The 57,671-nt window shown below is 74.0% G+C and carries 50 protein-coding genes and 1 pseudogene (2 of these 51 running past the window's edge); 48 read left to right on the top strand and 3 right to left on the bottom strand.

The features are described 5' to 3' along the window. The 6 genes and pseudogenes from IPO09_07730 to IPO09_07705 all read left to right on the top strand — a co-directional run. Nucleotides 1-856: pseudogene (locus tag IPO09_07730) on the top strand (hypothetical protein) (it extends 5,070 nt beyond the left edge of the window). 91 nt (nt 857-947) lie between these two features. Further along, a complete protein-coding gene (locus IPO09_07725) occupies nt 948-2,969 on the top strand; it encodes a FixH family protein (GenBank protein MBK9517236.1) in 2,022 nt (673 codons plus the stop codon). Nucleotides 2,970-2,974: 5 nt separating this feature from the next. Beyond that, nucleotides 2,975-3,970: a peptidylprolyl isomerase gene (locus IPO09_07720; GenBank protein ID MBK9517235.1), complete on the top strand. Its 996-nt coding sequence runs from the start codon at nt 2,975-2,977 to the stop codon at nt 3,968-3,970. Between the two features lie 10 nt (nt 3,971-3,980). Next, entirely contained in the window at nt 3,981-4,757 is a 777-nt protein-coding gene (locus tag IPO09_07715; GenBank protein ID MBK9517234.1) for a hypothetical protein, read from the top strand. Between the two features lie 171 nt (nt 4,758-4,928). Beyond that, on the top strand, nt 4,929-5,243 hold the full coding sequence (locus tag IPO09_07710) for a hypothetical protein (protein MBK9517233.1): 315 nt from the start codon (nt 4,929-4,931) through the stop codon (nt 5,241-5,243). 27 nt (nt 5,244-5,270) lie between these two features. Next, the gene (locus IPO09_07705; GenBank protein MBK9517232.1) at nt 5,271-5,897 is read left to right on the top strand and encodes an FMN-binding negative transcriptional regulator; all 627 of its coding nucleotides are present in this window, start codon (nt 5,271-5,273) and stop codon (nt 5,895-5,897) included. A gap of 193 nt (nt 5,898-6,090) precedes the next feature. Here the strand turns inward: IPO09_07705 and IPO09_07700 are convergent, their stop codons facing one another. Both IPO09_07700 and IPO09_07695 read right to left on the bottom strand, forming a co-directional pair. After that, complete coding sequence (locus IPO09_07700) at nt 6,091-6,846, bottom strand: 2-oxo acid dehydrogenase subunit E2 (GenBank protein ID MBK9517231.1); 756 nt, start codon at nt 6,844-6,846, stop codon at nt 6,091-6,093. Between the two features lie 322 nt (nt 6,847-7,168). After that, nucleotides 7,169-9,943, bottom strand: coding sequence for a vitamin B12-dependent ribonucleotide reductase (locus IPO09_07695; protein MBK9517230.1), 2,775 nt, complete (start codon nt 9,941-9,943; stop codon nt 7,169-7,171). 448 nt (nt 9,944-10,391) lie between these two features. On the opposite strand from IPO09_07695, the gene lepA reads away from it, so the two are divergent. The 18 genes from lepA to IPO09_07605 all read left to right on the top strand — a co-directional run bounded on the left by lepA (nt 10,392) and on the right by IPO09_07605 (nt 28,610). Further along, complete coding sequence (lepA, locus tag IPO09_07690) at nt 10,392-12,197, top strand: elongation factor 4 (protein MBK9517229.1); 1,806 nt, start codon at nt 10,392-10,394, stop codon at nt 12,195-12,197. Between the two features lies 1 nt (nt 12,198). Further along, complete coding sequence (gene lepB / locus IPO09_07685) at nt 12,199-12,948, top strand: signal peptidase I (GenBank protein ID MBK9517228.1); 750 nt, start codon at nt 12,199-12,201, stop codon at nt 12,946-12,948. A 19-nt stretch (nt 12,949-12,967) separates the two neighbouring features. Beyond that, a complete protein-coding gene (locus tag IPO09_07680; GenBank protein MBK9517227.1) occupies nt 12,968-13,441 on the top strand; it encodes a hypothetical protein in 474 nt (157 codons plus the stop codon). 14 nt (nt 13,442-13,455) lie between these two features. Further along, nucleotides 13,456-13,989: a bifunctional pyr operon transcriptional regulator/uracil phosphoribosyltransferase PyrR gene (gene pyrR / locus IPO09_07675; protein ID MBK9517226.1), complete on the top strand. Its 534-nt coding sequence runs from the start codon at nt 13,456-13,458 to the stop codon at nt 13,987-13,989. Next, complete coding sequence (locus IPO09_07670) at nt 13,986-14,927, top strand: aspartate carbamoyltransferase catalytic subunit (protein ID MBK9517225.1); 942 nt, start codon at nt 13,986-13,988, stop codon at nt 14,925-14,927. Before pyrR ends, IPO09_07670 begins: the two co-directional genes overlap by 4 nt. A gap of 67 nt (nt 14,928-14,994) precedes the next feature. Further along, nucleotides 14,995-16,296: a dihydroorotase gene (locus IPO09_07665; GenBank protein ID MBK9517224.1), complete on the top strand. Its 1,302-nt coding sequence runs from the start codon at nt 14,995-14,997 to the stop codon at nt 16,294-16,296. Then, a complete protein-coding gene (gene carA, locus IPO09_07660; protein MBK9517223.1) occupies nt 16,293-17,414 on the top strand; it encodes a glutamine-hydrolyzing carbamoyl-phosphate synthase small subunit in 1,122 nt (373 codons plus the stop codon). The genes IPO09_07665 and carA overlap by 4 nt, the downstream gene beginning before the upstream one ends. Next, nucleotides 17,411-18,091, top strand: a complete 681-nt coding sequence (locus IPO09_07655; GenBank protein MBK9517222.1) for a hypothetical protein — start codon at nt 17,411-17,413, stop codon at nt 18,089-18,091. Before carA ends, IPO09_07655 begins: the two co-directional genes overlap by 4 nt. 11 nt (nt 18,092-18,102) lie before the next feature. Then, nucleotides 18,103-18,765, top strand: coding sequence for a ChbG/HpnK family deacetylase (locus IPO09_07650; protein MBK9517221.1), 663 nt, complete (start codon nt 18,103-18,105; stop codon nt 18,763-18,765). Between the two features lie 157 nt (nt 18,766-18,922). Continuing rightward, nucleotides 18,923-20,242 (top strand): NADP-dependent isocitrate dehydrogenase, encoded by a 1,320-nt coding sequence (gene icd / locus IPO09_07645; GenBank protein MBK9517220.1) that lies wholly within the window; start codon nt 18,923-18,925, stop codon nt 20,240-20,242. Between the two features lie 38 nt (nt 20,243-20,280). Then, nucleotides 20,281-21,219, top strand: a complete 939-nt coding sequence (gene mdh / locus IPO09_07640; protein ID MBK9517219.1) for a malate dehydrogenase — start codon at nt 20,281-20,283, stop codon at nt 21,217-21,219. Nucleotides 21,220-21,360: 141 nt separating this feature from the next. Beyond that, complete coding sequence (gene sucC, locus IPO09_07635; GenBank protein MBK9517218.1) at nt 21,361-22,527, top strand: ADP-forming succinate--CoA ligase subunit beta; 1,167 nt, start codon at nt 21,361-21,363, stop codon at nt 22,525-22,527. Between the two features lie 29 nt (nt 22,528-22,556). Then, on the top strand, nt 22,557-23,573 hold the full coding sequence (gene sucD / locus IPO09_07630) for a succinate--CoA ligase subunit alpha (protein ID MBK9517217.1): 1,017 nt from the start codon (nt 22,557-22,559) through the stop codon (nt 23,571-23,573). Nucleotides 23,574-23,655: 82 nt separating this feature from the next. Continuing rightward, nucleotides 23,656-24,099, top strand: coding sequence for a nucleoside-diphosphate kinase (gene ndk, locus IPO09_07625; protein ID MBK9517216.1), 444 nt, complete (start codon nt 23,656-23,658; stop codon nt 24,097-24,099). Between the two features lie 153 nt (nt 24,100-24,252). After that, the gene (locus tag IPO09_07620; protein ID MBK9517215.1) at nt 24,253-25,641 is read left to right on the top strand and encodes an HlyC/CorC family transporter; all 1,389 of its coding nucleotides are present in this window, start codon (nt 24,253-24,255) and stop codon (nt 25,639-25,641) included. Between the two features lie 95 nt (nt 25,642-25,736). After that, nucleotides 25,737-26,819: a 23S rRNA (adenine(2503)-C(2))-methyltransferase RlmN gene (rlmN, locus tag IPO09_07615; protein MBK9517214.1), complete on the top strand. Its 1,083-nt coding sequence runs from the start codon at nt 25,737-25,739 to the stop codon at nt 26,817-26,819. Between the two features lie 74 nt (nt 26,820-26,893). Then, nucleotides 26,894-27,829, top strand: coding sequence for a sugar kinase (locus IPO09_07610; GenBank protein ID MBK9517213.1), 936 nt, complete (start codon nt 26,894-26,896; stop codon nt 27,827-27,829). 46 nt (nt 27,830-27,875) lie between these two features. Beyond that, a complete protein-coding gene (locus tag IPO09_07605) occupies nt 27,876-28,610 on the top strand; it encodes a metallophosphoesterase family protein (GenBank protein MBK9517212.1) in 735 nt (244 codons plus the stop codon). 4 nt (nt 28,611-28,614) lie between these two features. Here the strand turns inward: IPO09_07605 and IPO09_07600 are convergent, their stop codons facing one another. After that, the gene (locus IPO09_07600) at nt 28,615-30,837 is read right to left on the bottom strand and encodes a PQQ-binding-like beta-propeller repeat protein (protein ID MBK9517211.1); all 2,223 of its coding nucleotides are present in this window, start codon (nt 30,835-30,837) and stop codon (nt 28,615-28,617) included. A gap of 127 nt (nt 30,838-30,964) precedes the next feature. Here IPO09_07600 and IPO09_07595 point away from each other — a divergent pair, with 127 nt between their 5' ends. The 24 genes from IPO09_07595 to IPO09_07480 all read left to right on the top strand — a co-directional run. Next, nucleotides 30,965-32,848: a restriction endonuclease gene (locus IPO09_07595; protein ID MBK9517210.1), complete on the top strand. Its 1,884-nt coding sequence runs from the start codon at nt 30,965-30,967 to the stop codon at nt 32,846-32,848. 17 nt (nt 32,849-32,865) lie between these two features. Then, nucleotides 32,866-33,756 carry a HEAT repeat domain-containing protein gene (locus IPO09_07590; protein ID MBK9517209.1) on the top strand — a complete coding sequence of 297 codons (891 nt, stop codon included), beginning with the start codon at nt 32,866-32,868 and terminating at the stop codon, nt 33,754-33,756. 38 nt (nt 33,757-33,794) lie between these two features. Next, nucleotides 33,795-34,385 carry a hypothetical protein gene (locus IPO09_07585; GenBank protein ID MBK9517208.1) on the top strand — a complete coding sequence of 197 codons (591 nt, stop codon included), beginning with the start codon at nt 33,795-33,797 and terminating at the stop codon, nt 34,383-34,385. A gap of 2 nt (nt 34,386-34,387) precedes the next feature. Beyond that, the gene (locus IPO09_07580; GenBank protein MBK9517207.1) at nt 34,388-35,704 is read left to right on the top strand and encodes a homoserine dehydrogenase; all 1,317 of its coding nucleotides are present in this window, start codon (nt 34,388-34,390) and stop codon (nt 35,702-35,704) included. Between the two features lie 12 nt (nt 35,705-35,716). After that, complete coding sequence (locus tag IPO09_07575) at nt 35,717-36,136, top strand: acyl-CoA thioesterase (protein MBK9517206.1); 420 nt, start codon at nt 35,717-35,719, stop codon at nt 36,134-36,136. A 43-nt stretch (nt 36,137-36,179) separates the two neighbouring features. Further along, nucleotides 36,180-36,626 (top strand): SRPBCC family protein, encoded by a 447-nt coding sequence (locus tag IPO09_07570; protein ID MBK9517205.1) that lies wholly within the window; start codon nt 36,180-36,182, stop codon nt 36,624-36,626. Nucleotides 36,627-36,891: 265 nt separating this feature from the next. Further along, on the top strand, nt 36,892-37,065 hold the full coding sequence (locus IPO09_07565; protein ID MBK9517204.1) for a hypothetical protein: 174 nt from the start codon (nt 36,892-36,894) through the stop codon (nt 37,063-37,065). A 186-nt stretch (nt 37,066-37,251) separates the two neighbouring features. Continuing rightward, nucleotides 37,252-38,541 carry a phosphopyruvate hydratase gene (gene eno / locus IPO09_07560; protein MBK9517203.1) on the top strand — a complete coding sequence of 430 codons (1,290 nt, stop codon included), beginning with the start codon at nt 37,252-37,254 and terminating at the stop codon, nt 38,539-38,541. Between the two features lie 112 nt (nt 38,542-38,653). Continuing rightward, nucleotides 38,654-40,027 carry a phosphomethylpyrimidine synthase ThiC gene (gene thiC, locus IPO09_07555; GenBank protein ID MBK9517202.1) on the top strand — a complete coding sequence of 458 codons (1,374 nt, stop codon included), beginning with the start codon at nt 38,654-38,656 and terminating at the stop codon, nt 40,025-40,027. Between the two features lie 56 nt (nt 40,028-40,083). After that, a complete protein-coding gene (locus tag IPO09_07550; GenBank protein MBK9517201.1) occupies nt 40,084-41,013 on the top strand; it encodes a hydroxymethylglutaryl-CoA lyase in 930 nt (309 codons plus the stop codon). Nucleotide 41,014: 1 nt separating this feature from the next. After that, nucleotides 41,015-41,788, top strand: coding sequence for an enoyl-CoA hydratase/isomerase family protein (locus IPO09_07545; GenBank protein MBK9517200.1), 774 nt, complete (start codon nt 41,015-41,017; stop codon nt 41,786-41,788). Nucleotides 41,789-41,801: 13 nt separating this feature from the next. Next, on the top strand, nt 41,802-43,331 hold the full coding sequence (locus IPO09_07540; protein ID MBK9517199.1) for an acyl-CoA carboxylase subunit beta: 1,530 nt from the start codon (nt 41,802-41,804) through the stop codon (nt 43,329-43,331). Nucleotides 43,332-43,344: 13 nt separating this feature from the next. Then, nucleotides 43,345-44,484, top strand: a complete 1,140-nt coding sequence (locus IPO09_07535; protein MBK9517198.1) for an acyl-CoA dehydrogenase family protein — start codon at nt 43,345-43,347, stop codon at nt 44,482-44,484. Between the two features lie 35 nt (nt 44,485-44,519). Continuing rightward, complete coding sequence (locus IPO09_07530; protein ID MBK9517197.1) at nt 44,520-45,836, top strand: hypothetical protein; 1,317 nt, start codon at nt 44,520-44,522, stop codon at nt 45,834-45,836. After that, nucleotides 45,836-46,852 carry a methylmalonyl Co-A mutase-associated GTPase MeaB gene (meaB, locus tag IPO09_07525; GenBank protein MBK9517196.1) on the top strand — a complete coding sequence of 339 codons (1,017 nt, stop codon included), beginning with the start codon at nt 45,836-45,838 and terminating at the stop codon, nt 46,850-46,852. Before IPO09_07530 ends, meaB begins: the two co-directional genes overlap by 1 nt. A 10-nt stretch (nt 46,853-46,862) precedes the next feature. Next, nucleotides 46,863-48,020, top strand: a complete 1,158-nt coding sequence (gene rnc / locus IPO09_07520; protein MBK9517195.1) for a ribonuclease III — start codon at nt 46,863-46,865, stop codon at nt 48,018-48,020. Between the two features lie 74 nt (nt 48,021-48,094). Next, entirely contained in the window at nt 48,095-48,673 is a 579-nt protein-coding gene (locus tag IPO09_07515) for a peptidylprolyl isomerase (GenBank protein ID MBK9517194.1), read from the top strand. A gap of 20 nt (nt 48,674-48,693) precedes the next feature. Beyond that, the gene (locus tag IPO09_07510) at nt 48,694-49,212 is read left to right on the top strand and encodes a peptidylprolyl isomerase (GenBank protein MBK9517193.1); all 519 of its coding nucleotides are present in this window, start codon (nt 48,694-48,696) and stop codon (nt 49,210-49,212) included. 86 nt (nt 49,213-49,298) lie between these two features. Then, entirely contained in the window at nt 49,299-50,228 is a 930-nt protein-coding gene (gene era / locus IPO09_07505; GenBank protein MBK9517192.1) for a GTPase Era, read from the top strand. Beyond that, the gene (der, locus tag IPO09_07500; protein MBK9517191.1) at nt 50,225-51,619 is read left to right on the top strand and encodes a ribosome biogenesis GTPase Der; all 1,395 of its coding nucleotides are present in this window, start codon (nt 50,225-50,227) and stop codon (nt 51,617-51,619) included. Before era ends, der begins: the two co-directional genes overlap by 4 nt. 104 nt (nt 51,620-51,723) lie before the next feature. After that, nucleotides 51,724-52,452: a hypothetical protein gene (locus tag IPO09_07495; protein MBK9517190.1), complete on the top strand. Its 729-nt coding sequence runs from the start codon at nt 51,724-51,726 to the stop codon at nt 52,450-52,452. Beyond that, a complete protein-coding gene (locus tag IPO09_07490; GenBank protein MBK9517189.1) occupies nt 52,453-53,541 on the top strand; it encodes a PQQ-binding-like beta-propeller repeat protein in 1,089 nt (362 codons plus the stop codon). 6 nt (nt 53,542-53,547) lie between these two features. Beyond that, nucleotides 53,548-53,952, top strand: coding sequence for a (deoxy)nucleoside triphosphate pyrophosphohydrolase (locus tag IPO09_07485; protein ID MBK9517188.1), 405 nt, complete (start codon nt 53,548-53,550; stop codon nt 53,950-53,952). A gap of 367 nt (nt 53,953-54,319) precedes the next feature. Further along, a protein-coding gene (locus IPO09_07480; protein MBK9517187.1) for a hypothetical protein crosses the window boundary here: on the top strand, nt 54,320-57,671 show its 5' portion. It continues 2,459 nt past the right edge of the window; the window shows 3,352 of its 5,811 coding nt (coding positions 1-3,352); its start codon is at nt 54,320-54,322; its stop codon lies off the right edge, out of view.

Raw genomic sequence — 57,671 nt, 5'->3', positions numbered from 1 at the left:
CACCCCGGTGGAGTTCGGCGGTGCCAACCTCGGCCCGGCGGACAAGCTGAAGCAGGCCGCCAAGGGGCTGGTGGGCGCAGTGGTCATCGAGCCGCCCGGCTCGACCTGGGTCGAGACCGACCGGGCGCTGGATCGCCAGACCCTCGGCACCGGGACCCGGCTCACCCGGGCCTCCGCCACGGTCAACGGCACCACCCGGTCGTTCGCCCACATGATCCAGAAGGGGCAGAACCACCGCTACCGGAACGGCAGCCCGGTCCCGAACATCGCCGCCGAGGGCGGCACCATCCCGGAGGACTCGGAGGACGCCGGCCAGGTGTCGATCAACTACGGCACCGAGCCGATGTGGTTCCGCTTCGGCCTGGCACCCAACGTGCCCTTCGGGGGGGCCGGCCTCGGCGGCGTGCCCAACGCGGGCGACGCCTACGCCACCAGCCTGACGGGGCGGGACCCGGCCACGCCGGTCTTCACCGCGGCGCCCGGCCAGCAGGTCAAGCTCCGCCTGCTCAACCCGAGCGGCGTGGGTCGCGGGTCGGTCATGACGCTCCACGGACACGTCTGGCAGCGTTCGCCGTACGTCTGCCCGGGTGACAACCAGTACGGCCTGATCGGCGCCTGCAAGCCGACCGGCTGGTACCCGACGCTGCCCGGCCAGTCGGTGGGCTCGCGGGCCATCGGCGACAGCAAGCTGTCCTTCTACCTGGGCGCGCAGGATCAGGTGCTGCCGGGCAGCCACTTCGAGCTCTTCCTGCCGAGCGCCGGCGGCTCGGAGGCCGTGCCGGGCGACTACCTCTTCAGGGACGTGGGCTCGTTCGGCAACACCTCGGGCATCTGGAGCCTCATGCGGGTCAAGTAGACCAGTGGCCGAACGACGACCCGGCGGTTAGTTGGAACGATGGGTGCGGCCGACCTGGCCGCATCCATCGGCATTTCAGGGGGACCTGCTCATGACCACACCTCGCAAGGCCCGGCCTCGCACCGGCCACCTCGCGGCGCTCGCCGGGCTCCTCCTGGCCGGCGCCGCCGCCGCCCAGCAGGCGCCAGCGGCCGACGTGCCGCTGGTCCCGGCGGCAGGCCTCGTGTCCGGGCTGCCGCCCGCGGCCGCGGCGCCCGGCACCGCCGCCCAGCAGTCCGGCGCCACCCGGCTCGTGAGGGACGGCCTGGCGGTGGAGTTCACCTTCACCGCCACGGAGGGCGGCGGGGCGCCGCGCGAGGGCGACCAGGCCGAGCTCCGCTTCCGCATCACCGACGCCGGCAGCGGCGAGCCGGTCCGCGGCCTCTCGCCGGCGGTCTGGATGGACGTGGCCGGCGGCCTCTCGGGCGGCGCGGGCGGCCACGCCGAGTGCAAGGAGAAGGTCGCCCTCTACCTCAAGGGGCTGGTCGGCATCCGGCCGGTGCTGGATCTCAACAGCTACTACCTGCTGGTGCTCAACCAGGATCCCAGCATCGCGGTCATCGACCCGGTCGTGAGCATGACCGGGAAGACCAGCCTCTTCGCCACGGTGCTCCTGCCCCGCCCCGGCGCCGACTGGGTCAAGGCCCGGGGCGACAAGCGCCTCTTCGTGTCCATCCCGCTGGTCGGCCAGGTGGCGGTGGTGGACACCGAGACCTTCCACCTCATCACGACCGTGCCGGCCGGCGAGGCGCCGACGCGCCTGGCGCTCGCGCCGAGCGGCCGGACGCTCTGGGTCGGCAACGACGCCCGGGGCAAGGGCCAGGGGGGCGTCACGGTGATCGACGTCGAGACCCTGAGACCCCTGGCCAGCATCCCGACGGGGCCAGGGCACCACGAGATCGCCTTCTCGGGCGACGACCGGTACGCCTTCGTCACCAACCGGGGCGCCGGCACCGTGAGCGTCGTCGAGGTGGCCAGCCTGAAGAAGGTGAAGGACCTGCCCGTCGGCCCGACGCCCATCTCCATCGGCTGGTCGAGCCTGTCGCAGCGGATCTACGTGGCCGACGGCAAGGAGGGGCGCATCACGGTGATCGATCCGGCCACCCTGGCGGTCGCCGCGCGCATCCAGGCCAAGCCGGGGCTGGGCCCCATGCGCTTCAGCGAGGACGGGCGCTGGGCCTTCCTGGTGAACTCGGTGGAGCACGTGGTCCACGTGGTGGACGCGGCGCAGGACCGGCTGGCGCACGCCGTCAAGGTACCGGGCAAGCCGTACCAGCTGGCCATCACCCGCGCCTTCGCCTACGTGCGCCTGATGGACTCGGAGAAGGTCCAGATGATCAACCTCCTCTCGCTCGGAAAGCAGGAGCCGCCCATCGTGAACAGCTTCCCTGCCGGCGAGCGGGCGCCCCAGGCCGCTGGCGAGCTCTCGCTGGCCGACGCCATCAGCCCGGCTGCCACCGACGCGGCGGTCTACGTCAACAACCCGGCCGAGGGGCTCACCTACTTCTACATGGAGGGGATGAACGCCCCCATGGGGAACTTCTCCAGCTACGGCCACCGGACCAGGGCGGTCACGGTGGTGGATCGCAGCGTCAAGGAGCTGGAGCCCGGCGTCTACGGCGGCACGGTGCGGGTGCCGGCCGCCGCCAGCTACGACGTGGCCTTCCTGCTCGACAGCCCCCGCGTCCTCCACTGCTTCCCGGCCGAGGCGGCGGAGAACCCGGCGCTGGCGACGGCCGCCAAGGCGGTCAAGGTCGAGTTCCTCGGGACGCCCGTCTCCATCCCGCTCGGCACCCCGATCGACCTCCGGCTCCGGCTCAGCGACGGCAAGGGGCGACCCAGGGCCGGGGTGCGCGACGTCCAGGTGACCTCCTACCGGCCGCCCGGCTACGGCCGGTCGCAGGTGACGGCGGTGGATGCGGGCGACGGCGTCTACCAGGCCAGGTTGACGCTCCCGGCGGCCGGCGCCTGGTACCTCCAGGTGACGGTGCCGTCGCTGGACGCCAGGCCGGACGAGATCCCGTTCCGCTCGCTGGTGGTGACCGCCCCGGCTGCCGGCGCCCCGGCCAGGTGAGGCGGGTGGCCCGCCCCCCGCGCCGTGTGGAGCGCCCGCTCCAGCTCCTCGGCCTGCTGGGGCTGCTGGGGCTGCTGGTCCCGGCGGCCCCGGCCGCCGCCCAGGACTACGGCACGGCAGCCCGGGTCAACGGGGTGGCCATCTCCAGCGAGCGGCTGACCCGCTACTTCCAGGAGTTCCTGGGCGACAAGGGGCGCAGCACGGTGGCCATCCGGAGCCCCAGCGCCTTCAAGGAGCTCAAGCGCGAGGCGCTCGACCGGCTCATCGAGCAGGAGCTGCTCTGGCAGGAGGCCCGGCGGCGGAAGCGGGTGGCCACGGACGCCGAGGTGAAGGCGGCCGTGCGCCGGTTCGAGGCCCAGTTTCCCGACGAGCGTCGCCGGCGGCTGGCGCTCGAGCGGGGCGGCTTCACCGACGAGTCCTACCGGGGGTGGGTGAGGCAGCAGCTGTCGATCGCCTGGCTCGTCGAGCGCGACATCGCCCCCACGATCCGCGTCGGCGCCGCGGAGGTGCGCGCGGACTACCAGGCCACCCTGCACCGCTACACCCGGCCGGCCGAGGCGCGGGCGCGCCAGGTCCTGGCGCGCCTCCCGGCCGGCGCCGGCGACGAGGCCCGGGCCGTGGCCCGGGCGCGCCTCGAGGCGGTGCTGGCGCAGGCCCGCGCCGGGGCCGACTTCGCCGCCCTGGCCCGGTCCCACTCCGACGACCCGTCCGCCGCCTCCGGCGGCGACCTCGGCTGGTTCGGGAGGGGACAGCTGCCGGTCTCGCTCGACGAGGCCGCCTTCTCGCTGGCGCCCGGGCAGGTCTCCGACGTGCTCGAGTCGCCGGAGGGGCTCCACCTGCTCCGGCTGGAGGAGCGGCGCGCCGAGACCGTCACGCCGCTCGAGGAGGCCAGGCCGGGCATCGAGGAGCGGCTCCTCCAGGAGCGCCGGCGGGAGGCGGTCGAGGCCCGGGCCGCCGCCCTCCGGAAGGCCGGCACGGTCGAGGTCCTGATCCCCCTCTGAAGGAGCACCCATGCGGAAGTCCATCGTCCTCGGCGTCGTCCTCCTGCTCCTCGTGGCCGGGGCCTTCCTCGCGGTGTACTGGCTGGTGCCCGCAGAGGCGCCACGGACGGTCCAGGCGCCCCCGGTCGCCGTGCCGGATCCGCCGACCCAGGGGCTCGTGATGGCTCCCGCGCCGACCGACCCCGCCGAGATCGATCGGCTGGGGGCGCTCGAGGAGGCGCGGGCCCGCTACGCGGCCCTGCGCGATGCGTTCGGCTCGGCCAGGCCGTCCTCCGCCAGCCGGTCCCGTCTCGAGCCAGCGCTGCGGTCGCTGTGGCCCACCGGGCGCCGCTGGGAGCTGGCCTGCGCCGGGCTGGTCTGCCGGGTGACGCCGCGGGACGCGCCGGAGCGCTGGGGCGCCGAGCTGGCCGAGGATCCCGGCGTGCGCCAGGTGACCGAGCGGCTGGTCTTCGACCCGGAGGCCGCGATGGCGCCGGCCTACCTGCTGCTGTTCCCCGAGACGGCCCGGCCGGAGCCGGCCGAGAAGGCCGACCAGTTCCTGCGGGAGATCGAGGCGGCGGTGCGCGAGTCGCCCGAGGTGGCGCGCTGCCTGGCCGACATCGAGCCGGGCCGGGCCCTGGTGCTCGACCTGCGGGTCGACGGGACCGGGCTCACCTATCGCATGGGCGCTGGGCTGGGCCCCGGCCCGTCGCTCTGCGCCAGCATGGCCCTCGGCGAGTTCATGGCCGTCCCGGTGCCTCCGGGGACCCGGGCAGGCTCCCGCACGGTGACCCTGCAGCGCCCCTGAGGGGCCGCCGCCGGGCCGAGACGACGAGGGCCAGGCCGATCCGTCGAGGATGGCGCGCGGCCGCCGCAGCCTCCGGTCACGGCGCGCCATGGCCCGGCGCGGGCAGCGTGGTGAGGCCGGCCCCGGGATCTCGCGGTTGACCGGGCCAGCGCCGTGGTCCACGCTCGCCGCATGCGCCTCGCCATCGTCCGTGCCGCCCTCGCGCTGGTCACGCTCGCGCCCGTCGGCGCGCGCGCCGAGGACCCGCCCACGCTGATCCTCGAGGTCGGCGCCACGCTCCGCCTCGAGGGCTTCGCCGGCCTGTGCGACGACCTCTCGATCGTCACCATCACGCCCGGCAGCTCCGCCACCCTCACCGGGCTCAAGGTGGGCAGCACCCTGTGCTCGGTGAGGCTGGTGGGCGGGCGGCAGGTCTACCGGGTGAAGGTGGTGGCGCCGCCGGCCTTCACTCCGGCCGTGGGGGATCGGTCGCGGGACTTCAGGTGAGTGGGAGGGGCGGGCTAGGCTCCGGCCATGTACCTGCCCAGCCACTTCGCCGAGCACCGGGTCGAGGTCCTCCACGAGGCGCTTCGCGGCGCGGGGCTGGTGACCCTCTTCACCGCGGGGCCGGAGGGGCTCGACGCGAGCCACCTCCCGATGCTCCTCGAGCCGGGACCCGGGCCGCACGGCCGGCTGGTCGGTCACGTGGCGCGCGCCAACCCGCAGTGGAGGGCGACCCCAGCCGGCTCGGCGGCGCTGGCCGTGGTCATGGGGCCGGACGCCTACGTGACGCCGTCCTGGTACCCGTCGAAGCAGGCCACCGGCAAGGTCGTGCCGACCTGGAACTATCTCGCCCTCCACGTCCACGGCGAGGTCCGCTTCTTCGAGGAGCGCGCGCCACTGCTCGAGCTGGTGACGCGCCTCACCGACCGGCACGAGGGCAAGCGCGCGGCGCCCTGGAAGGTGGCCGACGCGCCGCCCGAGTACGTCGACGGCCTGCTGAAGGCCATCGTCGGGGTGGAGCTGGTCATCAGCCGCCTGGAGGGGAAGTGGAAGGCCAGCCAGAACCGCGACGACCCGGATCGCCTGGGAGTGGCCGAAGGGCTGCGCCAGGAAGGCGACGAAGTGATGGCCCGCCTGGTCGAGGGCAAGGGAGCCTGAGGCGACCTGCCGGCCCCGCACCGGCCCCGCACCGCTCCCTTCGGGCGCCCAGAGCGATATCGGTTCGGACGCCCGAACCATCCTTCTTGGGGGGGCAGAGGGAGGGCTACTCGCCACTCCACAGGCAACCGAAGAACGCGCCCCTGGGATGGAGATGGTGGGGCCGGCCGGCGCTGGTCCGAGCAGCGCCGCCTCAGGCGGAGGGAGGCGCCGCCGCCGGAGGGGCGGACCGCGCGCCCGGCTCCGGTACAGGCTCCCGCTCGAGGCCGTGAGCCCCCTCGACGAGGGCGCGGAGCGACTCGACGAAGCGGGCGGCCGGGGCCCCATCGATGAGGTCGTGGTCCACGCTGACGGTGAGCGCCAGGTACTCCCGCAGCTCGATCCGCTCGCCCACCACGCCGGGCTTGCGGGCGATGCCACCCAGCACCAGCGCCAGCGTGTGGAGCGGGACGATGCCGATGCCCCAGCCGCCGCCGCCGCCGAACATCCCAACCGACGTCACCACGGTGGTGCCCGAGGTCCGCTTCAGCCAGTGAGGGGCGCGGCCGAGGGCGCGCAGGGTGAGCCGCAGGACGGGGCCTGGCACCCAGCCGGAGAGGCGCGCCAGGAGGCCGGAGTGCTGCGCGCTCGCCGCGGGGCGAGCCTGCACCGCGCGCAGCTCGTCGTGGAGCTGGCGGATCGACCTGCGGTTGGCGGCCCGGAGGATGTGGGGGATGGCCACCTGGCCCGCCGCCGGCTCGACCAGCGTCGCCACGTCGACGTCTTCGAACAGGACGAGCCGGCCACGCCAATCCCGGTAGGCGTGCAGCCGCCGGTCGCCCTCGATGGCGCGCGCAAGGCAGTAGACGACGAAGGCGGTGAAGGAGCGCGCCTCGCCGGTGCGCTCGCGGAGCGCCCGGAGCCGCCGCCGGGGCTCGGTGACGTCCACCTCCACCAGGGCGTGGATCATGTGGCGTCGCGCCCCGACCTCCAGGGCGCCCACCACGGTCCGCCGCGCGCGGGCGAAAGGGACGAGCTGGTGCGGGGCGTCGCTCACGGCGGGGCATCTTACGGCAAGCCGGCGCAGGGCGACCACGGACCGCTCGGCGGATGGCGTCCTCAGCGGGGCGGCGTCACCAGCTGCTCGCGGGGGGCTGGGCTGCTCGAGCGGGAGGGGGGAGGACGGGGAGGGTCGAAACGACGAAGGCCCCGGGGCGACCGTGGCGGTCGTCCGGGGCCTCCCGAGAGCTCGGCGCCGCTGTGCGGTGCGGCGCCTCGGATGAGAGCTCAGCCTAGCTGCAGCCGGTGGTCGTCCCGCAGTTGTTGCACTTGTAGCAGGCGCCGTTGCGCACCGTGATCTCGCCGCAGCTGGGGCAGGGCGGCGCGTCGGTGTCGCGGGTGTAGGTCACGCCGTTGCTGCTCTTGGTCGGCTTGGCCTGGGCCGCCTCCACGGTGCGCGCCTTGGCCGGCAGGGCGGGGGAGGCCCCCGGGGTCAGGGTCCCCTGGGCCGCCACCGGGGTGGCGCCGTCCTCGCTCGGCAGGAACTTCAGCGACAGCCAGCGGAAGATGTAGTCGGTGATCGACTTGGCGATGGGGATCTCCGGGTTGCCGGTGAACCCCGACGGCTCGAAGCGGGTGTGGCTGAACTTGTCGCAGAGGACGTGCAGCGGCACCCCGTACTGCAGCGCCATGGAGATGGAGGTGGCGAAGCTGTCCATCAGCCCCGAGACCACCGAGCCCTCCTTGGCCATCACCACGAAGAGCTCGCCGGGCATGCCGTCGTCGTACATGCCGACGGTCATGTAGCCCTCGTGGCCGCCGATCGAGAACTTGTGGGTGATGGCGCGCCGCTCGTCGGCCAGCCGGCGGCGGGCCAGCGGCGGCTCGGCCGCCTGCGCCTCGGCGGCGACCTCCTCCTTGGTCTTCTCCTTGCCGGTGTTGAGCGGCTGGCTGCGCTTGCAGCCGTCGCGGTACAGCGCCACCGCCTTGAGCCCCAGCTTCCAGGCCTCGGCGTAGGCCTGCTCGATGTCCTTGGAGGTGGCCGAGTTCGGCATGTTGACGGTCTTGGAGATGGCGCCCGACAGGAAGGGCTGGGTGGCGCCCATCATGCGGATGTGGCCCATGTAGTGGATGGTGCGGGAGCCGTTGCGCGGCTTGAAGGCGCAGTCGAAGACCGCCAGGTGCTCGGCCCGCAGGGCCGGCGCGCCCTCGATGGTCTCGACCTCGTCGATGTGCTGCAGCGTGGCGCCGATCTCCTCGCCGGAGTAGCCGAGCTTCTGCAGCGCCAGCGGCACGGTGTTGTTGACGATCTTGAGGACCCCGCCGCCCACCAGCTTCTTGTACTTGACCAGCGCGATGTCCGGCTCGATGCCGGTGGTGTCGCAGTCCATCATGAAGCCGATGGTGCCGGTGGGGGCCAGCACCGAGACCTGGGCGTTGCGGTAGCCGTGGGCCAGCCCCAGCTTGAGCGCCTCGGCCCAGGAGACCTTGGCGGCGGACAGCAGCGAGGGCTCCACCAGGCGCTGGTCGATGCGGTCGACGTGGGCCTGGTGCTTGCGGATGACCCGCAGGAACGGGTCGCGGTTCTTGTCGTAGCCGGCGAACGGGCCGGTCTGGGCGGCGATGCGCGCGCTCATGGCGTAGGCCTGGCCGGTCATGAGGGCGGTGATGGCGCCGGCCGCGGCGCGCCCGCCGTCGGAGTCGTAGGGCAGGCCGCTGGCCATGAGCAGGGCGCCCAGGTTGGCGTAGCCCAGCCCGAGGGGCCGGTAGTCCTCGGAGTTCTTGCCGATGGCCGGGGTCGGGTACTTGGCGTTGGAGACCATGATCTCCTGCGCCAGGATGGTCAGGTCCACGGCCTTGCGGAAGGACTCGACGTCGAAGCCGCCGTCGATCGACCGGAAGTGCATCAGGTTGAGCGAGGCCAGGTTGCAGGCCGAGTCGTCCAGGAACATGTACTCGGAGCAGGGGTTGGACCCGTTGATGCGGTCGGTGCCCGAGCAGGTGTGCCAGTCGTTGATGGTGGTGTCGAACTGCATGCCCGGATCGCCGCACAGCCAGGCCGACTCGGTGATCCTGGCCATCAGGTCGCGGGCCTTGATCATCTCCACCGACCGGCCGTCGACCCGCGCCGTCAGGCTCCACTCGCGGTCCTCCTGGACCGCCCGCATGAAGGTGTCGGAGACGCGGATGGAGTGGTTGGCGTTCTGGAAGAAGACCGAGTCGTAGGCCCCGCCGCGCACGTTGAAGCCGCCGTCGTAGCCCGCGTCGATGAGCGCCCAGGCCTTCTTCTCCTCCTCGGCCTTGCAGGTGACGAACTCGACGATGTCCGGGTGGTCGGCGTCGAGCATCACCATCTTGGCGGCGCGGCGGGTCTTGCCGCCCGACTTGATGACCCCGGCGAAGGCGTCGAAGCCGCGCATGAAGGAGACCGGGCCCGAGGCCTCCCCGCCGCCCGAGAGCATCTCGCGCGAGGAGCGGATCTTGGAGAGGTTGGAGCCGGTGCCGGAGCCGTACTTGAAGAGCATGCCCTCGGTGTGGGCGAGCTTCAGGATCGAGTCCATCGAGTCGGCCACCGAGTTGATGAAGCAGGCCGAGCACTGCGGGTGCTCCTCGACGCCCACGTTGAACCAGACCGGCGAGTTGAAGCTCATCTTCTGCCGGTAGACCAGGTGGGAGAGCTCGGCCTCGAAGGCCGCCGCGTCCTCCTCGGTGGCGAAGTAGCCGTCCTTGCGCCCCCAGCCGGCGATGGTCTTGACCACGCGCGAGACCAGCTGCCGCACCGAGCGCTCCCGGGAGGGCGCGCCCAGGGCGCCGCGGAAGTACTTGGAGGCCACCACGTTGGTGGCCAGCATCGACCAGGACTTGGGGACCTCGACGTCGCGCTGCTCGAAGATCATGGCGCCGCCCTCCCCGGTGATGGAGGCGGTGCGGGTCTCCCACACCATCTCCTCGGCGGGATCGACGCCGCGGGTGGTGAAGTACCGGCCGACGGCGAGGCCGCGGCGGGAGGGCTTCTTGGCGGTCTTGCCGGTCTTGCGGGCCTGGCTCTGCACGTCACGCTCCATCATCTGGTGAGTCCCTCCGCCCGGCGGCCACTGGCCCCGGACAAATACAGCCCGTTCGGGTGCACGCTCGGCGCACACCCGTCGATGGTGAATGAACCCCCGGCCGGCCCGCGTCAGTGGCCGAGGCGTCTAGCGTGCTGGTCTGACAACGTGGGGAATCCCCGAGGGAACGCCCGTCGCCCGACCCGACCCGCCCCGTTCCTCCCGAGCCTCGCGCCCCCTGCGAAGCGACCGCGGACTTTATCAGCCGAACTCCGCGTGTCAATGCCGTGACCACAACCCATGGTGGTCGGCTCGCCAAAAACCACAAGATACGGGAGTTTCCACCCGGTATTCCCGGATGGGGACCCGATATCGACGCGAAAAGGTTGACACCGATCGATATCGTTCCGCCACCCCAGGCCCCTGGCATGGCGGACGCACGGGCCCCGTGATAAGAGCCGCAGCCCCCATGTCAGAGCAGAACGCGCACATCCGAAACTTCTCGATCATCGCGCACATCGACCACGGCAAGTCGACGCTGGCGGACCGCCTGCTCGACGCCACGGGGACGGTGACCAAGCGCGAGCAGCAGGCGCAGTTCCTCGACAACATGGAGCTGGAGCGGGAGCGGGGCATCACCATCAAGGCCCAGACCGTGCGCATGCGCTATCTCGCGCAGGACGGGAAGACCTACCAGCTCAACCTCATCGACACCCCCGGCCACGTGGACTTCGCCTACGAGGTGTCCCGCTCGCTGGCCGCCTGCGAGGGGGCGGTGCTGGTGGTGGACGCCACCCAGGGCGTCGAGGCGCAGACCCTGGCCAACGTGTACCTGGCGCTCGACCACGACCTCGAGATCGTGCCGGTCATCAACAAGATCGACCTGCCCAGCGCCGACGTGGCGGAGGTGCGGCGCGAGATCGAGGAGGTCATCGGCCTCGACGCCAGCGAGGCGGTGCCCTGCTCGGCCAAGGAGGGCATCGGCATCATCGACATCCTGGAGCAGGTGGTGAAGAAGGTGCCGCCGCCCAGGGGCGATCCGGACGGGCCCCTCAAGGCCATCATCTTCGACTCCTGGTACGACTCCTACCGCGGCGTGGTCATGCTGGTGCGGGTCTTCGAGGGGACGCTCAAGCCCAGGCAGAAGATCCTGCTGTGGAGCAACAAGCGCGAGTTCGAGGTGCAGGAGCTGGGCGTCTTCACCCCCTTCTCCAAGGCCGTGCCGCACCTCATGGCGGGCGAGGTGGGCATCTGCGTCGCCAACGTCAAGGACGTGCACGACGCCAAGGTGGGCGACACCATCACCGACGCCGACCGGCCGGTGACCGAGGCGCTGCCGGGCTTCAAGGTGGTCAAGCCCATGGTGTTCAGCGGCGTCTTCCCCATCGACGCCGCCGACTACGAGCAGCTGCGCGACGCGCTCGACAAGCTCAAGCTCAACGACTCGGCCTTCACCTTCGAGGCCGAGAGCTCGCAGGCGCTCGGCTTCGGCTACCGCTGCGGCTACCTCGGGCTGCTGCACATGGAGATCGTGCAGGAGCGGCTGGAGCGCGAGTACAACCTCTCGCTCATCACCACCGCCCCCTCGGTGATCTACCGCATCACCGACACCCAGGGCGTGGAGCAGGAGATCGACAACCCGGCCAAGCTGCCGCCCGTGCAGAAGATCGCCAAGCTCGAGGAGCCGGTCCTCACCTGCCACATCCACGCCCGCACCGACGACGTCGGCAACATCCTCAAGCTCTGCCAGGACCGGCGCGGCGTGCAGAAGGACCTGAAGTACATCGGCACCAAGCGGGTGCAGATCACCTACGAGATCCCGCTGGCCGAGGTGGTCTTCGACTTCTTCGACAAGCTGAAGAGCGTCAGCCGCGGCTACGCCAGCCTGGACTACGAGCTGCTCGGCTACCAGGAGGCGGATCTCGTCAAGCTCGACATCCTCATCAACGGCGAGCCGGTCGACGCCCTCTCGGTCATCGTGCACCGCGAGAACTCGTACTTCCGCGGCCGCGACATCTGCCAGAAGCTGAAGGAGGAGATCCCCAGGCAGATGTACGAGGTGATCGTCCAGGCCGCCATCGGCGCCAAGATCATCGCCCGCGAGACCGTCAAGGCCTTCCGCAAGAACGTCATCGCCAAGTGCTACGGCGGCGACATCTCCCGCAAGCGCAAGCTGCTGGAGAAGCAGAAGGAGGGCAAGAAGCGGATGAAGCAGGTGGGCAGCGTGGAGATCCCGCAGTCGGCCTTCCTGGCGGTGCTGAAGGTCGAGGACTGAGGTGGCGCCGGGCGGGCGCCCGCGCCGCCCGTGGGCCGGCCCGCTGCTGCGCACCGCCGCGGCGGCCGTGGGGCTGGCCCTGCTGCTGCGCCTGCTGGTGCTCGAGCCCTTCGAGGTGGCCAGCGGCGCCATGGCGCCCACCCTGCTGGCGGGCGATCAGGTGCTGGTCTCCAAGCTGGCCTACCAGGTCGCCCTGCCGGCGCTGGCGCGGCCGCTGCTGGCGCTGGAGCCACCGCGCCGCGGCGACGTGGTGGTGTTCGAGGACCCGCAGGCGCCCGGCCGCCGGCTGGTCAAGCGGGTGGTGGGGTTGCCGGGCGACCTGCTCGAGCTGCGCGAGCAGGTGCTGCACGTCAACGGCGTGGCCCAGCCCCGGACCGAGGCCGGGACGCTCGAGTACCTGGAGCCGGGCGGGCCGGGCCAGGAGGCGCGCCGCGACACCTGCCGCCTGGGCCGCGAGGTGCTGGACCCCGGCGGGGCCGCGGCGCTGGTCCACGCCACGCTGCAGTGCCGGCGGGTCAGGCCCAACCGGCGGGAGGGACCCTACGGCCCGGTCCGCCCGGGCCACCTCTTCGTGCTGGGCGACAACCGCGACCGCTCCGCCGACAGCCGGGACGGGTGGGAGGTGCCGGCGGCGGCGGTGGTGGGGCGGGCCGCGGTGGTGGGCGTGAGCTGGGGCGAGGGCGGCTGGCGCCCCATCCCGGGGGCCGGTCCGGGCCTGCGCCTCGAACGCCTTTTCAAACCGGTCGAGTAACGGTAGAAGCTTGCCCCTGATGCTGCCCGCCTCCTCGGCCTCTCGGCGCCCGCTGGAGCGGGGCCAGTTCTCCTGGGTCACCGCCCTGCTGGTCCTGCTGGTCGCCGGAGCCGGCTACCTCGGCTTCGTCTGGATCCCCGTCTACACCTTGCACTTCGAGGTGAAGCAGGTGACCCGCGACTTCATGAACCGGGCCATCAAGGACCGCGCCGACGAGCGCCTGGTCGGCCAGCTGTGCACCAAGGTCCAGTCGCTGGCCAGGACCGACGGGGTGGACGCCTCGGGCGAGCCGGTGCGGGTCCCCATGGTCGACCTGCAGCCGGAGATGGTGACCTGGGAGCGCGACACCTCCGTCAAGCCGGCCATGCTCCACGTGGAGTTCGAGTACGTCAGGCCGGTGGTGTATCCCTTCCTCGACCGGGTGGACGAGGTGACCCTCGCCATCGACCTGACCCAGGACCTCGAGGTCCCGACCTGGGGCCCAGAGCGCTGATGGGAGGAGCCACCGTGGACGCCACACAGATCGCCGAGGCCGTGCGGGGCCTGGCGCGACAGATCGCCGACCGCGCCCGCGCGGCCGGCGCCGCCGACTCGCTGGCCATCGTCGGCATCCGCCGCGGCGGGGTGCACCTGGCCGCCCGGCTGCGCGCCGAGCTCACCGGCCTGCTGGGGGCCGAGCCGCCGGTGGGCACCCTGGACATCGCGCTCTACCGCGACGACACGCCGGCCCGCGGCGCGGCGCCGGTGGTCGGCCCCACCGACATCCGCTTCCCGGTGCAGGGCAAGACCATCCTGCTGGTGGACGACGTGCTCTACACCGGCCGCACCGTGCGCGCGGCCCTCGACGAGCTGGTGGACTTCGGCCGCCCCCGCCGGGTCTGGCTGGCGGTGCTGGTGGACCGGGGCGGGCGCGAGCTGCCCATCGCCGCCGACTTCGCCGCCGCCCGCCTCGAGGTGGCCGACGGGCAGGACGTGCAGGTGCGCCTCCGCGAGGAGGGGGCCGCCGTGGACGCGGTCGTCGTGACCGGGAGGAAGCCGTGATCGGGCGCCAGAGACACTGCATCGCGCTGGAGGACTTCTCGCGGGACGAGCTCGAGCTGGTGCTCGACCTGGCGGTCTCCATGAAGGAGGTCCTGCGCCGGCCCATCAAGAAGGTGCCATCGCTGCGGGGCAAGTCGGTGGTCAACCTCTTCTTCGAGGCCTCCACCCGCACCCGCAGCTCCTTCGAGATCGCGGCCAAGATCCTCTCGGCCGACGCCCTCAACTGGACCTCGGCCTCCTCGTCGGTCTCCAAGGGCGAGACCCTCATCGACACCGCCCGCAACCTCGAGGCCATGCGCCCGGACGTGCTGGTCATCCGGCACTCGGCCAGCGGCGCGCCCCGGCTGGTGGCCGACCACGTGGGCTGCGCGGTGGTCTCGGCCGGCGACGGCGCCCACGAGCACCCCAGCCAGGGGCTGCTGGACTGCTTCACGGTGCGGGAGCGGCTGGGCACGCTGGAGGGCAAGACCCTGGCCATCGTGGGCGACGTCAGCCACAGCCGGGTGGCGCGCTCCGACCTGCACGGCTTCACCAAGCTCGGGGCCCGGGTGCGCATGTGCGGTCCGCCCACCATGATGCCGGCCGGGCTGGCCCAGCTCGGCTGCACGGTGCACACCGACCTGCGCGAGGCGGTGGAGGGGGCCGACGCGGTGGTCATGCTGCGCATCCAGCACGAGCGCATCGGCGACCCGCTCATCCCCAACACCCGCGAGTACTCCAGGCTGTGGGGCCTCAACTCCAAGAAGGCGGCCGAGTGGCTCAAGCCCGGGGCGCTGGTGCTGCACCCGGGCCCCATCAACCGTGGCGTCGAGCTCTCGCCGGAGGTGGCCGACGGCCCCTTCAGCGTCATCCTCGACCAGGTGCAGAACGGCGTGGCCGTCCGCATGGCCATCCTGTACCTGCTGGCCGGCGGCGACCCCGCCGAGGCCCGGGCCTGATCCTCCGAACCGGCCGCGCCCGGCGCGGCCCACCCGAGGGGCGAGCGTGTCCCCGAAAGGCATCTGCATGGCTGACGTGACGATCATCGAGGGCGGCCGGGTCATCGATCCGGCCAGCGGCACCGACGGGGTGCGCACCGTGGTGCTGAAGGACGGCCTGGTGGCCGAGGTGTCCGAGCGGGTGGAGCGCCCGTCCGGGGCCACGGTGGTGGACGCCCGCGGCCGGTGGGTCACCCCCGGCTTCATCGACCTGCACGTCCACCTGCGCGAGCCGGGGCAGGAGTACAAGGAGACGGTGGCCTCCGGGGCCCGCGCCGCGGTGGCGGGGGGCTTCACCTCGGTGGTGTGCATGCCCAACACCAAGCCGGTCAACGACACGCTGGCGGTCACCGAGCTGATCCTGGCGCGGGCCGCCGCGGCCGGGCTGGCCCGGGTCTACCCGTGCGGCTGCATCTCCAAGGGCTCCGCCGGCGAGGAGCTGGCCGAGTACGGGGAGCTCAAGGCGGGCGGCTGCGTGGCGCTCTCCGACGACGGCAAGCCGGTCTCGTCGCCGGCGCTGATGCGCCGGGCGCTGGAGTACGCCCGCGCCTTCGGGCTGCCGCTGACCGTGCACGAGGAGGACCTGTCCCTGGTGGGCAAGGGCGTCATGCACGAGGGGGCGGCCTCCACCCGGCTGGGCCTGAAGGGCATCCCCGGCCAGGCCGAGGACGTCATGGTGCTGCGGGACATCGCGCTGGTGGAGCTGACCGGCGGGCGGCTGCACATCTCGCACCTCTCCTCGGCCGGCGCGGTGCGGGCCGTGCGCGAGGCCAAGCGGCGCGGGCTGCCGGTGACCGCCGAGGTCACGCCGCACCACCTGGCCCTCACCGACGAGGACGTGGCCGCCTCCGGCTACTCCACCGACTTCAAGATGAGCCCGCCGCTCCGCTCCGCCGCCGACGTGGCGGCCTGCCGGGAGGCGCTGGCCGATGGCACCATCGACTGCATCGCCACCGATCACGCGCCCCACTCGGCGGTGGAGAAGGCGGTGGAGTTCGACGCCGCCATGAACGGCATCACCGGGCTGGAGACCGCCTTCGCGGTCTGCCTGGGGCTGGTGCGGGGCGGCGCCCTCACCGAGCGGCGCCTGGTGGAGGCGCTGACGGCCTCGCCGGCCCGGGCCTTCGGCCTGCCCGGCGGCACGCTGGCCCGCGGCGCGCCGGCCGACGTGGCGGTGCTCGACCCCGCCGCCGTCTGGACCTTCGACGCCGCCGCCACCTTCTCCAAGAGCGCCAACAGCCCGTGGCGCGGCACGCAGCTGACCGGGCGCTGCACCCACACCTTCGTGGGCGGCCGGCTGGTCCACCAGGTGGGCGGGGAGACGCGATGAGCCGCGGTCTGCTGGCGCTGGCGGACGGCGCCACCTTCGAGGGCACCGCCTTCGGCGCCCCCGGCGAGGCCAGCGGCGAGGTGGTCTTCAACACCTCGATGGCCGGGTACCAGGAGATCCTGACCGACCCGTCCTACGTCGGCCAGATGATCTGCATGACCTACCCGGAGCAGGGGAACTACGGGGTGGTGGCGGCCGACGACGAGTCGGACCGCATCCACGCCACCGCCTTCATCGTGCGCCACTTCGCCGAGGTCCCCTCCAGCTTCCGCGCCGAGCGGAGCCTGGACGCCTACCTCAAGGCCAGCGGCGTGGTGGGCCTGGCCGGCATCGACACCCGCCGCCTCACCCGGCACCTGCGCACCCACGGGGCGCAGATGGGCGTCGTCTCCAGCAGCGGCAGCGCCGCCGAGCTGGTGGCGCGCGCCCGGGCGCTGCCGGGCATGGAGGGGCAGGACCTGGCCTCCCGCATCTCGACGCCGGTGCGCTACCAGTGGACCGGGACCGGCGCCGACGCCTGGACCGAGGCCGGGCGCGGGCAGGCGGAGGCCCCGCGCTTCCACGTGGTGGCCTACGACTGGGGCCTGAAGCGCTCCATGCTCAGGCTGCTGGCCGAGCAGGGCTGCCGCATCACCGTGGTGCCCGGCCGCACCACCGCCGCCGAGGCGCTGGCGCTCAAGCCGGACGGCGTCTTCCTCACCAACGGCCCGGGCGACCCGGCCGCGGTGGCGGGGGCGCAGGAGACGGTCTCGGCGCTGCTCGGCCGGGTGCCCATCTTCGGCATCTGCCTGGGTCACCAGATCCTCTCGCTGGCGCTGGGCGCCCGCACCTACAAGCTCAAGTTCGGCCACCGCGGCGCCAACCAGCCGGTCCAGGACCTCAGCACCGGCAAGGTGGACATCACCGTGCAGAACCACGGGTTCGCGGTGGACCCGGCCTCGCTGGGCGCCCGCGCCCGGGTCACCCACGTCAACCTGAACGACGGCACGGTGGAGGGCATCGAGGCGCTCGACGCGCCCGCCTTCAGCGTGCAGTACCACCCGGAGGCCTCGCCTGGCCCGCACGACGCGCGGGCCCTCTTCGGCCGGTTCGCCGGGCTGATGGAGCGGGCCCGATGACCTTGCCGGAGCTCCACGAGCGGCTGCTCTCGTGGGCCAGCGCCGACCCCAAGGATCCGCTGCTGCTGGCCGCGCGCCAGGATCACTTCGGCCGCTACGGGGAGCCGCACGAGGAGGACCAGTCCTACGAGCGGCGCGTCAGCGGCATGCTGGAGGCCTACCTCTTCGACTTCCGGCCCACCCCCGACGCCTCCACGGCGCTGGAGCGGTTCCTGGCGGCCGAGGGCCCGGGGCTGCCCCCGGAGGAGGCGGCCGCCTTCCGCGCCCTCGGCGCCAACCGCCACGGGCTCTTCGAGGTGCGCAAGCTGGAGCCCGGGCGGGTGCGGCTGCGCGACGTCTTCACCGGCGAGGACGCCGACGTGACCGAGCGCCGCCAGGTGGCCGGCCTGGCCAAGGGCGACCTGCTCGAGGCCCGGCTCATGCCGTTCGAGGGAGAGCTCTGGTTCTCGGGGGCCTTCCTGTACCACCCGCGCGAGGCCCGCTCGAAGATCCTGGCCGAGGTGAAGCGGCTCAAGAAGGCGGCCGGCAAGGGCGGGCGTCCCGACGTGGCGGCGCTGCTGGCGCAGCTCTCGCGCATGGGCTTCAAGCTGGAGCGGTACCGCAACGTCCGGCTCGAGTCGATCTACGACTTCAGCGTCGACGCCCGGGCCATGACGCCCCGGCCCGGCAAGCCGTAGCCGGGCCGGGCGTGCGGCGGCTCGTCGTCAACGCGGACGACCTCGGGTACGACCCGGAGATCGACCGCGGCATCCTGCGCGCCCACCGCGAGGGGCTGGTCACCAGCGCCACCGCCATGGTGCTCGCGCCCTTCGCCGCCGCCGCCCTGCGGGACGCGCCGGCCACCCTGGGGGTCGGGCTGCACGCGGTCCTCGAGCCCGGGCTCCCCCCGGGGCTGGTGGCGGGGGAGCTGGAGCGGCAGCTGGCGCGCTTCCAGGCGCTGCGGGGCGCGCCGCCCACCCACCTCGACAGCCACAAGCACGCCCACGCCCGGCCTGGCGTGCTGGAGGCGGTGGCCCGCGTGGCCGCGGCGCGCGGGATGCCGGTGAGGGCACTCGACGGGCCCATGCGGGCCACCCTGCGGGCCAGCGGCGTGCGGTGCGCCGGGGCCTTCCTCGGCGACGCCGGCCTGCGGCCCGCCTGGACCGAGGCCGCGCTCCTGGTGGCGCTGGCCGCGCTGGCCGACGGGACCACCGAGCTCATGGCCCACCCGGGCTACCGGCCGTCGGTGGCCCGGACCAGCTTCGGGGTGGAGCGCGAGGTGGAGCTCGAGGCCCTGTGCAGCGGCGCGGCGCGGCGGCTCGTCGAGTCGGCCGGGATCCGGCTCTGCAGCTACGCCGACCTGTTCGCCTGACGCCCCGGACGGGCTTCTCCGTCCGCGATTGTCGACCGAACGAGTCCGAAAAACCCTAGGCGTTTCAGTCACCTTGGCCGCTGCCTGCCTTTGCCGGGCCGTGGGGCCGGTGGTATGACACCGCCTCACCCTCACCCTCGCCCAGGGGCCCACACCGATGGCCGAAGCGAAGCCCGTGCTGCCGAAGGACGGGTCGAAGATCGCGATGGTGGGAGGGGTGCTGCAGGTGCCCGACCGTCCCATCGTCCCGTACGTCGAGGGGGACGGCGTCGGCCGCGACATCTGGCGCGCCACCGTGCGGGTGCTCGACGCGGCCGTCGACCAGGCCTACCGGGGCGGCCGCAAGATCGCCTGGACCGAGGTCTACGCCGGGGAGAAGGCCTTCACCAAGTTCGGCAGCTGGCTGCCGGACGAGACCATCGAGACCTTCCGCGAGTACCTGGTGGGCTTGAAGGGCCCGCTCACCAACCCGGCCGGCGGCGAGATCCGCTCGCTCAACGTGGCGCTGCGCCAGCGGCTCGACCTGTACGTCTGCCTGCGGCCGGTGCGCTGGATCGAGGGGGTCCCCACCCCGGTGAAGCACCCGGAGCGGGTGGAGGTGGTGGTCTTCCGGGAGAACACCGAGGACACCTACGCCGGCATCGAGTGGGAGGCCGGGTCGGAGGCGGCCGCCCGCCTGCTGGCCTTCCTGGCGCGGGAGTTCCCCCGCGACCACGCCAGGATCCGCTTCCCCGCCAGCTGCGGGCTGGGGCTCAAGCCCATCAGCAAGGAGGGCACCGAGCGGCTGGTGCGGGCGGCCCTCGAGTACGCCCTGCGCCACCGCCGCCGCAGCCTCACCCTGGTGCACAAGGGCAACATCATGCGCCACACCGAGGGCGCCTTCCGGGCCTTCGGCTACGCCCTGGCGGAGCGGGAGTTCGGCGCCCGGACCTACACCCAGGCGCAGTGGGAGCGGACCAAGGCGGCCCGCGGCGACGAGGCGGCGGCGGCCGAGCTCGCGGCGGCCCGCGCCGCCGGCCGGCTGGAGGTGAAGGACGTCTACGCCGACGTGGCCCTGCAGCAGACGCTGACGCGGCCCGAGGAGTTCGACGTCATCGCCACGCCCAACCTGAACGGCGACTACCTGTCGGACGCGCTGGCGGCCCAGGTGGGCGGCATCGGCATCGCGCCGGGCGGCAACGCCAACTACCAGACCGGCCACGCCGTCTTCGAGGCCACCCACGGCACCGCCCCTCGCCTGGCCGACCTCGACCGGGCCAACCCGGGCTCGGTGATCCGCTCCGGCGAGCTCCTGCTGCGCCACCTGGGGTGGGACGAGGCGGCCGACCTGGTGGACCGCGGGCTGCGCGGCGCCATCCGGGCGCGCCGCGTCACCTCCGACTTCGCCAGGCTGATGCGCGCCGAGGGCGTCCCCGGGGTGGTCGAGGTGACCTGCTCCGGCTTCGGCGACGAGACCATCCGGCACATGCCGGGGTAGGGCGGCACCACCCGCAGCGCGACCCCAGGAGGATCCAGATGGCGACCCGCAAGAAGCTTGCCCTCATCGGCGCCGGCCAGATCGGCGGCACCATGGCGCTGCTCTGCCTGCAGCGGCAGCTCGGCGACGTGGTGCTGGTGGACATCATGGAGGGGGTGGCCAAGGGCAAGGCGCTCGACCTGCAGGAGACCCGCGGGGTCCTCCAGGCGGACGTGGCGGTGAGCGGCGGCGGCGTCAGCGACTACTCGGCCATCCGCGACGCCGACGTCTGCATCGTCACGGCGGGGGTGCCCCGCCGGCCCGGCATGAGCCGGGACGACCTGCTCAAGGTGAACCTGGAGGCCATCACCCGGGTCGCCACGGGCATCAAGCAGTACGCCCCCGGCGCCTTGGTCATCGTGGTGACCAACCCGCTCGATGCCATGGTCTACGCCATGTACAAGGTGACCGGCTTCCCGAGGCACCGGGTGGTCGGCATGGCGGGCGTGCTCGACACGGCGCGCTTCCAGTACTTCGTGGGCGAGGCGGCCGGGGTGTCGCCCCAGGACGTCACGGCGCTGGTGCTGGGCGGGCACGGCGACGACATGGTGCCGCTCCTGCGCTACAGCTCCATCGGCGGGGCGCCGCTCGGCAAGTTCCTGGACCAGGCCCGGCTGGACGCCATCGTGGAGCGGACCCGCAAGGGCGGCGGCGAGATCGTGGCCCTGCTGGGCACCGGCTCGGCCTTCTACGCCCCGGCCGTCAGCGCCGTCACCATGGCCGAGAGCTACCTCAACGACTCCAAGCGGGTGCTGCCCTGCTCGGTCATGCTGGAGGGGCAGTACGGGGTGCGCGGCCTGTTCCTGGGGGTGCCGGCGGTGATCGGCGCCGGCGGGGTGGAGCGGGTGGTGGAGGTGGACCTCGACGAGGGCGAGCAGGCCATGCTGGCCCGCTCGGTGGAGAGCGTGCGCCGGTCGGTGGCCGAAACCAACCTCTAGGCGCCCGCCCGGGGCCGGTGGGTCGGCCCCCCCTCCGCGGCAGTCGCCAAAGGCGTCGCCGAGGTTGTATACCCTGCCGCGCCACGCCGCTCCCGGCCACCACGGCCCGGGCAGCGGGCGCGGCGCCGAGAGAGTGACCCCTTGAAGATCCACGAGTACCAGGCCAAGGACATCCTTCGGAAGTTCGGGGTGGCCGTCCCGCGCGGCTACCTGGCGGCCACGCCGCTCGAGGCGGAGGGCGCGGCCCGGCAGCTGGGCGGCGGCATCTGCGCCGTCAAGGCCCAGATCCACGCCGGCGGCCGCGGCAAGGGCGGCGGGGTCAAGCTGGCCCGCTCGCCGGACGAGGCGCGCAGCCACGCCGAGGCCATGCTGGGGATGATGCTCAAGACGCCCCAGACCGGCCCGGAGGGGCAGCGGGTCAACAAGGTCTACGTGGAGGAGGGCTGCCGCATCGCCCGCGAGCTGTACCTCGGCATGACGCTGGACCGCGAGGTCGGCCGGGTGGCCATCATGGCCTCCACCGAGGGCGGCGTGGACATCGAGAAGGTGGCCCACGACACGCCCGAGAAGATCCTGCGGGAGCTGATCTATCCGGCCACCGGCATGCTGGCCTTCCAGGCGCGCCGCCTGGCCTTCGGCCTGGGGCTGCAGGGCGACTCGGTCAACGCCTTCGTCCGCTTCGCCACCGGCCTCTACAACGCCTACATCGCCACCGACGCCTCGCTGGCGGAGATCAACCCGCTGGTGGTGACGGTGGCCGGCGACGTGCTGGCGCTCGACGCCAAGATGAACTTCGACGACAACGCCCTGTACCGCCACCCGGACATCGCGGCCATGCGGGACCCGGACGAGGAGGATCCCCGCGAGACGCAGGCCAAGGAGCACGACCTGCAGTACATCGCGCTGGACGGCGACATCGGCTGCATGGTGAACGGCGCCGGCCTGGCCATGGCCACCATGGACGCCATCAAGCTGTCGGGCGGCCGCCCCGCCAACTTCCTCGACGTGGGCGGCGGCGCCGACGAGGAGAAGGTCACGGCGGCCTTCAAGATCCTGCTGTCGGATCCCAACGTGAAGTGCGTCCTCGTCAACATCTTCGGCGGCATCATGAAGTGCGACGTCATCGCCAACGGCATCGTGGTGGCGGCCAGGCAGGTGGGCCTGACCATCCCGCTGGTGGTGCGGCTCGAGGGCACCAACGTCGAGCTCGGCAAGCAGATCCTCGCCCAGAGCGGGCTCGCCATCACCCCTGCGGACGACCTCGGCGAGGCGGCCCGCAAGGCCGTGGCCGCCGCCCGTCTGGCCTGAGCGGCCCCGCCGCCCCCCGGAGCGTCCACGTGAGCATCCTCGTCGACAAGAACACCCGCGTGCTGGTCCAGGGCATCACTGGCTCGGCCGGCAGCTTCCACACCGAGCAGATGGTGGCCTACGGCACCAGGGTGGTGGCCGGCGTCACGCCTGGCCGCGGCGGCACCACCTTCCAGAAGCAGGTCCCCATCTTCCAGACGGTGGAGGAGGCGGTCCGGGAGACCGGCGCCAACGCCGCCGCCATCTTCGTGCCGCCGCCCTACGCCGCCGACGCCATCATGGAGGCGGCCGACGCCGGGGTGGCGCTGGTGGTGGCCATCACCGAGGGCATCCCCATCCTCGACATGGTGCGGGTCAAGCGCTTCCTGGCGGTCAACCCCGGGGTGCGGCTGCTCGGGCCCAACTGCCCCGGCGTCATCACCCCCGACCAGTGCAAGATCGGCATCATGCCTGGCCACATCCACAAGGCCGGCCGCATCGGGGTGGTGTCGCGCTCCGGGACCTTGACCTACGAGGCCGTCAAGCAGCTCTCCTCGCTGGGCATGGGCCAGTCCACCGCGGTGGGCATCGGCGGCGACCCGGTGCACGGCACCGACTTCGTCGACATGCTGCAGCTCTTCCAGGCCGATCCGGACACCGACGCCGTCATCATGATCGGCGAGATCGGCGGCTCGGAGGAGGAGAAGGGCGCGGCCTACGTGCGCGCCCACATGACCAAGCCGGTGGTGGGCTTCATCGCCGGCCGCACCGCCCCGCCGGGCAAGCGCATGGGCCACGCCGGCGCCGTCATCTCGGGCGGCTCCGGCACCGCCGAGGCCAAGCTGGACGCCATGCGGGAGGCGGGCATCATGGTGGTCGAGGGGCCGCACCTGCTCGGCAAGGCCATGAAGGAGACCCTGGCCCGCCGGCCGAAGGCCAGGGAGCCCGAGCGGGCGGCCCCGGCCAGGCCGGCCGCGCCAGCCAAGGCGGCCGCGCCAGCCAGGGCAGCCGCGCCGACCAAGGGAGCCAGGCCGGCGCCCGTGGCCCGGGGCGGAAAGAAGCGGTAGTCCGCAGCACCTCACCGGCCCGTCGCGCCCCCGCCCTGGCGGCGGCCGCGGTCCACCCACACTCAACAGCGAAGGAGCAGTCATGGCGAGCGAACGCACCCTGTCCATCATCAAGCCCGACGGCGTCGAGAAGGGCGTCATCGGCCAGATCATCGCCCGCTTCGGCACCTCGGGCCTCAAGGTGGTGGCGATGCGGCTGTCGTACCTGTCGAGGCGCGAGGCCGAGGGCTTCTACGCGGTCCACAAGGCCCGCCCGTTCTTCAACGACCTGGTGACCTTCATGACCAGCGGTCCGGTGGTCCTGATGGTGCTCGAGGGCGAGAACGCCGTGGCCAAGAACCGCGAGGTGATGGGCGCCACCGACCCCAAGAAGGCGGCCGAGGGGACCATCCGCAAGGACTTCGCCACCGACATCGAGAAGAACACGGTGCACGGGTCCGACAGCGCCGAGAACGCCAAGATCGAGATCTCCTACTTCTTCCCGGAGACCGAGGTCCATAGCTACGCGTGGGTGAAGCGCAGCTAAGTCACTGCAACAACTACAAAAACACGCCCCAGGCCCCGGACGGGTCCCGTCCGCGAGGCCTGGCCGGGTTAGAATGAACGAGCCCGTCCCGATCTCCGGGGCGGGTTTCGTCATTTTCGAGGGGCCTCCAGCCCCTCGAGTGGAGCGGGCAGCGTGGACGTGGTCGAGACCTGGAAGTGGCTCCTGGCGCTGGCCTTCCTGGTCAGCTCCGCCTTCTGCTCGGGGACGGAGACCGCGCTGACCGCCCTGGGCGACGCCCGGGCCCGCCAGCTGCGCGAGTCGGGTGGGCGGCGGGCCCGCCTGCTCGGCCTGTGGGTGGAGCACCCGGAGCGGGTGCTGGCCACGCTCCTCATCGGCAACACCCTGGTCAACGTCGGCGCCGGCGCCCTGGCCGGCTCGGTGGCCGTGGACCTGCTGCTGGGCCACCCCAGCTGGTCGGAGGCCACCACCGTGGCGGTGGCGACCGCCGTCACCACCGTGGTGGTCCTGTTCCTCGGCGAGATCATCCCCAAGACGGTGGCCAAGCGCCACCCGGTGCAGGTCTCGATGGCGATGATCCCGCTGGTGCAGGCGGTCACCTTCGTCATGTGGCCCATCTCGTCGGCCACCACCCGCGCCACCTCGGCGGTGGTCAAGCTCTTCGGCGGCGGCAGCGGCGCCACCCCGGCGGTCACCAGCGAGGAGATCGAGTACCTCATCGAGATGGGCACCCGCGAGGGGGTGCTCGACGAGGTCAAGGAGGAGCTCCTCAACTCGGTGCTGGAGTTCGCCGACCGGGTGGTCAAGGAGATCATGATCCCGCGGACGCGCATGGTGGCCATCGACCGCACCGCCGCGCCGGAGGAGCTGCTGCGGGTGGTCACCGAGAACCCGTACAGCCGCATGCCGGTCTACGAGGGCTCGGTGGACAACGTGGTGGGCGTGCTGATGGTGCGCGACATCGTCTCCGAGCTGCGCCGCGGCCCCATCGCGGCGGTGCGGCTCGACGGCCACCTCAAGGCGCCCTTCTTCGTGCCCGAGCAGATGAAGATCTCCCGCCTCCTCAAGGAGATGCAGCGGCGCCACGTCCACCTGGCGGTGGTGGTGGACGAGTTCGGCGGCACCAGCGGCATCGTCACCCTGGAGGACGTCCTCGAGGAGATCGTGGGCGAGATCCAGGACGAGGGCGACGCCGAGGCCGCCCCGGTGAAGCTGGTGGGGGAGGGGACCTGGCTGGCCGACGCCGCCATCCCGCTGCACGACCTGGAGGAGTACCTCAACGCGCAGCCGGCGCCCGCGGCCGCCGACGAGGAGGAGGCGCGCCGCGGCGAGGTGGGGTTCCCGGAGGAGGGCGACTACGGCACCCTGGGAGGCTTCGTCACCGCCACCGCCGGCCGGGTCCCGCCGGTGGGCGCGGTCATCACCTGGGAGGGGCTCTCCTTCACGGTGCGGGGCGGCGACGAGCGCCGCGTCACCAAGGTGGAGATCACCCGCCGCGGCGCCGGCCCCGGACCCGCGGCGCCCCAGGCCGAGCAGCCCGGCAAGGCGGCGGTGGCCTCGTGAGCGGGCCGCTGGCGCCGGGTCCGCCGGCCCGGCCGGCCGGCCCGGACCTGGGCGGCGCCGCGGCCCGGGCCGCCCCGCCCGGCGCCCCCCCGGACCTGCGCTCGCTCTCCCAGGCCGGGCTGGCCGCGCTGGTGGAGGCCATGGGGCAGAAGCCCTTCCGGGCCCGCCAGCTGCAGCGCTGGCTGCACCGCAACGGCGCCGCCAGCCTGGACGAGATGACCGACCTGCCGCGCGCCTTCCGCGAGGCGCTGGCGGAGCGCACCACCCTGACCACGCTGGAGCGCGCCAGCGAGCAGCGCAGCGGCGACGGCACCATCAAGTGGACCTGGCGGACGGCCGACGGTCGGCTCATCGAGTCGGTCTACATGCCGGAGACCGAGCGCAAGACGCTGTGCGTCTCCTCGCAGGTGGGGTGCGCCCTGGCCTGCACCTTCTGCATGACCGGCACCATGGGGCTGGCGCGCCACCTCACCCCCGGCGAGCTGGTGGACCAGGTCCACCGCGCCAACCGGCGGCTGGTGGAGCTGGGCGAGGGGCCGGCCCCGCGCCCGCTCACCAACCTGGTCTTCATGGGCATGGGCGAGCCGCTGCACAACTACGACAACCTGGTGGCGGGGCTGGCGCTGCTGCTGCACGAGGACGGCCCCAACTTCTCCCACCGGCACGTCACGGTCTCCACCAGCGGCCTGGTGCCGGCCATGGCGCGGCTCGGCCGGGACACCCAGGTGAAGCTGGCGGTCTCGCTCAACGCCACCACCGACGCCCAGCGCGACGTGCTCATGCCGGTCAACCGGCGCTGGCCCATCGGGGAGCTGCTGGCGGCCTGCCGGGCCTTCCCGCTGCGCCAGGGGCGGCGCATCACCTTCGAGTACGTGCTGCTGGGCGGCGTGAACGACAGCGACGCCGACGCCGAGCGGCTGGCCCGGCTGGTGGCCGGGGTGCCCGCCAAGGTGAACCTCATCCCCTACAACGACAACCCGGGGCTGGGCTACCGCGCCCCGGACCCGGCGCGGGTGGAGGCCTTCCACCAGCGGCTGCTGGCGCGGCAGCTCACCGCGGTGGTGCGCAAGAACCGGGGCCGGGACATCGCCGCGGCCTGCGGGCAGCTGGCCGCCGCGGGGACCGCGGTCGGGCCCGCGCCGGCCGCGCCGGCGCCGGACCCGGCGCGCGGCGATTGACCAGGCCCGCCGCGCCGGGCTAGGGAACGCAGGCGCGCCCGCGCGGTGGCGGGCGCCTTCGAGAGGGGAACACCATGTCGCTGCTGGTCGTCGGCTCGGTCGCGCTCGACTCGCTCGAGACGCCCTTCGGGCGCCGCGAGGAGATCCTGGGCGGGTCGGCCTGCTACTTCTCCACCTGCGCCAGCTACTTCGGCCCGGTGCGGGTGGTGGCGGTGGTGGGCGAGGACTTCCCGCAGGAGCACGTGGACTTCCTGGCCTCGCGCGGGGTGGACCTGGCCGGGCTGTCGCGGCAGCCCGGGCGCACCTTCCGCTGGAAGGGCCGGTACGAGTTCGACCTCAACACCGCCCACACCCTCGACACCCAGCTCAACGTCTTCGCCGACTTCAAGCCCGAGCTGCCGGCCGCCTGGCGGGACACCGAGTACGTCTTCCTCGGCAACATCGACCCCGACCTGCAGCGCGCGGTGCTCGACCAGGTGCGCGGGCCGCGCTTCGTGGCCTGCGACACCATGAACTTCTGGATCTCGTCGAAGCGGGACAGCCTGCTGCAGACCCTGCGGCGCGTCGACCTGCTCTTCGTCAACGACGCCGAGGCCCGGCAGCTCTCCGGCGAGCACAACATCGTCAAGGCGGCCCGCCGCATCCTCTCCTTCGGGCCGCGCGCCGTGGTCATCAAGCGCGGCGAGTACGGCGCGCTCTACTTCTCCGGCGAGGAGGTCTTCGCCGCCTCGGCCTACCCCCTGCCGGACGTCTTCGACCCGACCGGCGCCGGGGACAGCTTCGCCGGCGGCTTCATGGGCTACCTGGCCCGGCGCCGCAGCGAGGAGCCCCAGGTGATGCGCCGCGCCCTGGTGCTCGGCAGCGTGCTGGCCAGCTTCGCGGTGGAGCAGTTCAGCCTGGACCGGCTGCGCACCTTGACGGCCGACGAGGTGCGGGGGCGCTACGCCGAGGCGCGCCGGCTGGCGCACTTCGACGACCTCGAGGTGGACGTGCTGGCGGGGGAGCGTTGACGCTCAATCCGGGCGGCGGCTACCATCGCGGGTCACCCGAGGCCGCATGCGCATCGCCATCCTGAGCGACATCCACTCCAACCTCGAGGCGCTCACCGAGACGCTGGGCCTGCTCGATCGCGAGCGCCCGGACCGGGTGATCTGCCTCGGCGACGTGGTGGGCTACGGGGCCAGCGTCAACGAGTGCTGCCGGCTCATCCGGGAGCGGGCCGCGGTGACCCTGCTGGGCAACCACGACGCCGCCGTCTCGGGGCGGATGGACTACAGCTTCTACTACGACGCCGCCCGCCACGCCCTCGACTGGACGGCCAGCCGCATCGACCAGGATCACCTGGAGTGGCTGCGCGGCCTGCCCTTCACCTGGCGCGACGGGGAGGTCTGCTTCAGCCACGGGTCGCCCGTGCTGCCGGAGGCCTACGACTACGTCTTCGCCCTGGAGCAGGCCCGCGAGCTGCTGCCCTACGCCCGCGAGCTGTCGGCGGTCTCCTTCATCGGCCACAGCCACCTCTGCAAGACCTTCGCGATCGGCCCGGGCGGCGACGTGGTCGAGGTGGTGTCCAACCGGTTCGGGCTTCGCCAAGGCTACAAGTACGTCATCTCGGTGGGGTCGGTGGGCCAGCCGCGCGACTGCGACAACCGCGCCTGCTTCGTCATCTACGACACCAGCCGGCGCGAGGTGACCTACCACCGGGTGGCCTACGACATCGAGGCCTCGGCGCAGAAGATCTTCGACGCCGACCTGGCGCTCAACTTCGGGAAGCGGCTCTTCCTGGGCGTGTAGGCCCTCAGCCGAGCACGCTGACGTGCCCGCCCGGCCCGAGCCAGGCGACGGCCCCGTCCACCTCCAGCGCCGCCACCTCCAGCCCTGGCCCGGCCACCAGGTGGGCCGGCGAGAGGCCGGCCGCCAGGCCCAGGGGCCGGCCGGTGGCGGCGTCCAGCAGGGCCACCCCGCCCCGCGAGGCCACCACCACGCCGCGCGCCAGCAGCGGGGCCGCGCCGCCCTCGCCCTCGCCCTGGGCCGGCAGGCTCCAGGCCACCCGGCCGGCCGGGTCGAGCCCCAGCAGCGCCCCGCCGTCGCCTCCCACCACCAGCAGCGGGCCGGCGGCGGCCGGGCGGGGGGGGCCGTCGAGCGGCAACCCCACCTCCCAGCGTCGCCCGCGCGCCGCGTCCACCCGCACCAGCACCGCCTCGCCGCCGGAGCGCCCCGCCACCACCAGGCCGCCGCGGACCAGCAGCGGCGCGCCGGAGGGGCGGACGTCGAGCGCCACCTCGCCGCGCCGGGCGCCGGAGGCGGCGTCGAGGAAGAGCAGGCTCGCGCCGGAGCCCGCCGCGTGCAGGCAGGCCACCGCCCGGCCGCAGGCCAGCGGCGCGGCCAGCGCCGGACCCGGGCCGCGCACCCGCCAGGCCAGCCCGCCGTCCGGGGCGATGCCGTGGACCAGCCCGGAGGCGCCGGCCACCAGCGCCAGCGGCCCGGCGCGACCCAGCGCCAGCCCGCCGCTGCCGGGCAGGTCGAGCCGCCAGCGGGTGGCGCCGGTGGCGGGGTCGAGGGCCGTCAGCGACTCCGGCTCGCAGAGGAGCAGCGGCCCGCCCGGCCGGCCCGCGGCGCCGGTGGGGTCGGCGCCGGGCAGCGCGCGGGACCAGCGCTCCCGGCCGGTGGCGGGGTCCAGGGCGGCCAGACGGGCCTCCCGCCTCACCAGCACCAGCCCGCCGGCCAGGGCGGCCCAGTGGGCCCCGGCCGCCCGCCAGGGCCTGCGCCCGCCGTGGGCCACCACCGCGTCGCGGCCGAAGGCCAGCAGCACCGGCCCGGCGGCGGCCAGGCGCGGGGTCACCGGCGCGCCGACGTGGGCCCGGTGCCAGGTGCGCAGGGAGATGCGCCGGAGCTCGCCGTGGGCCAGCGGACGCTGCCGGGGCGGGGCGGAGGCCCGCCGGGACGCGGCCGTGGCCAGCTGGGCGTCGCCCTCCGCCTGGGCGGCGAGGTGGGCCTGCGCCGTCAGGGCCGCCGCGTGCAGCTCGAGCAGGGCCGGGTTGGCGGCGTGCGCCGGCGAGGCCCGGACCGCCAGGTGCCCCAGCACCTCCACCGCGCGCACGGTGGCGCTGGCCAGCGCCAGCGCCTGCGTCGAGCCGGCCGCGCTCGCCGCCCGGGCCGCCTCGTGGCGCAGGTCGAGCGCCACCTCGCGGGCGGGCGCGCCGCTGGCCAGCCGGAGTCGGCCGGGCGGCTCGCCGCGCCGGCGCGCCCGGGAGGCCTCCTCCAGGCCGTCCACCAGGTCGCGCAGCGTGAGGAACGGCAGGCCCTCGAGCACCGCGAGCCGGGTGGGGCCGGCGGCCAGGGTGACCCGGCCAGGGGCCAGCAGCGCGGCCAGGTCGGCCGGCTCGCCCGGCCCCAGCCAGAGCCCCGTGGCCTCGTCGGCCAGCTCGACGTGGAGGTGGAGCGGCGCGTCGCCCGCGGAGGTGTGGGCGTGGGGCCCTGGCCGCGGCCGCGCGGCGAGGAGCCAGGGCGCCGGCTCGGGGCGCGCCTCCTCCCGGTGCCCCGGCGGCCCGGGCGCAGGCTGGCGCTCCGCGGCCCTGGCCGCGAGGGCCAGGCGGCGGGACGCCGCCTCCCCGGCGGGGAGCCGGCAGAGCTCGCGGCCCACGGCGTGTGCCGCGTCCAGGGTGGCGCCGGCCAGCGCCTCCAGGTCCACCGCCACCCCGCGGACCAGCAGCCGGGCCGGCGGTCCGACCTCCAGCAGGGACAGCTCGACCCGCTCGCCGGCGCGCTGCAGCACCAGGAGCAGCCGGCCGTCGGCCAGCGGGGCCGCCGCCCGGCCTCCCCGGGCCAGGAGCCGCGCCGCGGCCGCCAGCAGCCCCTCCAGCGCGGGCAGGACCGCGCCCTCGGCTCGCCCTGCGGTGAGATCCACCCCGTCCACCTCGACCGAGAGCACGCCCACCACGTCCTCGGGCGCCGCCGCGGCGCCCTGGCCGTCCGAGGCAGGGGCGAGGCGCCAGTCTCCGGTGGTGCGGACGTGGACCACGAGCGGAAGAATGTTCGTCAAATCGAGACCTTTCAACGTTGACAGCGTTCCCATCCGCGAACATGATGTGCGCCTTCTGGCGGGCCGCACCTGGCTGGCCCCCTCCTCTTTTCTCTCAAGGAATCCAATGACTTTCACCGAAGCCGCCATCGAGGTGCTGCGGCGCGAGGGGAAGCCTCTCCATTTCAAGAAGATCACCGAGATCGCCGTCCGGGAGAACCTGCTCGACCACGTCGGCAAGATCCCGGAGGAGGTGATGGCCGATCAGGTGGCCGCCCACTGCCGGCTGCCGCGCCTGGAGCGCAAGGTCCTGTCGGTCACCACCGGCACCTTCGCCCTGGTGGAGTGGGGGCTCGACGAGGATCCGCTGGGCCTCGAGAACCTCATCGAGACGCCGCCGGTGGACGACGCGCCGTACCGGGCCCGCGAGCGCCACCCGGCGCCCATCCGCGACGCGGCCCGCTCGTCGGGGCGCGGCGAGAAGGTGCGCCGGCGCGACGAGGGCGAGGAGCGGCGCGGTCGGCGCTTCCCGCCGCCCGCCGAGGTGGCCTACGAGATCCTGGCCGGCGCCGGCCAGTCCCTGGCGCTGGCGGCCATCGCGGCGCAGGGGGCCGAGCGGCTGCTCATGCCGGAGGCCTTCGTGCGCGACGCCGGCGCCCTGGGCGCGGCGCTCGCCGAGGACAACCACCGGCGCGAGTCGGCCGGTCGGCGCGCGCTCTTCCAGCTCGACGGCGAGCTGGTCACCCTGGTGGCGCAGCCGGAGCCCGGCGAGCGCACCGCGCCGCTGGCCGCCGCCGCCGTGGTCCGGTCGGCCTCGCCGGGGGACCTGCGCCGCGCCGGGCTGGCCGGCCTGCGCCGCCGGCTGCGCGAGTGCGACGCCCCCACGGTCGAGCACCTGGTGGCCAAGCTGCTGGAGCGCACCGGGTACCGCGAGGTCAAGGTGGCCAAGCGCGGCCGCGAACACGTCATCTACACCGGTCGCCGGCGCATGGGGCTGGCCGACGTGCGCCACTGCTTCCGGGTGGTGCGCAGCGGGGCCGACGCGGCCCGCCGCGACGTGGTGGACACGCGCCGCGACCTCGGCCACTACGGCGCCCAGATCGGCGTGGTGGTGACGGCCGGCGAGGCGGCGCGCGACGCTCGCAGCGAGGCGGCCGCGGCCGGTCAGCTGCCGGTGGTGCTGCTGTGCGGCGAGGCGCTGGCCGAGGCGTTCGCCGACGCGGCCCTCGGCTGCGTGGCGGTGGTGGTGCCGGAGGTGGACGAGGCGGTCTTCGCGGCCGCCGCCGAGGTGGCGGCGCGGGAGGAGACGGCGCGGCGGGCCAGGCGCGAGGAGCGGGACCGCCGCGAGGGCGAACCCGAGGGGCGCGAGCGGTCGGACCGCCCGGAGCGCGGCGAGCGTCCCGAGCGCGGTGAGCGCCCGGAGCGCGGTGAGCGCCCGGAGCGAGGTGAGCGTCCGGAGCGCGGCGAGCGTCCCGGGCGCGGCGAGCGTCCCGGGCGCGGCGAGCGTCCGGACCGCGGCGAGCCGCGGGAGCCGGGCGCCGAGGGGGAGTCCCTGGAGGTCCCGGCGGCAGCCGAGGGGGACGAGCCGGCCAGGCAGGAGGCCGAGCAGGTGGAGGCCGGTCCTTCGGTCGATGGCCCGCTCGCGGCCGTGGCGCCGCGGCTGGCCGACGACGCCGAGCCCGACGAGGGCGACGAGGGCGACGACGAGGGCCCGGACGACGGCGACGACGGCGAGGCCGAGGCTGGTCCCGACGGCGAGGCGGCCGCGCCTGGCGCCGCTGGCAGCGGGGAGCAGCGACCGGCCGGCGAGGGTGGCCGGCGGCGCCGCCGCCGCCGCCGCCGGCGCGGTGGGCGCGGGCGCGGCGAGAAGCGCGAGGGTGGCGAGCCGGGTACGCCTGGCGCGCCTGGGCCCGAGCAAGGGGCCGCGCAGGGCTCGGCGCCCGAGTCCAGCCCGCCGCCACCTCCGCCTCCGCCCGACCAGGGCGGGGACGACGGCGCGGGCGGGGCGTGATCCCGAGCCAGGCCCGGGTGGCACCTTCCCGTGCCGGCCTGCTGCTCCTCGTGGCCCTCGCGGCCTCGGGCTGTAGCCGGACCGCACCGCCCCCCCACCTGGCGCGGCTGCAGGTGGTGGAGGGGTCGCTGTCGGGCGTGGCGGAGATGGGGCTGGACGCCGCCGCGGTCGAGGCGCTGGCGCGGGCCGCCCTCGCCGAGGCCGGGTTCCGCTTCGGGGCCGGGGAGCCGGCCTACCTGGCCCGCGTCGAGCTGACCGGGTTGCGGGTGGGCCCCTCGGCGGGTGGCCGCGGCCTCCGGGTGGACGTGCGCATCGAGCTCGAGCTCGAGGCCAGCGGCGGCGGCGAGGCGTCCCGGCGCGAGGGCGGCGCCGGCGGCGAGGCCGTGGCGGCCGGGGGCCCGGCGGCGGCGGTGCGGGCGGCCCTGGCGGCGGCCCTCGGCGAGGCCGCGCGCGGGGCCCGCCTGGGCCTGAGCGCCGAGCAGAAGCCGGCCGAGGCGCTCCTGGCCGACCTGGAGTCACCAGACGTGCGGGTGCGGGACCACGCGGTCCAGGCGCTGGGCGAGCGGCGCGAGCCCAGCGCCGTGCCCGGGCTGGTGAGGCGGCTGCAGGACTCCGACCGCCGGGTGGTGGACCGCGCCATCGGCGCGCTCACCCAGCTGAAGGACCCGCGCTCGGTGGCGCCCCTCATCGAGCTGTCGCGCCAGGGCGACCCGGCCGAGGCGCTGCGCCTGATCCCGGTGGTGGGCGACATCGGCGGTCCGGACGCCGAGGGCTGGCTGCTCACGCTGCAGCAGGCCCACCCGGACCACCGGGTGCGGGCCGCCGCCGCCGCCGCGCTGGCGACCCTGCCGGTCCCGCCGGCCCCGCCGCCGACCCCGGCACGGCCCGCGGGCGCGCCGGCGAGGTAGTGGCCACCCCCACGATCGAGGCTAGAATGCGCCCCGCCATGCCCCCCTCCGTGCGCCTCGCCCCAGCCCTCGCGCTCCTGGTCCTCTGCGCCGCCTGCGCCCACGCCCCACCCGGCGGGGCGCGCCGCGGCCCGGCCCCGGCCGACTACTTCCCGCTGGCGGTGGGCAACCAGTGGGTCTGGGAGGACCAGAGCCCGCAGCTGCCGCCCGGCAGCGCCCCCACCCGCACCGTCCGCATCGTGGAGCGGACCGCCGACGGCTTCTTCCGGGACAGCGAGCGGGGCGAGCTCCGGGCCGGACCGGACTGCCTGCGCGACCGGGTGCGCCAGCTGCTCTGCGGCCCGCTGGTGGTGGGCACCACCTGGCGGTCGGTGCTGTCCGTCAGCTCCACCGAGAAGTACGAGATCGCCGGGGCGGGCGAGGTGGTGACCACCCCGGCCGGCACCTTCCGGGGCTGCCTGCGGGTGCGGGCCATCAACGGCGCCGGCGGCGGCACCGACCTGGTCAACGAGATCACCTACGCGCCGGGCGTCGGGCCGGTGCGCATCGAGACGTTCGCGGTGGTGGACGGCGCAGCCAGGCCGCAGTTCCGGGCCGTGCTGCGCTCCTACCGCCTGGAGGGAAAGTGAGCATGCGCGAGGTAGGCATCGGCATCGCCGGGTTCGGCACCGTCGGGGGCGGCGTCCTCTCCATCCTGCAGCGCCACGCCCGCGACATCGAGGCGCGGCTGGGCGCCCGCCTGGTGGTCAAGCGGGTGGTGCGGCGCGACGAGGCGAAGGAGCGGGCGGTGGAGCTGCCGGTCGGGCTGGTCAGCACCCGGCTGGAGGACCTGCTGGAGGACCCGTCCATCGAGGTGGTGGTCGAACTCATCGGCGGCGTGGACCAGGCCTTCCAGCTGGTCACCGGCGCGCTCTCGCGCGGCAAGCACGTGGTCACCGCCAACAAGGCGCTGCTGGCCACCCGGGGCGAGGAGATCTTCCGCCTGGCCCGGCAGAAGAGCGTGGACGTCTACTACGAGGCGGCGGTCTGCGGCGGCGTGCCCATCATCCGCACCCTGCGCGAGTCGCTGGCCTCCGATCGCATCTCCTCGCTGGTGGGCATCGTCAACGGCACCACCAACTTCATCCTCACCGCCATGGCCGAGAAGGGCGAGGCGCTGGCGCCGGTGCTGGCCGAGGCGCAGCGGCTCGGCTACGCCGAGGCCGACCCCACCCTGGACGTCTCCGGCGGCGACGCCGCGCAGAAGCTCTGCGTGCTGGCCCAGCTGGCCTTCGGGGCCCGCCTGGCGCCCGCCGAGGTGCTCACCGAGGGGATCATGAAGCTGACCCAGGAGGACTTCCGCTGGGGCCGCGAGTTCGGCTACACGCTCAAGCTGCTGGCGGTGGCCCGCCGCTGCGAGGGCCAGGGCCCCGGAGGGCTCGGCCAGATCGAGGCCCGGGTCCACCCCGCCTTCATCCCGCAGGGCTCGCTGATGGCCGGCGTGCGCGGCGCCATGAACGCCGTGGTGCTGCAGTCGGAGGCGCTCGGCCCCTCCATGCTCTACGGCCAGGGCGCCGGCGCCATGCCCACCGGGAGCGCGGTGGTGTCGGACATCATCGACCTGACCCGCAACATCCTGGCCGGCAGCCCGGGGCGCGTGCCGCTGCCGCCCGACCAGCCGCTGGTGGGGCTGCGGCCGCACGCCGAGATCCGCTGCGCCTACTACCTGCACTTCGCCGTCAGGGACGAGCCCGGGGTGCTGGCGCGCATCGCCGCCACCCTGGCGGCCCGCTCCATCTCGGTGGCCGCGGTGCAGCAGCGCGAGCAGTCGGACCCGGCCGCGCCGGTGCCGCTGGTCTTCGTGACCCACCAGGCGCGCGAGGCCGACCTCAGGGCCGCCATCGGCGAGATCGACCGGCACCCCTCGACGCTGGAGCCCACCCGGTTCATCCGCATCGAGACGGTCTAGGCGGGGGCGGCCATGGTCACCACCCAGGTCCGGGTCATCTACGGCGACACGGACCAGATGGGGGTGGTCTACTACGCCAACTACCTGCGCTACTTCGAGGCCGGGCGGAACGAGTTCATCCGGGCCAAGGGGCTGCGCTACCGCGACTTCGAGGAGGCCTTCGGGCTGCGCCTGCCGGTGGCCGAGGCCGCGGTGAGCTACCGGGTGCCGGCGCGCTACGACGACCTGCTCGAGGTGCAGGTCTCGCTGGCCGGGGTGCGCCGCGCCTCGGCCCGCTTCGAGTACCGCCTGGTGCGCGACGGCACGCTGCTGGCCACCGGCCACACCGTGCACGCCTGCGTGGACCTGGAGGGGCGGGTGCAGCGCCTGCCCGCGCCGCTGCTGGCGCGGCTGTCGGCGGGCGAGGTGGCGCCGGCCGCGGCGCCGCCCTAGGAGATTCGGCGTGCCCCGGCGGGCGCGCCCGAGGAGGCAGCACATGGCCGCGGTGACCCAGGAGATCGTCTTCGACCGCTCGCCCGAGCAGGTCTTCGCCGTGCTGGTCGACTACACCCGCTACGCGGAGTTCGTGCCCGGCATCAAGTCCTGCCGGGTCCTGCCCGGCCAGGGCGACCGGAGCGTGGAGTACGAGCTCGACCTCGGCATCAAGCGGGTCAAGTACGTGCTGCGCCACGTGGAGACCCGCCCGCTGCGGATCACCTGGTCGCTGGTGTCGGGCGACATGATGAAGGTCTCCAACGGCTCCTGGGAGCTCACGCCAGAGGGGGCCACCACGCGCGGCCGGTACACGGTGGACATCCAGATCTCCAAGCCGCCGCTCATCCCCCAGGCGATCATCGACAAGGTGTCCGACGAGCTGACCCGCGTGCAGTTGCCGAAGACGCTGGAGGCCTTCAAGGCGCGGGTGGAGCGCGGGCCGAAGTAGGCGGGTGGGAGCGGCCACACGGGTGTGCCGCTGGGTGCCAGGCGACCGGTCAGGCGCCCTGGGACCGAGGAGGTCCAGGCTCACCTTGACCCACCCCCGGTCGGGTGGTAACAGGGGTCGATGAGGCCGGATTCACGGTCTTTTGTGCGGTTCCTGACGGATCGAAGCAGCGCCGGGGAGGCGGTCCGGCTCGGCGGCGCAGGAAGGCGGACACCGGGAACGGCTGTTGCACCTTCGGTGGGGTGTGAGGCTCGGAGAGACCAGGATGCTGGACGCCTACGTCATCGAGGAGATCAAGCGGCGCGAGCGGCAGCGCGAGCGCGACGATCGCCCGGTCGTCCAGGTCCCGGTGCCGTCGCCGCCGGAGCGCCGCCCGGATCGCCCCGACGACGACGCCCCCGGCGGCGACCGCGGCGTCATCATCATCGACTACCACTGACCGTCGAGCGGTCGCGGCCCGCGGCCCGCCGCGCCGGCCCGGTGTGCGGTGGCGGACGTCGCGGATCGCCGCACCCCTCTGCCCGCCCGGATTCCGGTTGACTCGCCACCGGCCGATCGGTCTGATCCGCGCGCGCCTCCCTTCCCACCCAGCGCGGCGTCCGCGCCGCCTTTCCAGGAGATTGGCATGACCGAGATCATCAACGTGACGGCCCGGGAGATCCTCGACTCCCGCGGCAACCCGACGGTCGAGGTCGAGGTGGCGCTGGCCAGCGGCGACGTGGGTCGCGCCGCCGTCCCGTCGGGCGCCTCCACCGGCGAGCACGAGGCGCTGGAGCTGCGCGACGGCGACAAGAAGCGCTACCTCGGCAAGGGCGTCAAGAAGGCCGTCAACAACGTCATGAACGCGCTGGCGCCGGCCATCATCGGCATGGACGCCTCCAACCAGGCCGACCTCGACGCCCGCATGGTCGCGCTGGACGGCACCAAGACCAAGGCCAAGCTGGGCGCCAACGCCATCCTGGGGGTCTCGCTGGCGGCGGCCAAGGCGGCCGCGGCGGCCCACGGCCTGCCGCTCTACCGGTACGTGGGCGGGGCCAACGCCCGCACCCTGCCGGTGCCGCTCATGAACATCCTCAACGGCGGCGCCCACGCCGACTCCAACGTCGACATCCAGGAGTTCATGGTGGTGCCGCTCGGGGCCCCCTCCTTCGCCGAGGCGCTGCGCTACGGCGCCGAGATCTTCCACGCCCTCAAGAAGGTGCTGAAGGGGAAGGGCGCCTCCACCGGCGTGGGCGACGAGGGCGGCTACGCCCCCAGCCTGGCCTCCAACGAGGAGGCCCTGGCGGTCATCATGGAGGCCATCAAGGCCACCGGCCTCAAGCCGGGCAAGCAGGTCGGCCTGGCGCTCGACTGCGCCTTCTCGGAGTGCTTCGACGCCAAGAGCGGCAAGTACGTGCTCAAGGGCGAGGGCAAGTCCTTCGACGCCGCCAGCCTGGTGTCCTGGTACGAGTCGCTGGTCGCCAAGTACCCCATCGTGTCCATCGAGGACGGCTGCGGCGAGAACGACTGGAAGGCCTGGAAGCTGCTCACCGACCGCCTGGGCGGGAAGATCCAGCTGGTGGGCGACGACGTCTTCGTCACCAACACCGAGATCTTCGGCCGTGGCATCGAGGCCGGCATCGCCAACTCCATCCTGGTGAAGGTGAACCAGATCGGCTCGCTCACCGAGACCCTGGAGGCCGTCCGCATGGCCCACCGGGCCGGCTACACCAGCGTCATGAGCCACCGCTCCGGCGAGACCGAGGACACCACCATCGCCGACCTGGCGGTGGCCTGCGACTGCGGCCAGATCAAGACCGGCTCGGCCTCCCGCACCGACCGCGTGGCCAAGTACAACCAGCTGCTGCGCATCGAGGAGCAGCTCGGCGCGGCGGCCCGCTACGCCGGCCGCGACGCCTTCGCGGCGCTGCGCTAGCCGCGCCCGGCGCCGCGGCGGGGCGCGAACGATCATTCATGGGGCGCTCGTTGACAACCTCGACGGGCGCCCGCTAGTTTCGCCCTCCCCGAGGGTGGGTGGAGGTGGTCGAATGCGGGCAGGATGGGTCGAGAAGCGTCGCGGGCAGGCCAACGTCACGCAGCTCCACCTGGCCCGGCAGGGGCAGATCACGGAGGAGATGGCGCGGGTGGCGGCCCGCGAGAAGCTGCCGGCCGAGCTGATCCGCGCCGAGGTGGCCCGCGGGCGCATGGTCATCCCCGCCAACCTGAACCACCCCGAGCTGGACCCGCTCGGCATCGGCATCGCCGCCACCTGCAAGATCAACGCGAACATCGGCAACTCGGCGGTCACCTCCGACGCCAGGCACGAGCTCGAGAAGCTGGCCCTGTGCCTCAAGCACGGCGCCGACACGGTGATGGACCTCTCCACCGGCGGCAGCATCCCGGAGATCCGCGAGGCCATCATCCGCGCCAGCCCCATCCCGGTGGGCACGGTGCCCATCTACGAGTGCCTGGTCCACGTCGACGAGGTGCCCGACCTGACGCCGAAGATCCTGCTCGACATCATCGAGAAGCAGGCCCAGCAGGGCGTCGACTACATGACCATCCACGCCGGCCTGCTCCGGGACCACATCCCGCTGGCGGCCAAGCGGGTCACCGGCATCGTCAGCCGCGGCGGGGCGATGATGGCCCAGTGGATGCTGGCCAACAAGGCGGAGAACCCGCTCTTCACCCACTTCGACGCCATCTGCGAGATCTTCAAGCGGTACGACGTGACCTTCAGCCTGGGCGACGGGCTGCGCCCCGGCTGCCTGGCCGACGCCTCCGACGGCGCCCAGTTCGGCGAGCTCAAGATCCTGGGGGACCTGACCCGGCGGGCCTGGGCCCACGACGTGCAGGTCATGGTGGAGGGGCCGGGCCACGTGCCGCTGGACCAGATCCCCATGAACATGGAGCGGGAGCGGGAGCTGTGCGACGAGGCCCCGTTCTACGTGCTCGGGCCGCTGGTCACCGACATCGCGCCCGGCTACGACCACATCACCAGCGCCATCGGCGCGGCGGTGGCGGCCCAGCACGGCGCCGCCATGCTCTGCTACGTGACCCCCAAGGAGCACCTCGGCCTGCCCGACCTGGAGGACGTGCGCCAGGGGATCATCGCCTACAAGATCGCCGCCCACGCCGCCGACATCGCCCGCCACCGGCCGGGCGCCCGCGACCGCGACGACGCCCTCTCGCGGGCCCGCTACGCCTTCGACTGGAAGAAGCAGTTCGAGCTGTCGCTCGACCCGGAGCGCGCCCAGTCGATGCACGACGAGACGCTCTCGGCCGAGCACTTCAAGACCGCCGAGTTCTGCTCGATGTGCGGCCCGAAGTTCTGCTCCATGCGCATCCACACCCACCTGGAGGAGGCAGCGCGCCAGGCCGAGGGGGAGAAGCGGACCGGGCCGGCCGAGATCGTCCGCTGAAGGAAGGCCCCCGGAAGGGGTCGGGGCCGCGGCCGGCCGGCGGATAGGATGCCCGCATGGCACCGCGGGTGACGGTCTACGAGGTCGGCCCGCGCGACGGCCTGCAGAACGAGGCGGCGCGCGTCCCCACCCAGGACAAGCTGGCGCTCATCCGGTCGCTGGCCGAGGCCGGGCTCTGCCGCATCGAGGCCACCAGCTTCGTCTCACCCGCCTGGATCCCGCAGCTGGCCGACGCCGCCGAGGTGGTGGCGGGGCTGCCGGCGCTGCCCGGGGTGGGCTTCGTGGCGCTGGTGCCCAACGCCACCGGCCTGGCGCGGCTGCTGGCGGCGCTCGAGCGCGGCGGCCCCGGCGCGCCCCCGGTGGCGGCGGCGGTCTTCCTCTCGTCCTCCGAGACCCACAACCGGAAGAACCTGGGCCGCGGCGTCGAGGAGAGCTTCGCCGGCCTCGCCGAGGTGGTGGGGCCGGCCCGGGCGCGCGGGCTCGAGGTGCGGGGCTACGTCTCCACCGCCTTCGGCTGCCCGTACGAGGGGGCCCAGGACCCGGGGCGGGTGGCGGAGGTGGCGCGGCGGCTGCTGGACCTCGGCTGCGCCCAGGTGTCGCTGGGCGACACCATCGGGGTGGGCACGCCGGCCGAGGTGCGCCGGGTGCTGCGGCGCCTGCTGCCCACCGTGCCGGCGGCCAGGCTGGCGCTGCACGGCCACGACACCCGCGGCACCGCGCTGGCCAACGTGCTGGCGGCGCTGGAGGAGGGGCTCACCACCTTCGACGCCGCGGTGGGCGGGCTGGGCGGCTGCCCGTACGCGCCCGGCGCCTCCGGCAACCTGGCCACCGAGGACCTGGTCTACCTGCTGCATGGGCTGGGGCTGGAGACCGGGGTGGACTTCCAGCGGCTGGTGGCCGCCGGCGCGCTGGCGCAGCGGCTGGTGGGCCGGCCGCTGCCGGGCAAGGCGCTGCAGGCCGCGCTCTCGGCGCGGCGGGGAGCCTGACATGACGTGGCTGGTGGAGCGGCTCGGGGCGGTGGAGCGCTGGACCATCCAGGGCGAGGCGCGGCGCAACTCGCTCACCATGGCGCTGCTGCAGGACGCGGCCGGCCTGCTGGAGCGGGCCGCGGCGGACCGCGCCCTCCGGGTGGTGGTGCTGACCGGGGCCGGGGGGCGGGCCTTCTGCGCCGGGGCCGACCTGAAGGAGCGGGCCGCCATGGCGGACGCCCAGGTGGCCGACTTCCACCGCGCCCTGCGCGCCCTGCTCGACGGGCTGGAGGCGCTGCCGCAGGTGGTGGTGGCGGCGCTCAACGGCGCGGCCCTGGGCGGGGGGCTGGAGCTGGCGCTGGCCTGCGACCTCCGGGTGGCCGCCGAGGGCGCCCTCATGGGCCTGCCGGAGGTGGGCCTGGGCATCATCCCCGGGGGCGGCGGGACGCAGCGGCTGCCGCGGCTCATCGGGGCCGGGCGGGCCCTGGATCTCATCCTGACGGGGCGCCGGGTGGGCGCGGCCGAGGCGCTGGCCATGGGGCTGGTCACCGCGGTGGCGCCGGCGGCGCGGCTCGGCGAGGAGGCCCTGGCGCTGGCGCGCCGGGTGGCCGCCAACGCGCCGGTCTCGCTCCGGCAGGCCAAGCGGGCGGTGGCCGAGGGGCGGCACCTGCCGCTGGCCGAGGCGCTCGACCTGGAGCACCGGCTCTACCAGGCCTGCCTGCCCACCCAGGACCGGCAGGAGGCGCTGCGGGCCTTCGCGGAGAAGCGGCCGCCGGTCTTCACCGGCGAGTAGGCGAGGAGGCCTGATGGAGCGCGACGAGGGGCTGAAGGCGGAGCTGGCGCGGGTGGCCCGCGGCGGCGCGGAGCGGTACCACCAGAAGAACCGGGAGCAGGGGAAGCTCTTCGCGCGGGAGCGGCTGGCGCTGCTGCTCGACCCGGGCTCGCTGGTGGAGGACGGGGCGCTGGCCAACGCCCTGGATCACGACCTGCCGGCCGACGGCGTGGTGACCGGCCTGGGCACCATCGAGGGCCGGGCGGTGGCGGTGATGGCCAACGACTCGACCGTCAAGGCCGGCTCCTGGGGCGCCCGCACGGTGGAGAAGATCCTGCGGGTGCAGGAGGTGGCGGCGGCCCAGCGCCTGCCGCTCTTCTACCTGGTGGACTCGGCCGGGGCGCGCATCACCGACCAGGTGGAGATGTTCCCGGGCCGGCGCGGCGCCGGGCGCATCTTCCACAACCAGGTGCACCTCTCCGGCCTGGTGCCGCAGGTCTGCCTGCTCTTCGGCCCCTCGGCGGCCGGCGGCGCCTACATCCCGGCCTTCTGCGACGTGGTGATCATGGTGGAGGGCAACGCCTCCATGTACCTGGGCTCGCCGCGCATGGCCGAGATGGTCATCGGCGAGAAGGTCTCGCTGGAGGAGCTGGGCGGGGCCCGCATGCACTGCAGCGTGTCCGGCTGCGGGGACTTCCTGGTGAAGACCGAGGCCGAGGCGCTGGACCTGGCGCGGCGCTGGTTCGGCATGCTGCCGCGCAGCTGCCGCGAGCTGCCGCCGGCAGCGCCGCCGCGCCCGCCCCGGCCCGGGGCCCGGTCCATCGAGGCGCTGGTGCCGGCCGACCAGAACCGCCCCTTCGACGTGCTGGAGCTGGTGGAGGCGCTGGTGGACGAGGGCTCCTTCCTGGAGGTCAAGCGGCTCTGGGCCGGGGAGCTGGTGACCGGCCTGGCCCGGCTGGACGGCCGGGTGGTGGGCCTGGTGGCCAGCCAGCCCAAGGTGAAGGGGGCGGTGCTCTTCCCGGACTCGGCCGACAAGGCGGCCCGCTTCGTCTGGCTGTGCGACGCCTTCAACGTGCCGCTCCTCTACCTGGCCGACGTGCCGGGCTTCATGATCGGCACCAAGGTGGAGCGGGCCGGCATCATCCGCTCCGGGGCCAAGATGATCAGCGCGGTCTCGGAGGCCACCGTGCCGCGCATCTGCGTGGTGGTCCGCAAGGCCTACGGGGCCGGGCTCTACGCCATGGACGGCCCGGGCTTCGCCCCCTCGGCCACCCTGGCGCTGCCCCAGGCCATGATCGCGGTGATGGGGCCGGAGGCCGCCGTCAACGCGGTCTACTACAACAAGATCCAGGAGCGGCCCGAGGCGGAGCGGGCCGCCTACGTGGCGGCGCTGCGGGACGAGTACCGCGAGGACATCGACCTGCTCAAGCTGGCCAGCGAGCTGGTGGTGGACGCGGTGGTGCCCGGCGACGGGCTGCGCCAGGAGCTGGTGCGGCGCTACCGGCTCTACGCCGAGGGCTACCAGCCGCCGGCCGGCCGCAAGCACGGCGTCACCCCGGTGTGAGGCGGGAGGCACCATGGACTTCGAGCTGCCCGAGGAGCTGACCGAGATCCAGCGCACCGTGCGCGAGTTCTGCCTGCGCGAGGTGGCGCCGCACGCCCGCGCCTGGGACGAGGCGGCCGCCTTCCCCCACCAGGTGGTGCGGGCCCTCGGCGAGCTGGGGCTGATGGGCATCGCCGTGCCGGAGGCCTACGGCGGGGCCGGGCTGGGGGCGCTGGCCACCGCGGTGGTGGTGGAGGAGGTGGCGCGCTTCGACGGGGCGCTGGCCCTGACGGTGGCCTCGCACAACGGCCTGGGGCAGGGCCACCTGGTGCGCTTCGGCACCGAGGCCCAGAAGCGGCGCTGGCTGCCGCCCCTGGCCCGCGGCGAGAAGCTGGCGGCCTGGGCCTTGACCGAGCCGGGCAGCGGCTCCGACGCCGCGGCGCTGCAGGCCAGCGCGGTGCGCCGCGGGGAGGGGTGGGTGCTCAACGGCACCAAGACCTTCATCACCCAGGGCACGGTGGGCGACACCTTCCTGGTGCTGGCCCGCTCCAGCCCGGCGGGCCGGCAGCACGGCATCACCGCCTTCGTGGTGGAGAAGGGGACCCCGGGCTTCAGCCAGCGCCCCATCCACGACAAGCTGGGGATGCGGGCCTCCGACACCGGGGAGCTGCACCTGGAGGACGTCGAGGTGCCGGACGACCAGCGCGTCGGGGCGGTGGACGAGGGGTTCCTCGACACCCTGCGCATCCTGGACCGCGGGCGCATCACCATCGGGGCGCTGGCGGTGGGGCTGCACCGGGGGGCGCTGGAGCAGGCCACCGGGTACGCCAGGGAGCGGCGCACCTTCGGCAAGCCCATCGGCGAGCACCAGGCCATCGCCTTCATGCTGGCCGACATGGCCACCGGCCTGGCGGCGGCCCGCCTGCTGGTGCACCGGGCCGCCGCCCTGTGCGACGCCGGGCGCCCCTTCGGCCGGGAGGCCTCCATGGCCAAGCTGTTCGCCAGCGAGGCCGCCATGCGGGCCACCGGACAGGCCGTCCAGGTTCACGGCGGGTACGGCTACACGCGGGACTTCCCGGTGGAGCGGGCCTTCCGCGACGCCAAGCTGTGCGAGATCGGGGAGGGGACCAGCGAGGTGCAGCGGCTGGTCATCTCCCGGGACGTTTTGAGGTAGGCTCCGCCCCCGCGGCGCCCCGGCGCCCGACTCCAATGGGCGAAGGCGAACACACCATCATCGGGAAGATCCCGCGGGAGCGGCTCAACCAGATCGCCTCCCGCAAGCTCTCCATCCTGGGCGTGCCGGTGCGGCTGTCGGCCGACCGCGAGACGCTGGAGGGGGAGCTGTCCTTCTCCGGCCGGCTGGCCCACCCGGTCACCGGGCAGGGGGTGGCGCGCGCCCGCTTCCTGGTCTCGGGGCACGACCGGCTGCGCTTCGTGGATCCGCCGCTCTCGGCCCTGGGCCCGGTGGACTTCTACGTCCACGAGCGGGTGGCCGGCCTGGAGGCGGCGCTGGCGGCCGGCCTGGCCGGGCTGCAGGCCAGCCTGCAGGACGTGGCGGCGCGGCTGCGGGCCCTCAAGCTGGAGGCCACCCTCGACCCGGAGCGGCTGCACGTGCGCGCGGTGGTCAAGACCCCGGGCCACGCCTTCGAGGTGCTGGGCGGGGTCGACGGGGTGCGGGTCTCGCGGGTGGCGCCGGTGGGCGGCAAGCCGTGGGAGGTGGGGCACGACTTCCCGCCGCTCGAGCTCCGCCAGTTCGCCAGCGCCACCGATCTGGAGCTCTGGCTGGTGGACCAGCTGCCCGGCATGGCGCCCCGCGCGGCGGCGCCGGTGGCGGCCGCGCCGGCCCGCGGGAGCAGCCTGGAGATCACCCCGCCCCCCCGCAACGCCTTGACGCTGCAGGCGCTGGCGCAGGTCTTCGGCGCCGACGCCATGCTGGCGCCCAACGCCATGGTGGAGCTGGTGCAGGAGTTCCAGCACGGCGGCACCCGCTACCGCTTCGTGGCCACCCGCGAGATGGGCACCCGCTTCAAGGGGCGGCTCATCGGGCCGAGCGGCGACGTCTGGTCCGACAAGTTCGACCTGGCCAGCTTCCCCGGGCCCCGCAAGGTGGTGGCGGCGGCCCTGGGCGCCAGCGACGAGCCGCCCCTGCCGCTCGAGGCGGACCTGGCGCTGGCGGGCGGCGCGGCCGGCGGGGTGGTACCCGAGCACCTGCAGCCGGTGGCCGGCGAGGTGTGGGTCATGAGCGTGGTGGTGGAGGAGGCCGGGCCGGACGAGATCCGCTACGTCGGCACCGACATCGACGGGCGCCCGTACGGCGCGGCCCGGGTGCTGGCCAAGGCCGACTTCGAGGCGGTGTTCACCCAGGAGAAGGGGGGCTGGCGCCTCCTCATCCACATCGACCAGGTGCAGGAGGGGGCGGTGATCTACCGGCAGCTCGATCGGCAGCGGCAGCCCCTGGGCGCCCCGCGCAAGATGGCGGCCGCCATCCTGGTGGCCAACTTCGTGCCAGAGGCGGCGTCCTACTGATGGCCCCCACCCTGGTGGAGCGGGTGCTGGCGGGCGAGGTGCGGGCCGGGGCGCGGCTGATGCGCGATCTCGACGATCGGCTGCCCTCCGGGGAGGCGGCGCTGCGGGCCCTGTGGCCCAGCACCGGGCGGGCCTGGGTGGTGGGCATCACCGGCTCGCCGGGCGCCGGCAAGTCCACCCTGACCGACCGGCTCATCGCCCACCACCGCCGGGCCGGCCGGACGGTGGGCGTCATCGCGGTGGACCCCACCAGCCCGTTCACCGGCGGCGCCATCCTGGGCGACCGCATCCGCATGCAGGACCACGCCACCGATCCGGGGGTCTTCATCCGCTCGCTGGGCACCCGCGGCCACCTGGGCGGGCTCTCCCGCTCCACCGCCGACCTGGTGGCCGTGCTCGACGCCATGGGCAAGGACGTGGTGCTGGTCGAGACGGTGGGGGTGGGCCAGGACGAGATCGAGATCGCCGAGTTCGCCCACACCGTGATCGTGGTGGCGGTGCCCGGCATGGGCGACGACGTGCAGGCCATCAAGGCCGGCGTGCTGGAGATCGCCGACGTCTTCGCCGTCAACAAGGCGGATCGCGACGGCGCCGACCGCACCGTGCGCGACCTGCAGGGCATGCTGGAGCTGCGCCACGCGGTGCGCCCGCCGCAGGACCACGACGCCGGCCACGCCGCCGCCGGCCAGGCGCCGGCGCCGCTGGAGCGGGACCAGGGGTGGACCCCGCCCATCGTGAAGACCGTGGCGGCCACCGGCGACGGCATCGACGCCCTGGCCGAGGCGCTGGAGGCGCACCGGACCCACCTCGACACCAGCGGCGAGCGGCGCCTGCGCGACACGGCCCGGGCCCGGGCCGGGTTCGTGGCCATCCTGCGCGAGCGGCTGCTGGCCGGCGCGCTGGCAAGGCTGGAGCTGGAGCGCGGCCGGCTCGACGAGGTGGCGGCCCTGATCGCGGCCCGGAAGGCCGATCCCTACCAGCTGGCCGAGGAGCTCTCGGCCCGGCTGCGCGGCTGAGGGGCCCCGCATGGCCGACGACCCCCAGGCCCCGCAGGCGCCCGACGAGCAGGCCCTGGTGGCGGCGCTGGAGGCGCGCCTCGGCCAGCCGCTGCGGGACCGCGCCACGGCGCTGGCGGCCCTGACCCACAAGTCGTTCGTCAACGAGCAGCGCGGCCCGGTGGCCGCCGACAACGAGCGGCTGGAGTTCCTGGGCGACGCGGTCATCGACCTGGCGGTGTCGCACCGGCTGATGGAGCGCTTCCCGGCCGCCCGCGAGGGCGACCTCTCCAAGATGCGGGCCGCGGTGGTGGACGAGCAGGGGCTGGCGGCCCTGGCCACCGCCCTGGACCTGGGGCCGCTGCTCCGGCTGGGGCGCGGCGAGGAGCGCACCGGCGGGCGCCGCAAGGCCTCCCTGCTGGCCGACGCCATGGAGGCGGTGGTGGCGGCCATCTACCTCTCGGACGGGCTGCCGGGGGTGCTCTCGCTGGTGGACCGCTGCCTGGGCGAGGCCTTCCAGCGCGCCGCCGAGGGGACCCTGGACCGCGACTTCAAGACCCAGCTCCAGGAGGTGGCGCAGAGCCGGCTCAAGGTCGCCCCGCGCTACCAGGTGGTGGCGGAGCTGGGGCCCGACCACGCCAAGGTCTTCGAGGTGGAGCTGGACCTGAGGGGCGAGGTGCTGGGGCGCGCCACCGGCCGGTCGAAGAAGGACGCCGAGCAGGCCGTGGCCCGCCTCGGGCTGGAGGTGCTGCTCGCCAAGCTGACGGCGGCCGCGGACGCGACCGCGGCGCCCCCTCACCCCGGCCCTCTCCCCCAGCAGGCTGCGGGAGAGGGTGAGCAGAGGACCGTGAACGTTGCGCCCCCTCACCCCGGCGCTCTCCCCCAGCAAGCTGCGGGAGAGGGAGCCAACTCCGGCGCCTCGGCCCTCTCGCCCGCGCCGCCTTCCCCGCCCTCCATGGCTCCTGCACTCCCTCTCCCCTCAGGGGAGAGGGCTGGGGTGAGGGGTGAGCGGCAGGCCCCCGCGAACCCGGCGGCTGCGCCTCCGCCCCCTGAGCAAGTTGAGGGAGAGGGGGAGCCGCGATCCCCGACCGCGGCCCCCCGCCGCGTCCGCAAGAAGGCCGCCGGCGCCGCGACGCCCAGGCACAGGGCCACCAGCCGCCCCGCCAAGCGCCGCCCCAAGGCCCGCTGAGCGGCCCCGGCCGGGTCCCGGGGGCGCCCCTCATTCACTTGCCGCGCAGCCGGAGCGCCGCTAGCATCCCGCGCATGAAAATCACCCTCGCGTTCGCCCTGCTGGCGCTCTCCTCGCCGGCCCTCGCCGAAACCCCCAAGGCCGCGGCCAAGGCGGAGCAGTACGCCACCTTCGAGACCTCCGCCGGCAAGATCGGGGTCAAGCTGCTCGCCGCCCGCGCGCCCAAGACGGTCGAGAACTTCGTCGGCCTGGCCACCGGCGCCAAGGAGTGGACCGACCCCACCGGCCAGAAGACCAAGCGGCCGCTCTACGACAACACCATCTTCCACCGCGTCATCCCCAACTTCATGATCCAGGGCGGGGACCCGCGCGGCAACGGCACCGGCGACCCCGGCTACCGCTTCGCCGACGAGTTCCACCCGGACGACGCCTTCCGCCCCGGCATCCTGGCCATGGCCAACTCCGGCCCAAACACCAACGGCTCGCAGTTCTTCATCACCGAGGTGGCCACCACCCACCTGAACGGGCGCCACACCATCTTCGGCGAGGTGGTCTGCGGCCTCGACCTGGTCGGCAAGATCGCCCGCGCCGGCAACGGCGCCACCAAGCTGAACCACGTGGCCATCGGCGCCACCGTGCCCACCTGCAAGTAGCGGCCCCCGAGGACCACCACATGGCCAACCCGACCGCCACCTTCGAGACCAGCCTCGGCACCTTCACCGCCGAGATCTTCCTCGACCAGATGCCCATCACCGCCAAGAACTTCCTGGACCTCGCCAAGAGCGGCTTCTACGACGGCCTGCACTTCCACCGGGTCATCAAGGGCTTCATGGTGCAGTTCGGCTGCCCGCACTCCAGGGACCCCGGCAGCGCGCGGGCCGGCACCGGCGGCCCTCCGCACGGCACCATCAAGGACGAGCACCCGCCGGCGGCCAAGCTCTCCAACGAGCCGCTGACGCTCTCCATGGCCAACACCGGCCAGCCCAACAGCGGCGGCTCGCAGTTCTTCATCAACGCCACCCACAACAGCTTCCTCGACTGGTTCAGCCCGGGCGCCTCGAAGCACCCGGTCTTCGGCAAGGTGACCACCGGCGCCGACGTGGTGAAGAAGATCGAGACCACCCCCACCAAGCCGGGCGACCGGCCGATCACGCCGGTCCAGGTGGTCAAGATCACGGTCGCCGGGTACTGACCCGAAAGGTCCGCGCAGCCCCCCCTGGCCCGGCCGGGCGCCCCAGCCGGGCGCCTCGCCGGGCCTGGGCGTGCTAGGAAGGCGCCGTGCCCAGGAAGACGACGCCGTTCCGCGCCGGGTTCGTGGCCCTCATCGGCCGCCCGAACGTGGGGAAGTCCACGCTGCTCAACCGGCTGCTCGGCGAACACATCGCCATCGTGTCGCCACGCCCGCAGACGACCCGCACCCGCATCATGGGCGTGGTGAACGGCGAGGGGCACCAGCTGGCGCTCTTCGACACCCCCGGGGTGCACGCCGCCAAGGGGGCCCTCAACAAGCGCATGGTGGAGGTGGCCCTGGGCACCCTGGCCGAGGTGGACGCGGCCCTGGTGATCATCGAGGCCGGCACCGGCCCGGGCGGGCGGGTCGAGGTCGGGGAGGGGACCCGGGCGGTCATCGAGGCGGTGGCGCGCAGCCGCAAGCCGGCGGTGCTGGGCATCAACAAGCTGGACCGCTCCCCCAAGGAGACCCTGCTGCCGGTCATGGCCGCCTACAAGGACCTGCACGCCTGGAACGCCATCGTGCCCTTCTCGGCCCTGACCGGCGAGAACGTCGAGCAGCTGGTGGCGGTGCTGGCCGCGGTGGTGCCGGAGGCCGAGGCCCCGCTCTTCGCCGCCGACGTCCTGACCGACCAGGCCGAGCGGCAGCTGGCCGCCGAGTACGTGCGCGAGCAGCTGGTGCTCAAGACCTCCCAGGAGCTGCCCTACTCGGTGGCGGTGGAGGTCGAGGAGTTCGACGAGCGCGACCGGCGCGAGGGCGGCGGGCTGGTGCGGGTGGCGGCGCTCATCAAGGTGGAGCGCGAGTCGCAGAAGGCCATCGTCATCGGCAAGAAGGGCGCCCTGCTCAAGGCGGTGGGCACCGAGGCCCGCAAGCGGCTGGAGAAGCTGCTGGGCTGCAAGGTCTTCCTGGGCCTGACGGTCAAGGTGGACGAGCGCTGGACCGAGAAGCCCAGCGCGGTGCGGAGGCTGCTGCCGTGAGCGCCCGCCCCGTCATCGCCCTGGTGGGCCGGCCCAACGTCGGCAAGTCCACCCTCTTCAACCGGCTGGTGGGCCGGCGCGCCGCCATCGTGCAGGACCTGCCCGGGGTGACCCGCGACCGCAACTACGCCGACCTGATCTGGGAGGGCCGGGCCCTCTCGGTGGTGGACACCGGCGGCTTCGAGCCGGAGTCGCGCGACCGCCTGCTGGCGCAGGTCCGGCAGCAGGCGCAGCTGGCCACCGAGGAGGCGGCCGCGGTGATCCTGGTGGTGGACGGGCGCGACGGGCTCACCAGCGTGGACCGGGCGGTGGCCGACCTGCTGCGCCGCACCAAGAAGCCGCTCTTCGTGGCGGTCAACAAGGTGGACACCGCCAGGACCGAGGAGGAGATCCCGCTGGCCGACTTCTACGAGCTCGGCTTCGGCGAGGTCTTCGCGGTCTCGGCCGAGCACGGCCGCGGCACCGGCGACCTGCTCGAGGCGGTGGTGGCGGCGCTCAACCTGGAGCCGGCCCCCCCGCCGGCCGAGGAGCAGGAGGAGCCCGAGGAGGTGGAGGAGGGCGACCGCCCCACCGGCGACATCCGGGTGGCCATCGTGGGCCGGCCCAACGTCGGCAAGTCCACCATGGTGAACTCGCTGCTCGGCGAGGAGCGCTTCGTGGTCTCGGACATCCCCGGGACCACCCGCGACTCGCTCGACAGCCTGGTGATCCACAAGGGCAAGCGCTACGTGGTGACCGACACGGCGGGCATCCGGCGCAAGGCCACCATCTCCGCCACGGTGGAGACCTACTCGGTGGTCCGCTCCATGAAGGCCATGGACGACGCCGAGGTGGTGGCGGTGGTGCTGGACGCCACCGAGGCCGGCGTGGACCAGGACGCCAAGCTGCTGGCCCTGGTGCTGGAGAAGGCCAAGGTGCTGGTGGTGGTGGTCAACAAGTGGGACATCGCCGAGCGCGAGGGCGCCACCCAGGACTGGTACCGCGCCGAGCTCGGCAAGCGGCTCCCCTTCGTCTCCTTCGCCCCCATGATCTTCATGTCGGCCAAGGAGGGGCGTGGGGTGGTGAAGCTGCTGGAGAAGGCGGCCCTGCTGGTGGAGCAGTACCGGGCCCGCTTCCCCACGCCGCAGCTCAACGAGCTGCTGGAGAACATCCAGGAGTCGCACCCGCCGCCGCTGGCGCGCGGGCTGCCGGTCAAGCTGTTCTACGTGGCCCAGGTGGCCTACGCGCCCCCCACCTTCGTCATCAACTGCGGGCGGCCCGAGGCCATCTCGGACCACTACCGCCGCTTCGTGGAGAACCGCTTCCGCGAGGCCTTCGGCCTCGAGGTGCCGATGCGGCTGGTGTTCCGGGAGCGCAAGCGCAGGAAGCGCCCGCCCAGGCGCAAGGACTGAGCGCCGGGGCGTCCGGCTTTCGCTTGACGCTGGCGCGGCGCCGCCCCTAGATTGTCGCGGTTTTTCCGCAACTTGGCCGCCCTGGCGCGGCCCCCCGAGGAGCCATGTCGAAGAGCGACGAGCTGAGCCGCAAGGACATGAAGGAGCCGGACAAGTTCCAGGTGGTGGCCGGCGAGGCGGCCTCCTGGTTGACCGGTCACCGCCGCCAGTCGGTCCTGGTCGGCGGCGCCGTGGTGGCCGTCCTGGTGGTGGCGGTGGTGGTGTCCAGCCTGCGCGAGCGCGGCGCCACCCGCGGCGGGGCGCTGCTGTCCCAGGTCTACAAGGCCGCCAGCGGCGAGATCTCCAGCGTGCCGCTGCCCGGCCTGCCCGGGCCGTTCTTCGCCAGCGACGCCGAGCGGCAGAAGGCGGTCATCACCGCCGCCGCGGCCGTGCTGGCCGAGGCGCCGGGCAGCCGCGCCGGAGCCCTGGCGGCGCTGGCCAAGGGCGACGCCCACCTCCGCCTCGGCGAGTGGGACGCCGCCGCGGCCGCCTACCAGGTCTACCTGTCGTCGGCCGGCAAGGGCGACGCGCTCCGCTTCGGCGCCCTGGAAGGGCTGGCGCTGGTGGAGGAGGGCAAGGGGCAGGCCGAGGCGGCGCTGGCCGCCTGGTCCCGCCTCGGTGCCGAGGTGCCGGCGCACGGCGATCGCGCCGACCTGGCCAAGGCCCGCCTGCTGGCGGCCGCCGGCAAGAAGGCCGAGGCCATGGCGCTGCTGGGCGGCTTCGCCGAGGCCCACAAGGAGTCGCCGCTGGCCGGCGAGGCCTCCGAGCGGCTGACCAGAATGGGCGGCAAGTAGATGACCTGGCTGGCCCTGGCGCTGGCGCTCGCGGCCACCCCGGCGCAGGGCGGCCGCCTGCCGCCGGCGCCGCGCGCCCTCTACCAGGTGGCGTGGGCCAGGCCCCTGGCCCAGAAGGCCCTGGGCGAGCTCACGCCGTCGGAGCCCGGGGGCGCCGCGGTCGACGCGGTCACCGGCCTGGTGGTGGTGGGCACCCGCGACGGCTGGCTGCACGCGCTGCGGGCCGACGGCAGCCTGGCCTGGGACTTCCAGGCCGACGGCCCCTTCGCCGCCGAGCCGCTGGTGGACGGCGACACCGTCTACGCCGGCTCGCACGACGGCCGGCTCTACGCCCTGGCGCTCGGCACCGGGAAGGAGCGCTGGCGCTACGACGCCCGCGAGCAGCTCGGCACCCGGCCGGCGCTGATCGAGGGGCTGGTGGTGGTGGCCAGCCTGCAGGACACGGTCTTCGCGGTGGACGCCCGCACCGGCGCCTGGAAGTGGCACCACCGGCGCGAGCAGCGCGAGGGCTTCACCATCCGCGGCGCGGCGGCGGTGGCGGCCGGCGACGGCCTGGTGCACGCCGGCTACTCCGACGGTACGCTCCTGGCCCTCGAGGCCGGCAGCGGGGTGGTGCGCTGGGAGCGCCAAGCCGCGCCGTCGGGCAGCTACACCGACGTGGACTCGCTGGTGGTGCAGGGCGGTCGGGTCTTCGCGGCCGCCTACTCGGGCGCGGTGGTGGCGCTGGAGGCGGCCACCGGCAAGCCGCTCTGGCAGGTGCTGGCGCCCGAGGCGACCAGGGTGACCATGGGGCCGGCCACGCTGCTGGTGGTCACCTCGACCAAGGTCCTGGCGCTCTCGCCGGTGGACGGCCGGGTGGCCTGGAGCGTGCCCCTGGAGGGCTCGCCGGGCGGCGCGCCACGGGTCAGCGGGCGCTGGCTGCTGGTGCCGGCCGAGCAGGGCGGGCTGCGGTTCCTGGAGCTGGCCAGCGGGCGGACCGTGCGGGTGCTCGATCCGGGCACCGGCGTGGGGTCCTCTCCCGGGCTGGCGCCGGGCCGGGCCTACGTCCTGTCGAACGGCGGCCTGCTGGTCGCGCTCGACCTCAGGTAGGGCGCGGTGCGCCGGGTCCTGGTGGTGGCCGCGGTGGTGCGGCGCGGGGCCGAGGTCCTGATCTCGCTGCGAAAGCCGGAGGCGGCGCGCGGCGGGCAGTGGGAGTTCCCGGGCGGCAAGGTGGAGGCCGGGGAGGGTGAGCCCGAGGCGCTGCGGCGGGAGATCGACGAGGAGCTGGGCTGCGGCGTGGTGGTCGGCCCGCTCATCACCCGCCACCGCCACCGCTACCCGGACCTGGAGGTCGAGCTGGCCTTCTACGCCTGCCGCCTCCCCGAGGGCGCCGCTCCCCGGCCGCTCGGGGTGGCCGCGCTGGAGTGGGCCGCGGTCGGGCGGCTGGCCGGCTACGACTTCTGCGAGGCCGACCGACCGGTGCTGGCCGCCATCGAGGCGTTCGAAGCCTTCGAGGGGTGACCCGGCGCCCGCGCAGGGGCAGCCGCAGTGGGGCGACGGACCCCCGCAGGAGCGGCGCCGCAGGTCGGGGCCGGTGGCTCGGGAAGTGGTCCCGTGCCGTGTCCGCGTGACGCGTGGGCAGGGGAGCCCCGTGGGGCCGGGCAGGCGGCCCGGTCGTAGGTTCCACCTCGAAACTCCTGAACGGCCTGCGGGCCAGCGTGTTCAGGTCGTCCGTCGGATGACTGGGAGCTGCGGCGGGTTGCCTCCCCCGGGCGTGGGACTGCGCCCTGGCGCGCACCCATCACACCTTCAGCGCATGGCCTCGACCTGCGACCGCGCCGACCACCCCGCTCCAGCCCCCGCCAGCGCCGGGCCCCGCTGGCCGAGCCTGTCGCGCCGCGCCGCGGTGGTCGGGCTGGCCGCCGGGCTGGGGCTGGCGGCCGCGCCCGCGGGGGCCGCCGTGCAGTGCGCCCGCACCGTGCGCGCGGACGTGGTGGTGCTCGACCAGCCGCTCATGTTCAACCGGCTCGGCTCGCAGAACGTCAACGGCATCGTCTACGCCCTGCGCGGCGACCTGGTGGACCTGACCGGCCTGCCGCTCAGCCGCGGTGGCCTGGCGGCCCCCGGGAACGTGGCGCTCCGCCCGGACAAGCGCCCCCGGCCCCTGACGCTGCGGGTGGCGGCTGGCGACTGCCTGGAGGTGCAGTTCCAGAACCTGCTGTCGCCCGCCCCCAACCCGTTCCGCGCCCCGGTGGACGGCCAGGTCTTCGCGCTGCCGCTGGGCGCGCAGGTGGTGGACCGGACCGCCGGCTTCCACCCCCAGGGGCTCGAGCTGCTCACCGGCATCCAGGACGACGGCTCCGAGGTCGGGCAGAACGCCAGCAGCCTGGTGGCGCCGGGCGCGCAGGTCACCTACCGCTACTTCGCGCCCAAGGAGGGGGCCTTCCTGGTGACCAGCCACGGCGCCACCTTCGGCGGGGAGGGGACCAGCGGCAACGGCGCCAGCGGCATGTTCGCGGTGGTCAACGTGGAGCCGCCGGGCGCCAGCTTCTACCGGAGCCAGGTGACCGAGGAGGAGCTCCGGCTGGCCACCCGGCTCGACGCCGGCGGCCAGCCCCTGCGCACCGACACCGGGCAGCCGGTCGTCGACTACGCGGCCCGCTACCCCTCGGCCGAGCCCTGGCAGTCGGAGGGCAAGGCCGGCCAGCCCATCCTGGCGATGCTCGACGGCAGCGACCTGGTCCACTCCGACCTGAACGCCATCGTCACCGGCCCGAACGCCGACGGCTCCTGGCCGTCGGGCCCGGCGGCGCCCTACCCGCTGGAGCGGGTCGGGCTGCGCAACCCCACCGTGCCCAACCGGCTCGAGCCCTTCCGCGAGTTCACCGTGGTCTTCCACGACGAGTCGGCGGTGGCCAACGCCTTCCCGCGCTTCTTCCTCGACCCGGTCCTCAAGCACACCCTGCGGGCGGTGGGCGACGTCTTCCAGGTCAACTACGGCGCCGCGGCGGTGGGCTCGGAGATCATCGCCAACCGGCTGGGCGTGGGGCCCATGCACGACTGCCTGGACTGCGCCTACGAGGAGTTCTTCCTGACCTCCTACGCGGTGGGCGACCCGGCCATGGTGGTGGACCGGCCCGCCAACCTGGGGCTGGAGCTCTGCGCGCCGGGGGTGGCGCCGGGCACCGGCCCGTGCTCGGCCATCGGCCCCAAGGCCACCAAGGCCTTCTACCCGGCCGACCCGTCCAACGTGCACCACAGCTACATCAGCGACTTCGTGAAGTTCCGCAACGTGCACTCCGGGCGCGAGCACCACGTCTTCCACCTGCACAACCACCAGTGGCTCTTCAACCCCAGCGACGACAACGCCAACTACATCGACGCGCAGGGCATCGGGCCGGGGGCCGGCTACACCTACGAGATCAACTTCGGCGGCTCGGGCAACCGCAACAAGAGCGCCGGCGACGCCATCTTCCACTGCCACTTCTACCCGCACTTCGCCCAGGGCATGTGGGAGCTGTGGCGCATCCACGACACCTTCGAGGCCGGCACCCGGCTTGCGGTGAGCGGCGACGGGTTCCACCAGGTCCCGTTCGCCCTGCAGGACGGGCAGCCCGCCGCCGCGGTGGTGGACCCCGCCAGCGGCGCCATCACCACCCCGGTGCGGGCGCTGCCCGACGGCGAGATCGCCGGCGGCACCCCCATCCCGGCGCTGGTGCCGCTGCCGGGCAAGGCGCTGGCGCCCATGCCGGGCCGGGTGGCGGTGGTCCCCAAGGTGGAGGGCGGGGTGACCCTGGGCTCCAACGCCAGGGTGGACCGGACCGACACCGATCCCACCCAGGTCCACGCCACCCTGAACCCCACCGGTCTCCGGAACCCCGGCTACCCCTTCTGGATCGCCGGCATCGAGCACGTGGTGGGCCAGCGGGCCCCGACGCCGCCCCTCGACATGGCCCTCGATCCGCAGGACCCGGCCGACGGCGGCTGGGACGGCGGGCTGCCGCGCCACGCCCTGGACGGCTACGCCGCCGCCGGCTGCGCCACCACCGCCGGCCGGGCCGCCTGCGCCCACAGCGAGGAGAGCCCGCTCTCCTTCGCCAAGGAGGTGGTGCTGGCCAAGCCGGTCTGGTTCCCCGAGGACGGCACCGACGTCGAGAAGGCCGCCATGGCCTTCCACGCGGTGCGCCAGCACCCCTCGTCGTCCTACGACCTGGCCGGGGCGCTGGTGCCGGCCGCCTTCGTCACCAACGGCTCCGGGCGCCCGGTGCCCGGCGCGCCGTACCACGACCCCTGCATCGACGACACCGGGGCGGTGCTGCACGACGGGGTGACCGGCCACTTCTTCGACGCCCAGGGCGGCTTCGGCACCACCGGCGCCTCGCCCTTCAGCGCCGACCACCCGCGCCACTACAAGGGCGCCAACATCCAGTTCGACGCGGTGCTCAACAAGGTGGGCTACCACTACCCGCAGCAGCGCATCCTGGCGCTGTGGGAGGACGCCGTCCCCACCATCACCAAGGCCCGCGCGCCCGAGCCGCTGGTGATGCGCATGAACACCTTCGACTGCGTCATGTACAGCCACACCAACCTGATCCCACACGTCTTCGAGCTGGACGACTACCAGGTCCGCACCCCCACCGACATCGTGGGGCAGCACATCCACCTGCCCAAGTGGGATCTCACCACCACCGACGGCTCGGCCAACGGCTGGAACTACGAGGACGGGACCCTCTCGCCCGGCGCGGTGCAGGAGCGCATCGCCGCCATCAACGCCTTCAACCCCGGCGGCGCCGGCAACCCGGGCGACAGCGCCGGGCGCGACGCGGACACGCCGCTGCTGGCCGCCGACCACCCCTACTTCGGCCGGTTCGGCAAGCCGGAGTGGCGGGGGGCCCGCACCACGCTGCAGCGCTGGTACTCCGACCCGGTGGTCAACGCCATGGGCGTCCACCGCGGCCTGGGCGTCATCTTCAGCCACGACCACTACGGCCCCTCGACCCACCAGCAGGTGGGGCTGTACGCCACCGTGCTGGTCGAGCCGCCCGGCTCCACCTGGGTCCACAACGAGACCGGCGCGCCCCTCTACGACACCGCCACCCGGCGCGACGGCGGGCCGACCAGCTGGCAGGCGGCCATCCTGACCGGCGATCTCGACGCCGACGGCCAGAACGACAGCTACCGCGAGTTCTACTTCGAGTTCTCCGACTTCCAGCACGCCTACCTGCCGGGCGTCTACGTGG

This window comes from Anaeromyxobacter sp. (genome assembly GCA_016718565.1).
GTDB lineage: Bacteria > Myxococcota > Myxococcia > Myxococcales > Anaeromyxobacteraceae > JADKCZ01.
This window is presented reverse-complemented; position numbering and strand designations above follow the sequence as displayed.

Bases quoted from the DNA above. Each gene is read 5' to 3' on its own strand.
- IPO09_07725 (MBK9517236.1), top strand. From the start codon at position 948: ATGACCACACCTCGCAAGGCCCGGCCTCGCACCGGCCACCTCGCGGCG.
- IPO09_07715 (MBK9517234.1), top strand. From the start codon at position 3,981: ATGCGGAAGTCCATCGTCCTCGGCGTCGTCCTCCTGCTCCTCGTGGCC.
- IPO09_07710 (MBK9517233.1), top strand. From the start codon at position 4,929: ATGCGCCTCGCCATCGTCCGTGCCGCCCTCGCGCTGGTCACGCTCGCG.
- IPO09_07705 (MBK9517232.1), top strand. From the start codon at position 5,271: ATGTACCTGCCCAGCCACTTCGCCGAGCACCGGGTCGAGGTCCTCCAC.
- IPO09_07700 (MBK9517231.1), bottom strand. From the start codon at position 6,846: ATGATCCACGCCCTGGTGGAGGTGGACGTCACCGAGCCCCGGCGGCGG.
- IPO09_07695 (MBK9517230.1), bottom strand. From the start codon at position 9,943: ATGATGGAGCGTGACGTGCAGAGCCAGGCCCGCAAGACCGGCAAGACC.
- lepA (MBK9517229.1), top strand. From the start codon at position 10,392: ATGTCAGAGCAGAACGCGCACATCCGAAACTTCTCGATCATCGCGCAC.
- IPO09_07680 (MBK9517227.1), top strand. From the start codon at position 12,968: ATGCTGCCCGCCTCCTCGGCCTCTCGGCGCCCGCTGGAGCGGGGCCAG.
- IPO09_07665 (MBK9517224.1), top strand. From the start codon at position 14,995: ATGGCTGACGTGACGATCATCGAGGGCGGCCGGGTCATCGATCCGGCC.
- carA (MBK9517223.1), top strand. From the start codon at position 16,293: ATGAGCCGCGGTCTGCTGGCGCTGGCGGACGGCGCCACCTTCGAGGGC.
- IPO09_07655 (MBK9517222.1), top strand. From the start codon at position 17,411: ATGACCTTGCCGGAGCTCCACGAGCGGCTGCTCTCGTGGGCCAGCGCC.
- icd (MBK9517220.1), top strand. From the start codon at position 18,923: ATGGCCGAAGCGAAGCCCGTGCTGCCGAAGGACGGGTCGAAGATCGCG.
- mdh (MBK9517219.1), top strand. From the start codon at position 20,281: ATGGCGACCCGCAAGAAGCTTGCCCTCATCGGCGCCGGCCAGATCGGC.
- ndk (MBK9517216.1), top strand. From the start codon at position 23,656: ATGGCGAGCGAACGCACCCTGTCCATCATCAAGCCCGACGGCGTCGAG.
- IPO09_07610 (MBK9517213.1), top strand. From the start codon at position 26,894: ATGTCGCTGCTGGTCGTCGGCTCGGTCGCGCTCGACTCGCTCGAGACG.
- IPO09_07605 (MBK9517212.1), top strand. From the start codon at position 27,876: ATGCGCATCGCCATCCTGAGCGACATCCACTCCAACCTCGAGGCGCTC.
- IPO09_07595 (MBK9517210.1), top strand. From the start codon at position 30,965: ATGACTTTCACCGAAGCCGCCATCGAGGTGCTGCGGCGCGAGGGGAAG.
- IPO09_07585 (MBK9517208.1), top strand. From the start codon at position 33,795: ATGCCCCCCTCCGTGCGCCTCGCCCCAGCCCTCGCGCTCCTGGTCCTC.
- IPO09_07580 (MBK9517207.1), top strand. From the start codon at position 34,388: ATGCGCGAGGTAGGCATCGGCATCGCCGGGTTCGGCACCGTCGGGGGC.
- IPO09_07575 (MBK9517206.1), top strand. From the start codon at position 35,717: ATGGTCACCACCCAGGTCCGGGTCATCTACGGCGACACGGACCAGATG.
- IPO09_07570 (MBK9517205.1), top strand. From the start codon at position 36,180: ATGGCCGCGGTGACCCAGGAGATCGTCTTCGACCGCTCGCCCGAGCAG.
- IPO09_07565 (MBK9517204.1), top strand. From the start codon at position 36,892: ATGCTGGACGCCTACGTCATCGAGGAGATCAAGCGGCGCGAGCGGCAG.
- eno (MBK9517203.1), top strand. From the start codon at position 37,252: ATGACCGAGATCATCAACGTGACGGCCCGGGAGATCCTCGACTCCCGC.
- thiC (MBK9517202.1), top strand. From the start codon at position 38,654: ATGCGGGCAGGATGGGTCGAGAAGCGTCGCGGGCAGGCCAACGTCACG.
- IPO09_07550 (MBK9517201.1), top strand. From the start codon at position 40,084: ATGGCACCGCGGGTGACGGTCTACGAGGTCGGCCCGCGCGACGGCCTG.
- IPO09_07545 (MBK9517200.1), top strand. From the start codon at position 41,015: ATGACGTGGCTGGTGGAGCGGCTCGGGGCGGTGGAGCGCTGGACCATC.
- IPO09_07540 (MBK9517199.1), top strand. From the start codon at position 41,802: ATGGAGCGCGACGAGGGGCTGAAGGCGGAGCTGGCGCGGGTGGCCCGC.
- IPO09_07535 (MBK9517198.1), top strand. From the start codon at position 43,345: ATGGACTTCGAGCTGCCCGAGGAGCTGACCGAGATCCAGCGCACCGTG.
- IPO09_07530 (MBK9517197.1), top strand. From the start codon at position 44,520: ATGGGCGAAGGCGAACACACCATCATCGGGAAGATCCCGCGGGAGCGG.
- meaB (MBK9517196.1), top strand. From the start codon at position 45,836: ATGGCCCCCACCCTGGTGGAGCGGGTGCTGGCGGGCGAGGTGCGGGCC.
- rnc (MBK9517195.1), top strand. From the start codon at position 46,863: ATGGCCGACGACCCCCAGGCCCCGCAGGCGCCCGACGAGCAGGCCCTG.
- IPO09_07515 (MBK9517194.1), top strand. From the start codon at position 48,095: ATGAAAATCACCCTCGCGTTCGCCCTGCTGGCGCTCTCCTCGCCGGCC.
- IPO09_07510 (MBK9517193.1), top strand. From the start codon at position 48,694: ATGGCCAACCCGACCGCCACCTTCGAGACCAGCCTCGGCACCTTCACC.
- IPO09_07495 (MBK9517190.1), top strand. From the start codon at position 51,724: ATGTCGAAGAGCGACGAGCTGAGCCGCAAGGACATGAAGGAGCCGGAC.
- IPO09_07490 (MBK9517189.1), top strand. From the start codon at position 52,453: ATGACCTGGCTGGCCCTGGCGCTGGCGCTCGCGGCCACCCCGGCGCAG.